Origin of the sequence: Quisquiliibacterium transsilvanicum, assembly GCF_014202215.1 — a bacterium.
GTDB lineage: Bacteria > Pseudomonadota > Gammaproteobacteria > Burkholderiales > Burkholderiaceae_E > Quisquiliibacterium > Quisquiliibacterium transsilvanicum.
Genome location: NZ_JACHGB010000002.1, coordinates 445,811 through 502,382, shown reverse-complemented (window position 1 = coordinate 502,382; position 56,572 = coordinate 445,811). Strand labels below are relative to the sequence as shown.

General features: G+C 70.3%; 50 protein-coding genes and 2 pseudogenes (2 of these 52 cut by a window edge). 13 read left to right on the top strand and 39 right to left on the bottom strand.

The window, feature by feature from the left end; genetic code table 11:
• Positions 1-331, bottom strand: the 5' end (the start) of a protein-coding gene (locus tag HNQ70_RS05805; RefSeq protein WP_183965177.1) for a DMT family transporter. It extends 602 nt beyond the left edge of the window; the window shows 331 of its 933 coding nt (coding positions 1-331); its start codon is at positions 329-331; its stop codon lies off the left edge, out of view.
• 197 nt (positions 332-528) lie between these two features.
• Here HNQ70_RS05805 and HNQ70_RS05800 point away from each other — a divergent pair, with 197 nt between their 5' ends.
• Entirely contained in the window at positions 529-1,392 is an 864-nt protein-coding gene (locus tag HNQ70_RS05800; RefSeq protein WP_183965176.1) for a TauD/TfdA dioxygenase family protein, read from the top strand.
• Between the two features lie 67 nt (positions 1,393-1,459).
• On the opposite strand, the gene HNQ70_RS05795 is transcribed toward HNQ70_RS05800, so the two are convergent.
• Positions 1,460-2,128, bottom strand: coding sequence for a flavin reductase family protein (locus HNQ70_RS05795; RefSeq protein ID WP_183965168.1), 669 nt, complete (start codon positions 2,126-2,128; stop codon positions 1,460-1,462).
• A gap of 221 nt (positions 2,129-2,349) precedes the next feature.
• Positions 2,350-2,734 (bottom strand): annotated as a pseudogene (locus HNQ70_RS20105) (glutathione S-transferase C-terminal domain-containing protein); the annotation flags it as partial.
• Between HNQ70_RS20105 and phaZ the strand changes: the two are divergent.
• The 3 genes and pseudogenes from phaZ to HNQ70_RS05775 all read left to right on the top strand — a co-directional run bounded on the left by phaZ (position 2,655) and on the right by HNQ70_RS05775 (position 6,063).
• A pseudogene (gene phaZ, locus HNQ70_RS05785) lies at positions 2,655-3,598 on the top strand (polyhydroxyalkanoate depolymerase). The pseudogenes HNQ70_RS20105 and phaZ sit on opposite strands and share 80 nt — an antisense overlap.
• Before the next feature lie 73 nt (positions 3,599-3,671).
• A complete protein-coding gene (locus HNQ70_RS05780; RefSeq protein ID WP_343060656.1) occupies positions 3,672-4,871 on the top strand; it encodes an acyl-CoA dehydrogenase family protein in 1,200 nt (399 codons plus the stop codon).
• A gap of 52 nt (positions 4,872-4,923) precedes the next feature.
• On the top strand, positions 4,924-6,063 hold the full coding sequence (locus HNQ70_RS05775; protein ID WP_183965162.1) for an acyl-CoA dehydrogenase family protein: 1,140 nt from the start codon (positions 4,924-4,926) through the stop codon (positions 6,061-6,063).
• A gap of 79 nt (positions 6,064-6,142) precedes the next feature.
• On the opposite strand, the gene HNQ70_RS05770 is transcribed toward HNQ70_RS05775, so the two are convergent.
• The 5 genes from HNQ70_RS05770 to HNQ70_RS05750 all read right to left on the bottom strand — a co-directional run bounded on the left by HNQ70_RS05770 (position 6,143) and on the right by HNQ70_RS05750 (position 12,145).
• On the bottom strand, positions 6,143-7,831 hold the full coding sequence (locus HNQ70_RS05770; protein ID WP_183965160.1) for a flavin-containing monooxygenase: 1,689 nt from the start codon (positions 7,829-7,831) through the stop codon (positions 6,143-6,145).
• 67 nt (positions 7,832-7,898) lie between these two features.
• A complete protein-coding gene (locus tag HNQ70_RS05765; protein ID WP_183965158.1) occupies positions 7,899-8,912 on the bottom strand; it encodes a DMT family transporter in 1,014 nt (337 codons plus the stop codon).
• A 16-nt stretch (positions 8,913-8,928) separates the two neighbouring features.
• Entirely contained in the window at positions 8,929-9,594 is a 666-nt protein-coding gene (locus HNQ70_RS05760) for a dienelactone hydrolase family protein (RefSeq protein WP_183965156.1), read from the bottom strand.
• A 110-nt stretch (positions 9,595-9,704) separates the two neighbouring features.
• On the bottom strand, positions 9,705-10,925 hold the full coding sequence (locus HNQ70_RS05755; protein WP_183965154.1) for an ABC transporter permease: 1,221 nt from the start codon (positions 10,923-10,925) through the stop codon (positions 9,705-9,707).
• A 32-nt stretch (positions 10,926-10,957) separates the two neighbouring features.
• The gene (locus HNQ70_RS05750; protein WP_183965152.1) at positions 10,958-12,145 is read right to left on the bottom strand and encodes an efflux RND transporter periplasmic adaptor subunit; all 1,188 of its coding nucleotides are present in this window, start codon (positions 12,143-12,145) and stop codon (positions 10,958-10,960) included.
• 224 nt (positions 12,146-12,369) lie between these two features.
• On the opposite strand from HNQ70_RS05750, the gene cysK reads away from it, so the two are divergent.
• On the top strand, positions 12,370-13,290 hold the full coding sequence (cysK, locus tag HNQ70_RS05745) for a cysteine synthase A (protein ID WP_183965150.1): 921 nt from the start codon (positions 12,370-12,372) through the stop codon (positions 13,288-13,290).
• Positions 13,291-13,299: 9 nt separating this feature from the next.
• Here the strand turns inward: cysK and HNQ70_RS05740 are convergent, their stop codons facing one another.
• Entirely contained in the window at positions 13,300-13,827 is a 528-nt protein-coding gene (locus HNQ70_RS05740) for a c-type cytochrome (RefSeq protein WP_183965149.1), read from the bottom strand.
• A 5-nt stretch (positions 13,828-13,832) separates the two neighbouring features.
• Positions 13,833-14,618 carry an SDR family NAD(P)-dependent oxidoreductase gene (locus tag HNQ70_RS05735; protein WP_183965148.1) on the bottom strand — a complete coding sequence of 262 codons (786 nt, stop codon included), beginning with the start codon at positions 14,616-14,618 and terminating at the stop codon, positions 13,833-13,835.
• 89 nt (positions 14,619-14,707) lie between these two features.
• Here HNQ70_RS05735 and HNQ70_RS05730 point away from each other — a divergent pair, with 89 nt between their 5' ends.
• Both HNQ70_RS05730 and HNQ70_RS05725 read left to right on the top strand, forming a co-directional pair.
• Positions 14,708-16,315: an SLC13 family permease gene (locus HNQ70_RS05730; RefSeq protein ID WP_183965147.1), complete on the top strand. Its 1,608-nt coding sequence runs from the start codon at positions 14,708-14,710 to the stop codon at positions 16,313-16,315.
• Positions 16,316-16,334: 19 nt separating this feature from the next.
• Entirely contained in the window at positions 16,335-17,639 is a 1,305-nt protein-coding gene (locus HNQ70_RS05725; RefSeq protein WP_183965146.1) for a universal stress protein, read from the top strand.
• 11 nt (positions 17,640-17,650) lie between these two features.
• On the opposite strand, the gene HNQ70_RS05720 is transcribed toward HNQ70_RS05725, so the two are convergent.
• The 9 genes from HNQ70_RS05720 to HNQ70_RS05680 form a co-directional block, all read right to left on the bottom strand.
• Positions 17,651-18,856: an NnrS family protein gene (locus tag HNQ70_RS05720; protein ID WP_183965145.1), complete on the bottom strand. Its 1,206-nt coding sequence runs from the start codon at positions 18,854-18,856 to the stop codon at positions 17,651-17,653.
• 70 nt (positions 18,857-18,926) lie between these two features.
• Positions 18,927-19,919 (bottom strand): COX15/CtaA family protein, encoded by a 993-nt coding sequence (locus HNQ70_RS05715; protein WP_183965144.1) that lies wholly within the window; start codon positions 19,917-19,919, stop codon positions 18,927-18,929.
• Positions 19,916-21,340, bottom strand: coding sequence for a cbb3-type cytochrome c oxidase subunit I (locus HNQ70_RS05710; RefSeq protein WP_183965143.1), 1,425 nt, complete (start codon positions 21,338-21,340; stop codon positions 19,916-19,918). Before HNQ70_RS05710 ends, HNQ70_RS05715 begins: the two co-directional genes overlap by 4 nt.
• On the bottom strand, positions 21,337-21,846 hold the full coding sequence (locus tag HNQ70_RS05705; protein ID WP_183965141.1) for a hypothetical protein: 510 nt from the start codon (positions 21,844-21,846) through the stop codon (positions 21,337-21,339). Before HNQ70_RS05705 ends, HNQ70_RS05710 begins: the two co-directional genes overlap by 4 nt.
• The gene (locus tag HNQ70_RS05700; protein WP_183965139.1) at positions 21,843-23,465 is read right to left on the bottom strand and encodes a cytochrome b N-terminal domain-containing protein; all 1,623 of its coding nucleotides are present in this window, start codon (positions 23,463-23,465) and stop codon (positions 21,843-21,845) included. The genes HNQ70_RS05705 and HNQ70_RS05700 overlap by 4 nt, the downstream gene beginning before the upstream one ends.
• Before the next feature lie 162 nt (positions 23,466-23,627).
• A complete protein-coding gene (locus HNQ70_RS05695; RefSeq protein ID WP_183965137.1) occupies positions 23,628-24,419 on the bottom strand; it encodes an SCO family protein in 792 nt (263 codons plus the stop codon).
• A gap of 149 nt (positions 24,420-24,568) precedes the next feature.
• Positions 24,569-26,275, bottom strand: coding sequence for a cbb3-type cytochrome c oxidase subunit I (locus HNQ70_RS05690; RefSeq protein WP_246434733.1), 1,707 nt, complete (start codon positions 26,273-26,275; stop codon positions 24,569-24,571).
• A 9-nt stretch (positions 26,276-26,284) separates the two neighbouring features.
• Positions 26,285-26,824 (bottom strand): cupredoxin domain-containing protein, encoded by a 540-nt coding sequence (locus HNQ70_RS05685; protein ID WP_183965135.1) that lies wholly within the window; start codon positions 26,822-26,824, stop codon positions 26,285-26,287.
• 19 nt (positions 26,825-26,843) lie between these two features.
• Positions 26,844-27,029, bottom strand: a complete 186-nt coding sequence (locus HNQ70_RS05680; protein WP_183965134.1) for a hypothetical protein — start codon at positions 27,027-27,029, stop codon at positions 26,844-26,846.
• 220 nt (positions 27,030-27,249) lie between these two features.
• Between HNQ70_RS05680 and HNQ70_RS05675 the strand changes: the two genes are divergently transcribed.
• Both HNQ70_RS05675 and HNQ70_RS05670 read left to right on the top strand, forming a co-directional pair.
• Positions 27,250-28,299, top strand: a complete 1,050-nt coding sequence (locus HNQ70_RS05675; RefSeq protein WP_183965131.1) for a COX15/CtaA family protein — start codon at positions 27,250-27,252, stop codon at positions 28,297-28,299.
• Between the two features lie 13 nt (positions 28,300-28,312).
• Positions 28,313-30,208 (top strand): FAD-binding oxidoreductase, encoded by a 1,896-nt coding sequence (locus tag HNQ70_RS05670; protein ID WP_343060655.1) that lies wholly within the window; start codon positions 28,313-28,315, stop codon positions 30,206-30,208.
• Between the two features lie 99 nt (positions 30,209-30,307).
• Here the strand turns inward: HNQ70_RS05670 and HNQ70_RS05665 are convergent, their stop codons facing one another.
• The 3 genes from HNQ70_RS05665 to glgB form a co-directional block, all read right to left on the bottom strand.
• The gene (locus HNQ70_RS05665; RefSeq protein ID WP_183965130.1) at positions 30,308-31,672 is read right to left on the bottom strand and encodes a hypothetical protein; all 1,365 of its coding nucleotides are present in this window, start codon (positions 31,670-31,672) and stop codon (positions 30,308-30,310) included.
• Positions 31,673-31,748: 76 nt separating this feature from the next.
• Positions 31,749-32,627 carry a universal stress protein gene (locus tag HNQ70_RS05660; RefSeq protein WP_183965128.1) on the bottom strand — a complete coding sequence of 293 codons (879 nt, stop codon included), beginning with the start codon at positions 32,625-32,627 and terminating at the stop codon, positions 31,749-31,751.
• A 116-nt stretch (positions 32,628-32,743) separates the two neighbouring features.
• Complete coding sequence (glgB, locus tag HNQ70_RS05655) at positions 32,744-34,651, bottom strand: 1,4-alpha-glucan branching protein GlgB (RefSeq protein WP_183965126.1); 1,908 nt, start codon at positions 34,649-34,651, stop codon at positions 32,744-32,746.
• 208 nt (positions 34,652-34,859) lie between these two features.
• Between glgB and HNQ70_RS05650 the strand changes: the two genes are divergently transcribed.
• On the top strand, positions 34,860-35,897 hold the full coding sequence (locus HNQ70_RS05650) for a c-type cytochrome (RefSeq protein ID WP_183965124.1): 1,038 nt from the start codon (positions 34,860-34,862) through the stop codon (positions 35,895-35,897).
• Between the two features lie 70 nt (positions 35,898-35,967).
• Here the strand turns inward: HNQ70_RS05650 and HNQ70_RS05645 are convergent, their stop codons facing one another.
• The 11 genes from HNQ70_RS05645 to HNQ70_RS05595 form a co-directional block, all read right to left on the bottom strand.
• On the bottom strand, positions 35,968-37,218 hold the full coding sequence (locus HNQ70_RS05645) for an ABC transporter substrate-binding protein (RefSeq protein WP_183965122.1): 1,251 nt from the start codon (positions 37,216-37,218) through the stop codon (positions 35,968-35,970).
• 100 nt (positions 37,219-37,318) lie between these two features.
• Complete coding sequence (locus HNQ70_RS05640) at positions 37,319-38,389, bottom strand: MBL fold metallo-hydrolase (RefSeq protein ID WP_183965119.1); 1,071 nt, start codon at positions 38,387-38,389, stop codon at positions 37,319-37,321.
• Entirely contained in the window at positions 38,386-38,901 is a 516-nt protein-coding gene (locus HNQ70_RS05635) for a GlcG/HbpS family heme-binding protein (protein WP_183965117.1), read from the bottom strand. Before HNQ70_RS05635 ends, HNQ70_RS05640 begins: the two co-directional genes overlap by 4 nt.
• A 41-nt stretch (positions 38,902-38,942) precedes the next feature.
• Complete coding sequence (gene soxB, locus HNQ70_RS05630; protein WP_183965115.1) at positions 38,943-40,676, bottom strand: thiosulfohydrolase SoxB; 1,734 nt, start codon at positions 40,674-40,676, stop codon at positions 38,943-38,945.
• A gap of 30 nt (positions 40,677-40,706) precedes the next feature.
• The gene (gene soxX / locus HNQ70_RS05625; protein ID WP_221302648.1) at positions 40,707-41,324 is read right to left on the bottom strand and encodes a sulfur oxidation c-type cytochrome SoxX; all 618 of its coding nucleotides are present in this window, start codon (positions 41,322-41,324) and stop codon (positions 40,707-40,709) included.
• A gap of 15 nt (positions 41,325-41,339) precedes the next feature.
• Entirely contained in the window at positions 41,340-42,152 is an 813-nt protein-coding gene (gene soxA, locus HNQ70_RS05620) for a sulfur oxidation c-type cytochrome SoxA (protein ID WP_183965512.1), read from the bottom strand.
• Positions 42,153-42,295: 143 nt separating this feature from the next.
• Positions 42,296-42,607, bottom strand: coding sequence for a thiosulfate oxidation carrier complex protein SoxZ (soxZ, locus tag HNQ70_RS05615; RefSeq protein WP_183965113.1), 312 nt, complete (start codon positions 42,605-42,607; stop codon positions 42,296-42,298).
• Between the two features lie 79 nt (positions 42,608-42,686).
• Positions 42,687-43,160: a thiosulfate oxidation carrier protein SoxY gene (gene soxY, locus HNQ70_RS05610; RefSeq protein ID WP_183965111.1), complete on the bottom strand. Its 474-nt coding sequence runs from the start codon at positions 43,158-43,160 to the stop codon at positions 42,687-42,689.
• Between the two features lie 91 nt (positions 43,161-43,251).
• The gene (locus HNQ70_RS05605) at positions 43,252-44,409 is read right to left on the bottom strand and encodes a c-type cytochrome (protein ID WP_183965109.1); all 1,158 of its coding nucleotides are present in this window, start codon (positions 44,407-44,409) and stop codon (positions 43,252-43,254) included.
• Complete coding sequence (gene soxC, locus HNQ70_RS05600; RefSeq protein WP_425504337.1) at positions 44,393-45,652, bottom strand: sulfite dehydrogenase; 1,260 nt, start codon at positions 45,650-45,652, stop codon at positions 44,393-44,395. The genes HNQ70_RS05605 and soxC overlap by 17 nt, the downstream gene beginning before the upstream one ends.
• A gap of 100 nt (positions 45,653-45,752) precedes the next feature.
• Positions 45,753-46,124, bottom strand: coding sequence for an ArsR/SmtB family transcription factor (locus HNQ70_RS05595; protein WP_343060654.1), 372 nt, complete (start codon positions 46,122-46,124; stop codon positions 45,753-45,755).
• A gap of 108 nt (positions 46,125-46,232) precedes the next feature.
• On the opposite strand from HNQ70_RS05595, the gene HNQ70_RS05590 reads away from it, so the two are divergent.
• Complete coding sequence (locus HNQ70_RS05590) at positions 46,233-46,883, top strand: thioredoxin fold domain-containing protein (RefSeq protein ID WP_183965105.1); 651 nt, start codon at positions 46,233-46,235, stop codon at positions 46,881-46,883.
• Between the two features lies 1 nt (position 46,884).
• On the opposite strand, the gene HNQ70_RS05585 is transcribed toward HNQ70_RS05590, so the two are convergent.
• From HNQ70_RS05585 to rnhA, 5 genes are all read right to left on the bottom strand, one after another.
• Positions 46,885-48,090 (bottom strand): DUF2863 family protein, encoded by a 1,206-nt coding sequence (locus tag HNQ70_RS05585; RefSeq protein WP_183965103.1) that lies wholly within the window; start codon positions 48,088-48,090, stop codon positions 46,885-46,887.
• A gap of 157 nt (positions 48,091-48,247) precedes the next feature.
• Positions 48,248-48,967 carry a DNA polymerase III subunit epsilon gene (dnaQ, locus tag HNQ70_RS05580; protein ID WP_183965101.1) on the bottom strand — a complete coding sequence of 240 codons (720 nt, stop codon included), beginning with the start codon at positions 48,965-48,967 and terminating at the stop codon, positions 48,248-48,250.
• On the bottom strand, positions 48,964-52,047 hold the full coding sequence (locus HNQ70_RS05575; RefSeq protein WP_183965099.1) for an efflux RND transporter permease subunit: 3,084 nt from the start codon (positions 52,045-52,047) through the stop codon (positions 48,964-48,966). Before HNQ70_RS05575 ends, dnaQ begins: the two co-directional genes overlap by 4 nt.
• Before the next feature lies 1 nt (position 52,048).
• On the bottom strand, positions 52,049-53,251 hold the full coding sequence (locus tag HNQ70_RS05570; protein ID WP_183965097.1) for an efflux RND transporter periplasmic adaptor subunit: 1,203 nt from the start codon (positions 53,249-53,251) through the stop codon (positions 52,049-52,051).
• An 80-nt stretch (positions 53,252-53,331) separates the two neighbouring features.
• Complete coding sequence (rnhA, locus tag HNQ70_RS05565; protein ID WP_183965095.1) at positions 53,332-53,769, bottom strand: ribonuclease HI; 438 nt, start codon at positions 53,767-53,769, stop codon at positions 53,332-53,334.
• 156 nt (positions 53,770-53,925) lie between these two features.
• Between rnhA and HNQ70_RS05560 the strand changes: the two genes are divergently transcribed.
• Positions 53,926-55,140 carry an SAM-dependent methyltransferase gene (locus HNQ70_RS05560; protein WP_183965093.1) on the top strand — a complete coding sequence of 405 codons (1,215 nt, stop codon included), beginning with the start codon at positions 53,926-53,928 and terminating at the stop codon, positions 55,138-55,140.
• Here the strand turns inward: HNQ70_RS05560 and HNQ70_RS05555 are convergent.
• Positions 55,100-55,978 (bottom strand): class I SAM-dependent methyltransferase, encoded by an 879-nt coding sequence (locus HNQ70_RS05555; protein WP_246434730.1) that lies wholly within the window; start codon positions 55,976-55,978, stop codon positions 55,100-55,102. The two genes, HNQ70_RS05560 and HNQ70_RS05555, sit on opposite strands and share 41 nt — an antisense overlap.
• Before the next feature lie 18 nt (positions 55,979-55,996).
• On the opposite strand from HNQ70_RS05555, the gene gloB reads away from it, so the two are divergent.
• On the top strand, positions 55,997-56,572 hold the 5' portion of the coding sequence (gene gloB / locus HNQ70_RS05550) for a hydroxyacylglutathione hydrolase (protein ID WP_183965091.1). The gene runs 246 nt beyond the window's last position; 576 of the gene's 822 nt are visible here — the first part of the coding sequence; the start codon lies at positions 55,997-55,999; its stop codon lies off the right edge, out of view.

The following is a 56,572-nucleotide window of genomic DNA, read 5'->3' as shown; positions in this document are numbered from 1 at the left end:
GTCCGACGATCGCCGCGAACAGCGGCGCAGCCGACTGCAGCACCGCCAGCATTCCCGCCGAGATCGACTTGGCTGCCCAGCCCAGGCCGAGGAAGGGCACCACGGTGAAGGCCAGGCCGAACACCAGCAGCCCGCGCCAGTGCGTGCGGAAGGGCGCGACGCCGCAGCGCCACAGCGCCAGCGGCAGCAGCACCAGCGTGCTGCCCAGCGCCATCCGCATGAACACCATGGGTCCGGCGCCAAAGCTCGGCACCGAGGCGCGCATGAACAGGTAGGCGCTGCCCCAGAGGAAGGCGAGGACCAGCAGCTGCAGGACGTGGACGGGGCGCATCGGCTTCAATCGCGGCGGCGGGCGCCGTCGATCCGCAGGGAGGACGAGCGATGGTGCCATGCGCGCCACCCGCCGCGCCTGCCAAGCCCCGCTTTCCGGCACTGCGGGTGGCGCACGCCCGCCGGGCGCGGTATCGTCCCCGCACCGGACCTGCGGGGCACGCATCCCCACGGGCTGGACCACAGGAGGAGACAGCCTTGAGCATTTCCGTCGAACCCAGCGGCCAGGCCTGCGGCGCGCTGGTGCGCGGCGTCGACCTGACGCGCCCCCTTTCCGACGCAGTGATTGCGTCGATCCGCGAGATCTGGCTGGAACACCAGGTGATCGCCTTCCCCGACCAGCCGATGTCGATCGAGGACCTGAAGCGCTTCGCGCTCGGCGTCGGCCCGCACGGCGACGATCCCTACATCGCCGCGATGCCCGGCCATGCGCACGTGGTGGAGGTGCGCCGCGAGGCGGACGAGCAGACGCCGATCTTCGCCGAGACCTGGCACTCGGACTGGAGCTTCCTTCCCTCGCCGCCGGCAGGCACTGCGCTCTTCGCAGTGACGATCCCGCCGGTGGGCGGCGACACGCTGTTCGCGAACCAGTACGCGGCCTACGAGGCGCTGCCGGCCGCGACCAAGCGCAGGATCGACGATGCGATGGGCGTGCATTCGGCGCGCCGCGGCTATGCCCCCGCCGGCATGTACGGCGAGGCCGACAAGGCGAAGGGGCGATCGATGCGGATCATCTCGTCGGAGTCGGCGATGAAGACGCGGCTGCACCCGGTGGTGCGCGAGCACCCGGAGACCGGCCGCAAGGCGCTCTTCGTGAGCCCGGGCTACACGATCGGAATCGAAGGGATGGAACGGGAAGAGTCGGACGCCCTGCTGCGCGAGCTCTTCGCGCATCAGGTGCGCCCGGAGTTCGTCTACCGGCACCGCTGGACGAAGAACATGCTCACGCTCTGGGACAACCGCTGCCTGCTGCACGCCGCCACGGGCGGCTACCAGGGCCACGCCCGGCTGCTCTACCGGGTCACGATCTCCGAGCGCAGCCCGGTGGCCGCGGCGCACTGAGCTGCCGACGGCGGTGCGGCAAGTCCCCGGGGCGCCTGCCGACGGGAACCAGCCGCCGCCGCAGCGCTCAACGGTAGACGCCGTCCCAGGGCTTCTCTTCCAGCCTGGCGGTGCGCCCGTCCGCCGCCACTTCCGGCCGGTTCAGCGAGAAGATGGTCTCCGGCGTCACCACCGAGTAGTCCATGTAGCCCAGCCGGGCCAGCGGCCGCATCGCGCCGGTGTCGACCTGGCCGTCCCGCACATAGGCCTCGTCGATGTAGATCCCGACCACCTCGCCGAACACCACCGAATAGGCCAGCTCCGGGCGCCGGGAATCCGCCGGCAGGTCGACCGTCTTCCAGTGACGGCACTCGAGCGCCGCGGGGCTGCGCGCCACCCGCGGCGGCTTCACGAAGCGCGAAGCGGCGGTCTCCAGCCCGGCGAGACGGAACTCGTCGACCTCGGCGGAGACCATCGCCGAGGACATGTTCATCTCCCCGCGCAGATCCCAGCTCGCGATCGAGCAGGTGAATTCACCGGTCTCGCGCACGTTGCGCAGCGTGTCCTTGGTGCCGGCGCTGGAGAACATCACCATCGGCGGACGGTCGCTGACGCCGTTGAAGAAGCTGTACGGGGCCAGGTTCAGGGCGCCGTCGGCGCTGACCGTGGAGATCCAGCCGATGGGACGGGGAACGATCAGCGCCTTGAAGGGGTCGTGGCGCATGCCGTGGTCGTTGCTCTGGGTGCTGTAATGCATCGCGTTCTGGCTCGTGGCGGGAGTTGGCCGAACCGGAAGAATGCCTGAAGCGGCCGCAGCCGGCAGCCGGCACTTGGCACCCCGCACCGCCACGAAGCGCCGCGCCCCAGTCTGGCTCAGCGGACGCCCCAGTCCGGCACCGCGGGCGCACCGCGCTGCACCGCCAGGGCTCGTGCACCCGGAGGTCCCCGCGCGCCGGATTGCGCGGCTTGCGCCGCGCGTCAGAACTCCGCCTCCAGTTCGTCGATCTCCAGCGGCTCGCGGCGCGCCGCCTCGCACCAGTCGATCATCTCGGGCATCGCCATCACGGTGTCGCAGTACGCGCGGCAGCGGTGGTCGAGCTTCACGTCGTACGTGATCAAGCGGGTGACCACCGGCGCGTACATCGCATCGGCGATGCGTGCGCCGGCTGCCGAACAGGAAGGGGCCGCCGTAGCGCTCCAGGCAGTCACCCCAGATTTCGACGATGCGGTCGATGTCCGACTGCGCGCGAGCCCAGATGCGAAAGCCCGGAAAGGACCCGCGGATGTTCATCGGCCGCGCCGCGCGCAGGCTCGCGAAACCGGAGTGCATCTCGCCGCAGACGGAGCGGCAGTGGGCGGCGGCCTGCGAAGTGTTCGCGCACACGGCACTTACGCACCGCCGCCCCTCGTTCGGAATCGAGCGGGTGGCCAGCGGCGGGCGCGAGGTCGAGGTCATCGAAGAGGTGGTGCGTTCGACGCCCTTCGGCGAGCTGGTGCGCTTCCGCAAGGACCAGCCCGGCGAGCAGCCGCGGGTGCTGATCGCTGCGCCGATGTCCGGCCACTTCGCGACGCTGCTTCGCGACACCGTGCGGGTGATGCTGGCCGATCAGGAGGTCTACGTCACCGACTGGGCGAACGCGCGCGACGTGCCGCTGCTGGCCGGTCGCTTCGGGCTGGACGAGTACATCGAACATCTGATCGGATTCCTCGAGGCGATGGGGCCCGGCGCGCACCTGATGGGCGTGTGCCAGCCCTGCCCCGCCACGCTCGCGGCCGCCGCGCTGATGGCCGAGGACGAGCACCCGGCGCGCCCGCGCAGCATCACGCTGATGGCGGGACCCGTGGATTGCCGCATCAGTCCCACCCGGGTGAACGAGCTTGCCAACGAGCGGCCGATCGAGTGGTTCGAGCAGAACCTCATCTCCACGGTGCCGCTGCGGCATCCCGGTGCGCTGCGCTGCGTATACCCGGGCTTCCTGCAGCTGACCGCCTTCATGAGCATGAACCCTGACCGGCACACAAGCGCCTTCCTGGGCATGTACAACTGCCTGGTCGCCGGCGAACTCGAACAGGCGAAGGCCGCGCAGGAATTGTGCACCGGCATCCGGCCCTACCTGAAGCAGCACCACGTGCAGACTGGCGTGGGCACTACGGCGTATTCAGCGGCCGGCGGTGGGCCAGCCAGATCTATCCGCTCGTGCGGGACGCGATCCACCTGGCGGGCTGAACCGGGCGGGGGCGAATCGGAACGCCCTGCCTGCCGGGTTTGGCATCATGGCGGGTTGATTCCCGTCGCCCGAATGGAGCCCCCAATGAGCACCACCCTCGACACCTTCCGCGCTGAGACCCGCGCCTGGCTCGAAAAGAACTGCCCGCCCGAGATGCGCACCCCCGCCCTCACCGACGAAGACCGGTGCTGGGGCGGACGCAACGCCACCTTCTCCAGCGACGCGCAGAAGGCCTGGCTCGAGCGCATGGCGGCCAAGGGCTGGACCGTGCCCGACTGGCCGACGGAATACGGCGGCGGCGGGCTCTCGCGCGACGAGACCAAGGTACTGCGCGAGGAAATGCGCGCGCTCGGCTGCCGCCCCCCGCTCGACAGCTTCGGCATCTGGATGCTCGGACCGGCGCTGCTGCAGTACGGCAACGAAGCGCAGAAACGCGAGCACCTGCCTAAGATCGCCCGCGGCGAGATCCGCTGGTGCCAGGGTTATTCGGAGCCCAACGCAGGCTCCGACCTGGCCTCGCTGCAGACCCGCGCCGAGGACAAGGGCGACCACTTCCTGGTCAACGGCTCCAAGATCTGGACCTCGTATGCCGACAAGGCCGACTGGATCTTCTGCCTGGTGCGCACCGACCCCAAGGCGAAGAAGCACGAGGGGATCAGCTTCCTGCTCTTCGACATGGCCAGCCCCGGCGTGTCCACCAAGCCGATCCTGCTGATCTCCGGCAAGTCGCCGTTCTGCCAGACCTTCTTCGACGATGTGAAGGTGCCGAAGGAGAACCTGGTCCACGAGCTGAACAAGGGCTGGACGGTCGCCAAGGCGCTGCTCACGCACGAGCGCAACATGATCGGCGGCATGGGCGAGCGCAACAAGGGCAAGGTCCTGGGCCAGATCGCCGCCGACGCGGTCGGGCGCGATGCGCTGGGCCGGCTCGACGACCCGCAGCTGCGCGCGCGCATCGCGTCCTTCGAGGTCGATGAGCTCGCCTTCCGCTACGCGATGGAGCGTTCAATCGACCTGATGAAGGCCGGCCAGGCCAATCCGGCGTTCTCGTCGGTGCTCAAGTACTACGGCTCCGAGCTGAACAAGCGGCGCAACGAGCTGACGATGTCCGCGCTCGGCTCGGACGGACTCGAGTGGGAGAGCGCGCGCTCCAGCGAAGGCGCCGCGCCGCGCGACTGGCTGCGCTCCAAGGCCAACTCGATCGAGGGCGGCACCAGCGAGGTCCAGCTCAACATCATCTCCAAGCGCATCCTCGGCCTGCCGGACGCCTGATCCCCGGACCGCCACTCCGAACGCAACCGACAAACGAATCCGGATCCAAGACATGGCCCTCGTACTGAACGAAGAACAAACGATGCTGCGCGACAGCGCGCAGGCCTTCCTCGCAGAGAACGCGCCGATCGCCCAGCTGCGCAAGCTGCGCGACAGCCGCGACGCCGCCGGCTACTCCCCCGATCTCTGGCGCAGCTTCGCCTCGATGGGCTTCGCCGGCGCGCTGGTGCCCGAGGCCCACGGCGGCCTCGGCCTCGGCCCGATCGAGGCCGGCGCGATCATGGAGGCGATCGGCCGCAACCTGGTCGCCTCGCCCTTCCTGTCCACTTCCGTGCTCGCCGCGACCGCACTGATGCATGGCGGCAACTCGGCCCAGCAGTCCGCCTGGCTGCCGAAGATCGCCGCCGGCGAGGTGGTGGCCGCGCTGGCCGCCGACGAGAGCGCCAAGCATCGCCCGAACCGCATCGCGACCAGGGCAGAGCCCAAGGGCGGCAGCTTCACGCTGTCCGGCGCCAAGACCTTCGTGGTCGACGGCCACGTCGCCGACCTGCTGATCGTCGCCGCGCGCACCGCCGGCGGCGTGGACGACGCCGAAGGCGTCACGCTGTTCCTGGTCGACCCAAAGGCCCGCGGCGTCAGCATCGAGCGCACCGTCATGGTCGACGCTCACAACGCCGCGCGAGTGAGCTTCGACAACGTGGAGTTGGCCGCGGACGCGCTGCTCGGCGGCGTGGGCTCGGGCCGCGCGCTGCTCGACACGGTGCTCGACGCGGGCCGTGCCGCGCTGGCCAGCGAGATGGTCGGCGTTGCCGACCAGGCCTTCGAGCGGACCATGGTCTACATCAAGGAGCGCGAGCAGTTCGCCCAGCCGATCGGCAGCTTCCAGGCGCTGCAGCACCGTGCCGCACACCTCTACAGCGAGATCGAGGTGACCCGCGCCGCGGTGATCAAGGCGCAGCAGGCGCTTGAAGCCGATCCGTCCGGCTCGGGCCGGCTGGTGTCGCTGGCCAAGGCGCGTGCCGGAATGAGCACCACGCTGGCGGTGCAGGAAGGCGTGCAGATGCACGGCGGCATGGGAATGACCGACGACTTCGACGTCGGCCTGTTCATGAAGCGGCTGCGGGTCACGCAGGAGCTGTTCGGCGACGACGCCTTCCACGCCGACCGGCTCGCGACGCTGGCGGGCTACTGATCCTGCGACGGCGACGGGCGCGGCCGCGCCCGTGCCCGTGTGTCCAGGCGAGGGCCGGCATGCGCCGGCCCTGCGTCGTTCAGGCCGTCGCCGCGTGCGCGGCGCGATCGAAGACGAAGCCCTCGTAGCCGCGCGCCGCCACCTGGTCGCACTTCGCCACGTAGTCGGGGAAGCCGATCAGCGGCATGAACACCCGCGGCTTGCCGGGCACGTTCGCGCCCAGGTACCAGGAGTTGCAGCCCGGGAACAGCGTGCGGTCGGCCACCGCGTTGACGTGCGCCACCCAGCCGTCCTCGGCTTCCGGGGTCGCCTCGATCGCCCGGTGCCCGTTGGCGCGCATGTAGGCGATGCAGTCCGAGATCCATTCGACGTGCTGCTCGATCGACACGATCATGTTGGTGAGCACCGAGGGACTGCCCGGGCCCGACACGGTGAACATGTTCGGGAAGCCGGCGATGCCGAGCCCCAGCCAGGTGCGCGGCCCTGCCGCCCACTTGTCGCGCAGGCTGACGCCGCCGCGGCCGCGGATGTCGATCTTCAGCAGGCTGCCGGTCATCGCGTCGAAGCCCGTGGCGAACACCAGGCTGTCGAGCTCGTATTCCTGGCCGCCGGCGCGCACCCCCTTCGGAGTAATCGCCTCGATCGGCGCCTCCGAGACGTCCACCAGGCGCACGTTGGGGCGGTTGTAGGTCTCGTAGTAGCCGGTGTCGATGCACAGCCGCTTGCAGCCGATGATCTGCCGGGGCATCAGCTTTTGCGCGATGGCGGAGTCGCGGACGGTCTCGGCGATGCGGGAGCGCACGAACTCGGCAGCGTAATCGTTGGCGCGCTCGTCGAGCATCAGGTCGCCGAAGGCGCCCAGGAACACCAGTCCGCCGCGGGCCCAGCGCTCGGCGAAAGCACGCTCGCGCTCCTCCGGCGTGGCGGCCAGCGCGGAGCTGTCGTTGCGCGCCATCATTGAACCGAAGGCGTTCTGCATCGTGCGGTTGCGGGCCCGGAAGGCCGCGTAGTCCGCCTTGATCCCCGCCTCGTACTCGGGGTCCAGCGGCGCATTGCGCGCAGGCACCGCGTAGGTGGCAGTGCGCTGGAAGACCACCAGCTCCTTCGACTGCTCGGCGATGATCGGGATGGACTGCAGCGCGGACGATCCGGTGCCGATGACGCCGACGCGCTTGCCGCTGAAGTCCACGCCCTCGTGCGGCCAGAGCCCGGTGTGGAAGCGCTCGCCCTCGAAGCTGTCGCGTCCCGGGATCTCCGGCAGGTTGGCCGAGGACAGGCAGCCGGTGGCCATCACCAGCCAGCGCGCGCTGCACTCGCGCTCCTCGCCGCCGTCCTTGCCGCCGTCCTCTCCCCGGGTGCGCACCCGCCACAGGTCCGCCGCCTCGTCGTACTGCGCGCCGAGCACCCGGGTGCGGAAGCGGATGCCGTCGAGCAGACCGAAGCGCTCGGCGACGTGCTGCGCGTAGCGCAGGATCTCCGGCTGCGCAGCAAAGCGTTCGGTCCAGCGCCAGTCCCGCTGCAGGTCCTCGTCGAAGGAGTAGGAGTACTCCATGCTCTCGACGTCGCAGCGCGCGCCGGGGTAGCGGTTCCAGTACCAGGTGCCGCCCACCCCGCCGCCGGCCTCGAAGACCCGGGCCGACAAGCCCAGCTGGCGGGCGCGGTGGAGCATGTACATCCCCGCGAAGCCGGCCCCGACGATGACCAGGTCGTGGGTCTCGGCCGTTGCGGCTCCCTGCTGCGCACGCGGCGCGGCCTGCGTGTCTTGCATTGCTGTCTCCTTCGGTGATGCCCGCTTGCCGCCTGGGCGCGGCCGGGTCTGTGTCTGTCCTTCGAGTCTAGCGGCGAACCGGACCGGGGTCCGCGCTCGCGCCGGCCGATTCCGGAATCGACGGACCGCTCGCCGGCGCCGGCCTGCGCGCCTCGTGACGCGCGATCCAGACCGAGGCCACGAAGATCACCGCGGCGCCGATCAGGGTGCTCTGGGTTGGGACGTTGCCGAAATAGAGGAAGCCCAGGCCGGAGGCCCAGATCAGGTCGAGGAATTTGACCGGCTGGGTGGCGGAGATGTCGGCCGAGCGGAAGGCGCGCGTCATGCAGTAATGGCCGAGGCTGCCCAGCACGCCGCAGGCCGCGAACACCATCCACTGGAACGCGCTCGGCTGGCGCCAGGCGAGCAGTGCCGCCGGCAGCGTGAACAGCGTCACCGTGACCGTCTGCCAGAACACGATCACCTCGGGCCGGTCGCGACGCGTGAGCATCTTGGCGAGCAGGAACGATGCGGAGAATAGCGGCGCGGAGGCCAGCATCACGAGGTTGTAGTGACCGCCGCTGCCGTCGAGCTTGGGCCCGATCACCACCAGCACGCCGAGCAGGCCGATCGCGGCCGCCAGCCAGCGCGCCTTGTACATGCGCTCGCCCAGGAACAGCCAGGCGCCGATCATCGTGAAGATCGGCCCGGTGAAGCCGATCGCCGTGGTGTCGGCGAGCGGGATCTGCGGCAGCGCGGCGAACCACAGGAACATCCCCGCGGTGTGGGTGGCGCCGCGCAGGAACTGGCCGCGGGGATCGTTGGGCCGGTAGTGGGCGAGCCCGGAGCGCAGCACCAGCGGCAGCATCACCAGCAGGCCGAACAGGTAGCGCAGGAACTGCGTCTGGTAGCTGTCGAGCTCCAGCGCCATCGCCCGCACCGAGGCGTTGAGGACGCTGAAGAGCAGGCCGGCCGCGATCGTCCAGAGCATCCCGCGCAGGGTGGGCCCGAGCGCATCGGCGCGGGCACGCAGCGCGCGCAGGGAATCCAGGGCGCCCGACCGCCCGGGCGCGTCCGGCCCGGGCGGAGGGCTCTGGATCATTGGAACGCGCGCTTACTCAGCCGAGGTGCTTGCCGAGGAAAACCATCATGCGCTGCCAGGCCTGATCGGCGCAGGCAGCGTCGTAGACATCGCCCCGGCGCTCGTTGAAGAAGCCGTGATCCGCGTCGTAGCGATGGATCTCGGGCGCGCGGCCGGCGGCCTTCATCGCCTTCTCGAGCGCGTCGGCGGCGGCCGGCGTGCACCAGTCGTCCTTGTTCGCGAAGTGCGCCTGGAACGGCACCTTGATGTCGGCGGGGCTGGCCAGCTGCTCGGGAGGAATGCCGTAGAAGCAGACCCCGGCCGATACCTCGGGCACGTGCACCGACGCTGCAATGGTCAGCGCGCCGCCCATGCAGAAGCCCATCACCGCCACCTTGCCGCCGCCGGCGGCCAGGTGCTGCGCGGCGCCGCGGATGTCCTGGTGGGTGGCGCCGGGAAAATCGAGCCCGTCCATCAGGTGATTGGCCTCGTCGGGCTGCTGCGTGACGCGGCCCTTGTAGAGGTCCGGGGCCAGCGCGTTGTAGCCGGCACGCGCGAAGCGGTCGGCCACGCCGCAGATCTGGTCGTTCAGGCCCCACCACTCCTGGATCACGATCACCGAGGGCCGGCCCTTGCCCGCCTCGGCGTAGTAGCCGGACGTGCGTCCGCCGTCGGGGCGGGTGAACTCGATCTTCTGTCCCATTGCAGTCTCCTTGCGGTGCTCGCCGTGCGCGGACGGCATTCGGTTTAGCTTGTTCGGTTGAGCGCGGCTACGCGCATTCTCCATCATCGACGGCCGCAGCCGTCGCGGGCTCATTCCGCTCTGAGCGCATCCGCAGGCGTCATCCGGGCCGCCACCCGGGCCGGGTACAGCCCGAACACCACCCCGGCCAGCAGGCTGGCCGCGAATGCGGCGAGCCCGGCCTGCAGCGAGACGATCACCGGCATGTCCCAGCGCACCGCCACCAGCCAGGCGACCGCCACCCCGAGCGCCAGCCCGACCACGCCCCCGGCGACGCAGATGACGACCGACTCGTAGAGGAACTGCAGCAGGATGTCGCGCCGGCGCGCGCCCACGGCCATCCGCAGACCGATCTCGCGGGTACGCTCGGTGACGGTCACCAGCATGATGTTCATGATGCCGATGCCGCCCACCAGCAGGCTCACCGAGGCGATCGTCGCCAGCAGCGCGCGCATGCTGCCGGCCGCCTCCTGTTCGTTGTCGTAGACGGCGTCCTGGCGGCGCACGCTGAAATCGTCCTCGGCGCCCGCGGCGATCCGGTGCCGCGTGCGCAGCAGCATCAGGATGTCGGCCTCGCCCTGCGCGATGCCGGCCGCCTCGTCGGCCTCGACCATGATCCGCCAGACGCGGCCCGGGAAGCCGGTGCGGTAGAGCTCGCGCCGCGCGGTGCTGTAGGGCACGATGACGAGGTCGTCCAGGTCGTTGCCGGACAGCGAGCGCCCCTTGCGGGCCAGCACGCCCACCACCACGAACGGCACGTTGCGGATCCGCAGCGTGCGCCCCACCGGGTCCTCGCCGAGGAACACGCGCTCGACGATGGTGGCGCCGACGACCGCCTTGCGCGCGCCGGCGCGCAGGTCCTCCTCGTCGAACGACTGCCCGGCTTCGAACGGCCAGTCGCGCACCTCGAAGAAACCGGGGGTGGTGCCCTGCACCGGCGCCAGCCAGTTCTGCGCCCCGTGCACCAGTTGCGCGGTGCCGTAGTACATCGGCGCCACCGCAGTGACCGAGGGCAGCGCGGCGATCGCCGCCAGGTCCCCGAGCGTCAGCGTAGGCGCGCTGCCGGATGCCTGGCGGACTCCGCCCGCCGTCGGCGCGCCCGAGGCGACCACGATCACGTTGCTGCCGAGCGAGCGCATCACCTCCTGCACCCGCTCCTGCGAGCCCTGGCCGACGGCCATCATCACCACCACCGAGGCGACGCCCACGACCATCCCCAGCATCGCGAGTCCGGTGCGCAAGGGCCGCCGGCCCAGCGCCTTCCAGGCTTCCGCGCCCAGGTTCGCGAGCATCGTTCGGAGTCTCCGTCGAGGCCCGGGCGGCGCTAGAAGAGCCGCAGCCGGAAGCCGCCGGCGCGCTCGCCCGCGGCCGGCACGATCTCGCCCACCGCGACCCGGTCGCCGGGCCCGAGTTCGCCCGCGTCCACCAGCTCGGTATGGCTGCCGTCGGAAATTCCGACGGCGACCGGAACCCGCGCCAGCACCGGTCGTCCATGCGCCCGTGATTCGACGTGGAGCACCGCCCGCGACGCTTCGCCACCGCCCGCCGCCTGTGCGGGCGAGCGCGCGCCGGTTCCCGAGACCACCGCGGGGTCTGAGGGCCGGAAGCGCAACGCAGTGCTGGGCACCTTGAGCACCTCCGCGCGGCCATCGACCCGGATGCGCACCGTGGCGGTCATGCCGGGCAGCAGCAGGCCATCGTCGTTGCGGGTCGACAGCACGACGTTGTAGGTGACCACGTTCTGCTCGATCTTGGGGTTCAACCGGAGCTGCCGCACCGTCGCCCGGAAGGTGCGATCGCCGAGGGCATCGACGCGGAAGTTGGCCGGCATGCCCGGTTTCAGCGACGCGATGTCCGCCTCGGCGACGAGGGTGTCGATCTGCATGTCGCGCAGGTCGCGGGCGATCAGGAACAGCTGCGGGGTCTGGAAGCTCGCCGCCACCGTCTGGCCGACGTCGACGCTGCGGTCGATCACCACCCCGTCGATCGGCGAGCGGATCACCGTGTAGCCGAGGTTGGTGCGCTCCCGGTCGATCTGCGCCTGGATGGCCCGGGTCCGCGCACGCGCCGCCTCCACCGCCTGGCGCTCGTCGTCGCGCTGCGCGCCCGAGACGAAGCCGCGCGCCACCAGCTCCTCGGTGCGTGCGAGCCGCTGCCGCGCCAGGCTCAGCTGCGTGCCCGCCTCATGGAGGTTGGCGTCGAGCTGGGCCAGCTGCGCCTCGATCAGCGCCGGGTCGATCTCGGCCAGCGGCTGGCCCGCCCTGACCCGCTGGTTGAAATCCACGTGCACCGCGCGGATCGTGCCGGACACCTGGGTGCCCACGTTCACCAGCGTGACCGGCTTCAGGGTGCCGGTGGCCGCCACCGTCTGCTCGATCGGGCCGCGCTCCACCTGGGCGAAGCGGAAGCGCTCGTCAAGCGTCGGCGGCCGGTGGCGATCGGCGTTCCACCACCAGAAGACCGCGGCGGCGGCGAGCATCAGGACCAGGAGTATCGATTTGGTGCGGCGCATCTGCGGCTGGCTCGGTTCGGGTCCCTGACCCGGAGGCCCGCGCGCTCGCGGGCCGGGCGCCGGGGCGCAGCGATTATGCCGCGAACCGGCGCCCCGCCCCGCCCTCGTCCGCCAAAGCGGCGGGTCCGGCGACAGGCGGCCGGGCGGCGCGCCGCGACGTATGAGCAAATGAGCCGGCCTGGACGCGCTGGCCAAACCGGGCGCCAGCGCCTATCCTCATCGCCATGAAAGCATCCAACATCCTCGCCACGATCGGCGGCACGCCGCACGTTCGGATCAACCGCCTGTTCGGCGCCACCCACGAAGTCTGGATCAAGTCGGAGCGGGCCAATCCCGGCGGCTCGATCAAGGACCGGATCGCCCTGGCCATGATCGAGGACGCCGAACAGCGCGGCCTGATCCGCGCCAACGGAATCATCGTCGAGCCCACCTCCGGCAACACCGGCGTGGGGCTGGCCATGGTGGCGGCGGTCAAGGGCTACAAGCTGGTGCTGGTGATGCCGGACAGCATGTCGATCGAGCGCCGCCGCCTGATGCTCGCCTATGGCGCCGAGTTCGTGCTCACCCCGAGGGAAAAGGGCATGACCGGCGCGATCGCACGCGCCCGGGAGATCGTCGAGGCCACGCCCGGCGCCTGGATGCCCCAGCAGTTCGACAACCCGGCCAATGCCGACATCCATGAGCGCACCACGGCTCGCGAGATCCTTGCCGACTTCCCCGGCGGCGTCGACGTGCTGATCACCGGCGTGGGCACCGGCGGCCACCTCACCGGCTGCGCCCGCGCGCTCAAGGCCGCCTGGCCGAAACTGAAGGTCTTTGCCGTAGAGCCGGTGGCCTCCCCTGTGATCTCTGGCGGCGCGCCGGGCCCGCACCCGATCCAGGGGATCGGCGCCGGCTTCATCCCGGCCAACCTCGACACCTCCCTGCTCGACGGCGTCATCCAGGTCGATGCCGAGCCGGCGCGCGAGATGGCGCGGCGCTGCGCCCGCGAGGAAGGGATCCTGGTCGGCATCTCGTCCGGCGCGACGCTGGCCGCGATCGCCGCGAAGCTGCCGGAGATTCCGGCAAACTCGACCGTGCTGGGATTCAACTACGACACCGGCGAGCGCTACCTGTCGGTCGAAGGCTTCCTGCCTCAGGAGTGAGGCAGGCGCTCAGCGCGGGTCGCGGTGCGCGCGGTCGATGCGGGCCTGATGCGCCCGCGACTGCTCGGACCAGCGGCTCGCGATGAAGCCGAGCACTGCGCGGATCTGCGCCTCGTCCAGCACGCCCTCGAAGCCCGGCATGTCGCTCTGGTAGCCCACAGGCGCGATCGGCGGACGCATGCCCTTGCGCGTGATCGCCAGCAGCACCTCGTCCGGATGGTGCCAGGTGTGCCCGCTGTCATCGTGCGGCGGCGCGGGCAGACGACCTGACGGCTTGCGCTCGCGCCAGGCCGGTTCGCCCTCCAGGTTGGCGCCGTGGCAGCTTGCGCAATGCTGCGCATAGAGCGCGCGCCCCTGCTCGATCTGGGCTGCGCTCGCAGCGGACAGCGGCGCGGGCGCCGCGGACCAGGTTCCCGCCCGCCAGGCGACCCCCGCCGCCACGGCTGCGATCAGCAGCCCGATGACGATCGCAGCGCGCCGCGCGCGCACGGCCCGCGGGCTGCGCCGCCCGGCCGCCAGGTCGTCCTTCCCCGCCATGCCGTTCAGATCACCGAGACCGTGCAGCCGTCCATGGGCACGATGGCCCCGGACACGTAGCTGGCGCGCCCCGAGGCGAGCCACGCGACCGCGTCGGCGATTTCAGCGGGCTCGGCAAGCCGCCCCATCGGAATGCGGGCAAGCTCGTCCTCGAGCAGCGCCTCCCTGCTGCGGCCCGACGTCCTGGCCGAAGCCTCCAGCCCCTCGTCGATCCGGCTGGTGCGCGTGAGCCCCGGGTTGACCGCATTGACCCGCACGCCCTTGCCGGCGTACGCGCGCGCCAGTCCGACCGTGGCCAGCATCAGCGCGGAATTCGCCGCACCGCCGGCGATGTGCATCACCCCTGCCTGGCGTCCGCCCTGCCCGATCACATTGACGATGCTGCCCTGCCCGCGCGCAGCCATGCGGCGCGCCACCGGCTCCATCACGTGCACGTAGCTGAAATACTTGGCGTCCATCGCCTGGCGGAAGGCTGCCGGTTCGAGCTCGTCGGGCGCATAGCGGCGCGCGGCGCCGGCCGAGTTCACCAGCACGTCGATGGCTCCGAAGCGCGCCCAGGCCTCGTCGACCAGCCGGGCTGCCGCTGCCGAATCGACCAGGTCGGCCACCACTGCGTGCATCTCCAGTCCCTGCGCAGCCAACGATGCGCGGGCCTGTGCCAGGTTGGCCTCGCTGCGCGACACGCCCACCACCACCGCACCCTCGCGCGCCAGCGCCGCGGCGCATGCCAGGCCGATGCCCTTGCTCGCGCCGGTGACCAGCGCGATCTTGCCCTTCAGCTCCAGATCCATGCTTCCTCCTGCCGGGCGCCGCGGCGCCGGTATCCTTCGTCCGATGCATCGGAAACCATCGAAGGATAACCTCATGCGAGAGGACCGGCATGGCTGAGCCGGGCGACCGGCAGCCGGCAGGCGCCCCGGGGCCGAGGGGAAGCACGGGCGGAACCACGGGCGGCGCCCCGGGCGGAACCCCGGGCGGAACCACGGGCGGAACCACGGGCGGAATCCCGGGCCAGGCCCCGGGCGGCGGATGGCGCCTGGCGGCCCTCGTCGCCGCCCCGCTGCTGGCGCTGGCGACCGCGCTGGCGCTGCCCGCCAGCTTCGTCGGCCCGGACGGCACGGTGGAGGCGCTGTCGCCCGCCGCGCGCGCGACGGTTGGCATGCTGGTATGGATGGCCGTCTGGTGGGTCACCGAGGCGGTGCCCATCGAGGCGACTTCGCTGCTGCCGGTTGCCGCCTTCCCGCTGCTGGGGGTGGCGCCGCTGGGCGACGCGCTCGGCCCCTATGCCTCGGACGTCATCTTCCTGTTCCTGGGCGGCTTCATGCTGGCCGCGGCGATGACCCGCTGGGGTCTCGACCGGCGCATCGCCTTCGCCACGATCGGGCTCGCCGGCACTTCTCCGGACCGAGTGATCGCCGGCGTGATGGTCGCGACCGCGTTCGTCAGCATGTGGGTGTCCAACAGCGCGACCGCAGCGATGATGGTCCCGATCGCGCTGTCGCTGATCCGGCTGGCCGGCGAGAGCGCGCAGGCGCGGCGCTTCGCTGTCGCAATGCTGCTCGGCGTGGCCTGGTCGGCATCGATCGGCGGCCTCGGCTCGCTGATCGGCTCGCCGCCCAACGGGATCGTGGTGCGCTACGTCGAGCAGACCTGGGCGCGGGAGATCTCCTTTGCGCACTGGGTCGGCATCGGGCTGCCGCTGGTGCTGGTGCTGCTGCCGCTGGCCTGGCTGCTGCTGACCCGGGTGCTGTTCCGTCACGGTCTCATCGAACTGGGCGGCGGCCGCAGCCTGGTGCAGGCCGCGCGCCGCGAGCTGGGCCCGATGTCGCGCGGCGAGCTCGCCACCCTGGTCGCCTTCGGGCTGGCTGCGGTCGCCTGGATGCTGCGGCCGCTGCTCGCCGGGATCGAGGTCGCCGGGCTGCGCCCGCTGGCCGGCCTGAGCGACGCGGGCATCGCGATCTGCGCGGCGCTGGCGCTGTTCGCCTGGCCGGTCGATGCGCGCAGACGGGTGTTCGCGCTGGACTGGCAGAGCGCGGTCCGGCTGCCCTGGGGCGTGCTGCTGCTGTTCGGCGGCGGCCTGTCGCTGGCGGCTGCGTTCGAGGCCAACGGCGTGACCCGGATGCTCGCCGCCGCGGCCCGCTCGGTCGGCGAGATTCCCGACCTCGCCGCGTTCGCGGGCATCGTCGGCGCTTCGGTCTTCCTGTCGGAGATGACGTCGAACACCGCGCAGGTCGCTGCAACCACGCCGGTGCTGGCGGCGATCGCCCCTGCGCTGGGCGTCGAACCGATCCACCTGGTCATCGCCAGCGCCCTCGGCGCAAGCTGCGCCTTCATGATGCCCGTTGGCACGCCGCCGAACGCCATCGTGTTCGGCACCGGCCACCTCACCATCTGGCAGATGTGCCGGGCGGGCTTCTGGCTGAACCTGATAGCCATCGTCGTGATCGTGGCCCATGCCACGGTCTGGCTGCCCTGGGTCCTGGGCTGACCTCTTGCGGAGCGCCACCATGAACATCGTCTGCGGCACCGACTTCAGCCCTCCCGCCGCCGAGGCTGCGAGCCTGGCCGCGCTGATCGCCCGGCGGCTCGACCGCCTCCTGCTCCTGGTCCACGTACTGGACACTCGCGGCGTGATGTTCAACCAGGCGACGGTGCTGGAAGCACTGCAGCGCCAGGCCGCCGAGCGCCTGGGCGACGAAGTCGCGCGGCTGCGCGCACTGGGCGCGCGCGTCGAGCCGCTGGTCTTCGAGGGCTGGCCCGACGAAGGTCTGCTGCGCGCCGCCGAGGAGCGCGGCGCCGAACTGCTCCTGCTCTCGGCGACTGGCGCGGGCGCTTCGCCGCACAGCCTGCTCGGCAGCACCGCTGAGCGCGTCTCGAGCAGCGCGGACGCGCCGCTGCTGATGGTGCGCGACGCCGGCCGGCTGCGCCAGTGGCTCGAGGGCGACCGCGCGCTGAAGGTGCTGTGCGGCGTCGACGCTTCGCTCGCCTCGGAGGCCGCGATCGAGTGGCTGCGCCGGCTGCGCCTGATGGCGCCCTGCGAGCTGGTCGCGACCGGCGTCGATGAGGCGCCGGACGAAGGCGCGCACGCACGGCTGCGCGAGCGCATCGAGCGGCGGCTCGGTCCGGACGCCGTGCGGGTCGCCGACGCGCCGGCCGGCTACGACGTTGCCGCGCGGATCGCCGCGCTCGCCGCGGATGAGTCGGCGGACCTGATCGTGGTCGGCAGCCATCAGCGCCGCGGACTGGACCGCGCGCTGCACGGATCGGTGTCGGTCGGGCTGATGCGCACGGCCAGCGCGAACGTGCTGGTCGCGCCCGCCTCCATCGCGGATCGCCTCGCCCCTGCCCCCGCGGGCCATGCCCGGCGCGTGCTGATCGCCACCGACCTGTCGCCGCACGGCCGGCGCGCCGCCAGGTTCGCACTGGCGATGCTGCCGCAGGGCGCGCGGGTGCGCATCATGACCGTGGTGAACCAGAGGACGATGCCCGCGGCCCCGCTCGCCGTGCAGGCCGCAGACCCCGGGCAGCAGTCCCGCTATGCCGCGTGGCAGGAGCAGTGCCGGGCCCAGCTCAGGGCGCTGCTGCCCGCCGATCTCCAGGCGCGCGGGCTGTCGGTCGAGACCGACGTGGTCGAAGGCGAGGATCCGGCCGACGCGATCGTCGCCGCGGCCGATGCGATCGACGCCGACCTGGTCTGCCTGGGCACTGCGGGCCGCACCGGGCTCGCCGCCAGCCTGCTGGGCTCGGTCGCGCAGCGCGTGCTGGGCCGGAGCCGCCGCCCGGTGATGCTGGTTCCCGAACGGGGCGACTGACCGCAGGCGGATCAGCCGTCGCGGCCGTCGATCCGGGCACGCGTCAGCCGCGTCCAGTAGACCGCCAGATACAGCAGGAAGGCCGCCGCCCAGAGCAGCGAGGACAGCTCGATGATGCGCAGGGTCTGCCCCGGCGCCACCAGCGGCCCGAACACCCGCAGCAGCGCGGCCAGCTGCACCATCGCGTACATCGCGGCCTCGGAGCGCCCGGCGATCAGCATCCTGCCGGTGTGGCCGAGCGCGGTGCGCGTGATCATGCCGATGATCAGCCCGCCGACAAGGCCGACCGAGAACGCGTGCACCGACAGCGTCCGCGGCACCCAGCCAAGCGCGGCCGCCGCCATCAGCGCGAACCCCACCGCAGCCCAGGCGTAGGAAGCATGCAGGATCCAGAGGATGGGCTTGCCGAGCGTTCCCCGCGGACCCCATCCGGCCAGCCGGATCGCGTGCAGCAGCGCAGCCGCCGCAGCCACCACGGTGAGCCCGGCCCCGGACACGCCGGCGAGCTCGAGCGCGAAGGCGAGCACGCTGGCCCCGATCGCCGCACGGTCCAGCCGCGCATCCTTGAACTGCCTGAGCCCGGGCACGGCGCTGGCCGTGAACATCGGGATCACGCGGCCGCCGATCACGAATGTCAGCGTGGCCACCAGGTAGAGCCCGAAACGCACCACGGCGTCCGGGTTGACGCCACCGGCGAGGCCCTGCCCCGCCGCCCAGAAGATCACATCCGCCGCCGCCAGAACCGCGAACAGCACGCCGACGAAGTAGTTGCGGCGGTTGCGCGAGCGCAGCAGCGGCCGCAGCAGCGCGATCGCCACCAGCAGCAGGAAAGCGAGCTCGATGACGATGCCGAGTCCCGGGGCGCCCGCGACAAAGGCGATGCGCGCCGCCAGCCAGAGAGCGCAGAGCGCTGCGAGGTGCGCGCCGGTCGGAGTCGGCTGACTGGTCCAGTTGCGCACGGCGGTGAACAGGAAGCCGGTGATGATCGCGAGCGCGAAGCCGAACACCATCTCGTGCGCATGCCAGGTTCGCGCGGGAAGCCCCTGCGGCAGCGCCACCGAGCCGGCGAAGACCGCCACCCACAGTGGAATTCCCAGCGCAGCGAACAGCGCGCCAAGCAGGTAGAAAGGACGGAAGCCCAGCCGCCACAAGGCAAAGGCCCCCGTGCCCGCCTGGGGCAGCGCCGGATTTTCGATCTGCAACAGCTGCTTGCTCATGGCTGCGTGGCCCTCCCGGCCCTTGCATCGGTTCAGGCAGCGAGCCTATCGGCAGCGCCGACGGACTTCCTTAATGCGAATCAATCCCAACATGATTTGATGCCGGCCTGGCGGCCACCGCCAGCAGCACGAAGCAGGTCCCGGCGAGCACGTTGTGCAGCGTGCCGCCGCCCGGGCCGAGCAGCCCCGCCGCGGTGGCCAGCCCCAGGGGGGCAAGCAGCAGGATGCAGGCGAGCGCGCCGAGCGCCGGCCTGCGCCGCGCACTGGCCGCCCCGCCGGTCTGCGAGCCTGAGCGCGACGCTGTTCGCGGCCCTGGCCGCGACGCGGACCGCAGCGCCAGCAGCAGCACGAGCACCGCCACCACGATCGCGAGCAGGCGATGCGCGAGATGCAGCGCCTGCCCGTCCGCCGCGCTGGCGATCGCCTGCGCCACCCGCGGATCGAACACCGCGGCATCGACCGGCCCCTGCGGCAGGCACAGCGGACGCACGCAGACGCCCACCGCATCCCGGGCGCCGATGGTCACGCCGAGGGCGGACTGCAGGCCGGCCAGCGCCAGCGCGGTCCAGGCGAGATACATCCGCCCGCTCGTGGCGGCTTGCCCTGCACGGGTTCCGCCCGCAGCAATCCAGCCGAAGGCCGCGGCCAGCGCGAAGCCGCCGAGTACGTTGCCGATCGTGACCAGCGGGACATCGTGCGGCGTGTAGCGCCCCAGCCAGGAGAGAAACACCGTGTCGACGAGCGCGAAGGCGGCTGCGGCCCGGTCCGACGCGCCCAGGCGCGACCAGCCGAACAGCACGATGCCGAGCGCAAGCAGGCCGACCAGCACAGCGCTGATCCGGTGCAGCGCGCGCGCGACGAAGACCGCGTCCACCTCGCCCGGCCCGGTGGTCGACGGCGCCATCCGCAGCATGCCGCTGCCGCCGCGGGCCTCGGCCTGCTGTGCCAGGCACTGCGGCCAGGGACTGCACCCGAGCCCCGCCTGCGTGTTGCGGATGAAGGCGCTCGCGGCGCTGATGCAGAGCGTGAAGATGCAGGCGAGCAGCGCCAGCCGACGGATCATTCAGCCACCTCGCCGCGCGCGCGCATGCTGCGCAGCACGACCAGGATGAAGGCGATGCCGCCGAGGATCGCCACCAGCCCGCCGAAGCCCATCACCCCCATGCCGATCACTTCCTGGGTGCTGCGCAGCACCTGCCCGCTGCCGGCCACCTTGCGCTGCACGCCATAGCCGCCCGACCAGACCAGGCCGAGGATGTGCAGCAGCTGGCCGCCGCCGTAGAGCCAGGGCTGCCAGTCGGCCAGCCGGCCGCGCGGTGCCGCGAAGCCGAGCCGCGGCAGCAGCGCGTAGGCCAGCCCCATCAGCGCCAGCGTGACCCCGACGATCGAGCCATGGTAGTGGGCTGGCACACGCACGTCCGAGCCCTTGATCAGGAAACCGATGCCGCCGCCGATCGTGAACAGCACCAGCGAGGCGATCAGCGCGCCGCGCAGCGGCCGGGTCCGGTCGCTGGCGCGCGGGCCGCGCAGCAGCGCCACCGCCAGCGCCAGCACCATCGGCAGGATCGCCAGCCCGCCACCGAAGCGCATCAGCCAGGTCATCATCTTCTGGTGCTCGACCGACAGCACGCTCCAGTTCAGGTAGATCAGCGGCGCGACGAACACCGAGGCCAGGCCGATCCCGTAGACCAGCACCACGATCCGCGGGCTCAGCGGCAGCGGCGAGCCGGTCAGCGCCGCCAGCCAGGTCCAGGCGACCAGCATCAGCAGCGTCCAGGTGAACTGGATGACGTGCCCGGGCCCCCAGAAGAGGAGCTCGTAGTAGGCCTTGCCTTCCAGCTCGCGCGGCACCTCGGCCCAGGACCAGGCCATTGCCATCAGCGCGATCGCAGCGGACACCGCCGCCGCCCTCAGGCCGAAGCGCAACGCGTCGCTGCCGTCCAGCGCCAGCCCGATGCGCACCGGGGCAACGAAGCTGCGCAGCGTGAGCATCGCGAAGCCGGCGCCGAACACCACCAGTCCATAGAGGAAGACCGGGCTCTCGAGCACCGGCACGTAGTTGGACATCACCGGGCGCGCGCTGCCGATGAACGGCGCGGCAGCCATCAGCACGGTGCCGATCGCGGTCGCCCACAGCGCCAGCCAGCCCAGGCCCGGCGCGCGCCGGGCGCTGTCGAAGGACCAGAGCATGCCTGCCATCGAGACAAACCAGACCAGCACCGAAAGGTCGACGTGCACCACCAGGGCGACGTGGAAGAAGTCCACCCCGGGAATGAGGGCAGCCACGTGCGGCGTGCGGGCAAGCACCAGCAGCACCGAGAACAGGCCGGAGCCGATCAGCGCCGCGATGCCGAGCGCCAGCCAGCCGGCGGCCATCGCGCGCTGCTCGGCGGCGGGCGTCGCCAGATCGAAGCGATCGACCGCGCGCACCTCGCGCGCTCCGCGCAGGAAGCCGGCAGGCCCGGCAAGCCCTTCGGTCTTCATCGGATCACCACTCCCCCGCGGTCCGCGATGAAATCGATCAGCACCACCTCGCCGGGCTTGAGCTGCACGGTCTCGGCGCGCTCATGCGTGAAGCCCTCCACGCGGACATCGTCGTTGACCTGGACCACCAGGCGGTGCTCGCCGGCGACGATCGGCAACCGGCGGTAGCCGCTGGCCGCTCCGTCGCGGCGCAGCCCCGCGGGCGCGAACACTTCGTCATAAAGCGGCGCTCCGTCGAGCTGCACACGCACGCGCACCGGCGAGCGCTCGCGCGGGCAGTCCATCGCTGCGCGCAGCTGCGGCGGCATGCTGGCGAGTTCCTCGGCGCCGCGCGCCCGGCAGTCGGTCACGAACTGCCCCGGATGCTTGAAGGACAGGCGCAGCAGCGCCTGGTCCTCCTCCAGGTGCCGGTACGGGGGCGAAGAGGAGAACCAGCCAACGAAGCCCGCGAACAGCGCGTAGAGCACCGCCTGCCCCCCGTATCTCACCAATGTGCCAGCCGTCATGTCGATTCCCGTCGATTCCGTTGTGATGCCTCGGCTCCGGGCGCATCGGCGCCGGGTGCCGAGAGCTCCTGCCTGAAGGCCTGCAGCGCCCGCCGCAGGCCCGCGCGCTCCTCGCGCGCCGCCGCCACCGTGCGCAGCCGTGCCCGGTCGACCGACGCCCGCAGGTAGGGTTCGCGCTCGCCGCGCAGCCGCTCCGCCGTCCACTGCACCCCGAGCCTGAACTCGCAATCTTCGCCCGGGCAGGTCGCAACCATCACACCTGCAGCGCCATGACGCAAGGCGTACTCGACAAAGGACGGCGGCAGCATTCCCGCGCAGGGCAGCCCGAACGCGAGCACCCCGTCCGCGCGGCCGGCATCCTCATCCGGCCCCAGGCCCGCGCCGCGCTGGCAGCAGAAGAGCACCAGGGGCGAGGCGCCCTCGGCGGTCGACCGCGCCAGCGCGCTGCCAAGCGCGTCGCGCAAGTCCCCCACCTCGCGGTCCGGCAGGTCGATTCCGCTGACCAGCCGCTGCCGCGACCGGAACGGCGTCGACGACGGGCAGGCGCCCGCGCAGATCCCGCAGCTCGCGCACAGGTCGTCGGCCACCACTGCGATCTCGCCACGGCCGCTCGGATGCGGCGCCATCGTGATCGCCGAATATGGACAGTCGACGAAGCATCGGGTGCAGCCGTTGCAATGGTCCGGATCCACCTTGGCGGGCGGCGGCGGCGGCGTGCGGCGCCCCAGCCAGGGAACCGCGCCCAGCAGCACGGTGAGCGCCGCCGCTGCCGCCCACACCGCCTCGGGGGAGACAGCGTAGATCGCAGGCAGCGGCGCCAGGTAGAACCAGTCGATCGGCACGTTCGCCGGCACCCGCGACAGGTCCGCCGCCGGCAGCGACACCACCGGCGCGGCCAGCGACAAGGCCAGCAGCGCGGCGAAGGTCCAGCCGCCCACCGCCCGGCTGGTCACGGTGCGCGCACGCGCCAGCCGCTGGATGTGCACCCACATCGCCAGCAGCAGCACCAGTGGCACGCCGATATGCAGGAACACCAGCAGCGAGAAGAAGCGGTCCGACATCGCCGACTCGGCGATGAAGTTGCGCACCAGCGCGGGCCCGAAGCCGGGCAGCGCCCCGAACCACTCGGTGACCGCGACGCCGACGAACTGCGCGAGCTCGTCCCAGACCAGCCAGTAGCCGATCACGCCGGAGGCGGCGGCCAGCCAGAGCGTCGGCACGCCGGTGAGCCAGGTGTACCAGCGGAAGTGCCGGAAGCGTCCGTAGGCCAGCTCGCGCAGCACGTGCGCCGCGATCACCAGCGCGAAGGCATCCGACGCGTAGCGATGCAGGCTGCGCATCACGCCTCCCGCCCACCACTGGTCCACCGTGAGCCGCTCGACCGACGTCCAGGCGCCAGAAACGCTGGTGTCGTAGAAGATGTAGAGGTAGGCGCCGGTGAGCGAGACGAGCCAGAACAGCTGGAAGCCGAGCGCGCCGAGCTGGCGCAGCGGATTGTCCGCCTCGCCGCAGGCCGCGTCGAAGCCCCGCTCCACCCTGCGCACCAGACCCGCGAGCCGCCCGCTGCCGGGCAGGTCGGCCTCGGCAGGGTTGGTGGGAGCGAAGACGCGACTGTTCATCTGGATCGGCGGGAGCGCAGGAGCCAGACGGGCCTCCCATGTGCCGATCGTCCGCTGCACCGAGGGCAGCAGGCTTTGATCCGCGTCAAGTCAACGTGCCCGACGGACGGGCCTGGGCAGCGGCGGGCGCGCATCGGCCTGCCGGTTCGCACGCGCGCTGGATCATGCGCCGCGCGGCCGCCTGCGCAGCTCCCGGATCACCACCCAGGCGATCGCGCCCAGCGTGGTCAGTCCCGCGAAGATCTCGAAGAAGATCCCGTAGTTGACCCGGTAGCCGCCCGAGTTGGGGTCGTACACCGTGCAGTAGAGCTTCACCTTCTCCCAGACGTTCTCCACGGTGAACGACTCGGAGGCCTGGCCGGAGAGGAGTTCCTTGAGCGGCTGCACCAGCATCGGCAGGTCGAAGTTCTCGCCGTACACCTGCCGGTAGATCACGCCCTTCGGATCCACGACGCTGACCTGGGTGACGTGATCGAAGCCCTTGGGCGTGGCCTCGTAGACGAAGCCGAATCGCTGCGTCAGCGCCTCCACTTCGCCGGCGCGCGGGGTGAGGAAGAACCAGCGCGGATCGTCGATGCCGTTCTGCCGCGCGAAGGACGCCATCGCCACCGGATTGTCGAAGGGCTGGTTGAAGCCGATCGACACCACGCTGAAGCGGTCGTCGCCGAGCGCCTTGCGCGCCGTCTCCACCGCCTCCATCAGGAACTTGGTCGCCACCGGGCAGGCCTGGAAGCAGCCGGTGTACACGAAGCTGACCAGCAGCGGCCGGCCGCGGAAGTCGGCGAACGCGACCTCCCTGCCCTTGCTGTCGGTGAAGCGGAAGTCGCCGATCTCGCGCCCCATCGCCGCCTGGCTGACCGCGAGCACCGCGCGCCAGTCCTTCTCCGCTTCCTTCTCCTGCGCATGAGCGGCGGGCAGAAGGCCGGGCAGCGCCGCAAGGAAGACTGCGATCACCGCCAGCAGCGCTGCGAGACGGGATCGGAACCAACGCGCCGGCCTCGCCGCTTCGGTGTTGCGCCGGCGGGCCGGCGCCAGGGAACGTGCCGCGGGAAACGGGCCGGCCTGCGCCGCGCCAGCCCGTTCCCGCGTCCGCGGGATCCCAGTCAGCTGAGCCCCCACACCGTGGACAGGTACTTCCAGTTCACGAAGTAGTAGAGGATGAAGGCCACCAGGAAGACCAGCGCGAACACGAAGGTGCCCGGCGCAGCGAAGCCGCCACCGTGACCGCCGTGGCCGCTGAGCGCCGCCTGCATCGGCAGGCGCAGCGGGTCGACCTTGTGGGTGTAGGCGCCCGCATCGAGCTTCTTGCCGAACAGCAGCGTACCGACGGTGATGATGATGTACATCGCCCCACCGATCACCGCAATGACCCCGGCCACGCCGAAGATCGCGATCATCAGCAGCGCCGCGCCCGGGAACTCGTAGGGCAGCGCGGCGCCTGCGAAGGTGATGTCCCAGTGCCTGCGCGGAACGCCCAGCGTGCCCGCGCCCATCATCGCCAGCGTGAACACGCCCATCCCCAGGCCGAAGACGTACGGCTGCCACTTCGCCCAGCCCGGCAGGATCATCTCCCGGTTGAACAGCGTGGGCAGCAGGAAGTAGGTCATCGACATGAACGCGAGCGTGGTGCCGATCACCACCGTGGCGTGGAAGTGGCCGGGCACGTAGATCGTGTTGTGGATGATCATGTTCAGCTGCTCGGTGCCCATCATCACGCCGGAGATGCCGCCCAGGAATCCGAAGCCGATCAGCGAGATGAACATGCCCGAGAACACCGGGTTGCCCCATGGCGCCTTGCGCAACCACTCGAACAGACCCTTGGTGTAGCCCTTCTCGCGCTGCGCGACCTCGATCGCGCCAGGCACCGTCAGACCGTGGATCATCGACGCCAGCACCGCCAGGTACATCGCATAGCTGGTGTTGAAGATCTTCCACTCGGTGCCCACCGCCGGATCGGCGAGGATGTGGTGCGCGCTGGCCAGCTGCAGGAAGCAGATGTAGAGCAGGAAGGCCGTGCGGCTGATGCGCTCGGACATCGGCCTGGCGCCGAACACGATCGCGGCGATGGCGTACCAGACCGCCACGTGGGCGCTGACGTTGATCTGCTGCGACGAATGCCCGAAGGCCCACCAGATGACCCGGTACATCGCGGGATCGATGTGCGAGATGTAGCCGATCGACCAGAGCCAGGTCGGGATCAGGATGATCGCGCCCGAGGCGATCGTGAAGATCGCGATGATGCAGGCGGTCAGCGCGCCGAAGGTGACCAGCGGCACCGAGCCTTCGTAGGTCTTCTCCGCCTTGGCGACCACCAGTGTGCCCAGGAAGACGAAGCAGCCGATCAGCGCGCCCACGGCGAACAGGATCAGGCCGAGGTAGAAGGCCGGATGGGCCGGCATCGGCACGTACGAGGTCATCATCACCGTCGCGTTGCCGGTGAAGATGGCCACGTTGAAGGTGATGGTGCCGATCACCATCAGTGCGAACCCGAGCCAGGCGATCCGTGGCGTTGCCAATCGACAGCGCAGCAGGGTCGACGAGCAGAAATACAGGATCGCGATCTCGAAGAAGATGATCCAGACCACGAGCATGTCGAGCCCGTGCGCGGTCAGGAACAGATAGAAATTGTCGGCGTCGATCAGGTGGATCGCCTGCCAGCGCGTGAGCGTGATCAGAAGCGCGAGCACGCCCCCGACCAGCAGCGCGACGACTGCGGCGACGGCGTTGAGCTTGATCAGCGTCTCGGCCGACTTGTGGAACTGCAGCCCCGAGCGGGGGCAGACACGGAACATCGGTGCGGCGGTTGCCATGGTGCCCCCTTACTTCACGTACAGCTTCGAGACCATCTTGTGGTGCCCGATGCCGCAGAACTCGTTGCAGACGATCGCGTAGGTGCCCGAACGGTTGGGCTGGATCGTGATCACGTGCTGATACCCGGGAAGCACCTGGATGTTGATGTTCTCGGGCTGCAGGGAGAAGCCGTGCTGGTAGTCCATCGCCGTGAGGTGCAGGCGGTAGGTCTTGTCCTTCTCCAGCTCGAGGATGGGCCACCAGTCCCAGAGGCGCGCGATCAGGTAGACGTCGCTGCCGGCGGGCGGCGCGACCACCGGGATCTTGAGCTCGGTCTCGGTGCGCACTGTGTACTTGTCCACCATCTCCTGCGAGGCCCTGGCGAACAGCTCGGGCCTGACCTTGTAGGTTTCTGGAGAGAGGTTCTGCTTACCGTACACATGCCAGTACGGCATCATGAAGAACATGATCATGCACCAGACGAAGGCGATCACGATCCAGATGATCTCGACCTTGTCGACGGGTTCCTTCCACCATATCCGCCGCGGCGGAGGCAGGATTGCGCTCATGGCATTCTCCTCGGCGCGGTCACTTGGACAGCGGACTGACGGGAACCGTCGCGATCTCCATCACCCCCCAGAGGATGTAGAGGATCGTGGGCATGGCCACACCGATGAACAGCAGCAGGAACGGGTTATCCAGCACCTGCTGCATCACCGGAATCCGCTCTTCTTCGGTTCCCGCGGCGCGGTCTTCGTTCGATGGTTCGGCCATGATCGTTCTCCCTCCAGTTTGTTTTTTAACTCGTGGCAGCGATGTTCCTGATTTCGCCCCCCAAGCCGCCTTGATCGCAGTCAAAGGTTCTACATGCACCCCCGAGTAACCTCGCGGCATTTCCGGCCCGATGGAACGACGCTTGAATGCATCCTCACACGCACCCAGCCCTGACGTCATGACGCAAAGCAACATTTTCGATCGATCATTTGCGCCAACCATGAATGCGGGCAGCCGCTCGCCTCGCGCGGTGGCGTCCTGGCTGCTCGCCTGCTGCGCGCTGGTGCTGGCGATGATCGTGGTGGGCGGCGTCACCAGGCTCACCCATTCGGGGCTGTCCATCGTCGAGTGGGCGCCCATCGTCGGCACGCTGCCGCCGCTGAACGACGCGCAGTGGCTGGAAACTTTCGAGAAGTACCGCCAGACGCCCGAAGGCCGCCTGGTCAACCACGCGATGTCGCTGCAGGACTTCAAGGGAATCTTCTGGTGGGAGTACTTCCACCGGCTGCTCGGCCGGCTGATCGGCATCGTCTTCCTGCTGCCGCTGCTCTGGTTCGCAGCTACCGGCCGCGTCGGCGCGCGGCTGGGCCTGAAGCTCGCGGGCATTTTCGTGCTTGGCGGACTGCAGGGCGCGATGGGCTGGTACATGGTCAAGTCCGGCCTGGTCGACGATCCGCGGGTGTCGCAGTTCCGGCTCACCGCCCACCTGTCGCTCGCGTTCCTCATCCTCGGGGCGATGCTGTGGGTGGCGCTCGATCTGCTGCACCCGCGCCGGCTGCAGGGCGGCGGTGCTGCATTGCGGGGCGCCCGCCGGCTGTCCTTCTGGGTGACCGGCGCGGTGGTGTGGATGGTGCTGACCGGCGGGCTGGTCGCGGGCATCCGGGCCGGCAAGGCCTACAACACCTTCCCGCTGATGAACGGGCACTGGGTTCCGCCCGAGATCCTGATGCTGGAGCCGTGGTGGCGCAATTTCTTCTGGAACATGGCCACGGTGCAGTTCGATCATCGCCTTGGCGCCTGGCTGCTCGCCGTCCTGGCGCCGCTGCTGTGGCTGCGCGTGCGCCGCGCCGGGGCGGGCGACCGGGCGACGCGCACCGCGCACCTGCTGCTGGCTCTGGTGGCGCTGCAGGTTACCCTTGGCATCGCGACGCTGCTGGCCGCAGTGCCGGTCGGCCTGGGCGCGACGCACCAGGGCGTGGCGGCGCTGGTGTTCATGGCGGCACTGGCCGTCAACCATTCGCTGCGAACCGCCGAAGGGCGGCACGCATGACAGGGAGCCGCATGTGCTGAAGCAGATCCAGAAACTCGGCCAGTGGGTGTTCCTGCGCTTCGAGGCCGTCGGCAACCGGGTGTTCGGCGATCGCCTGAACCCGATGTACTACCTCGGCACGATCAGCTACTGGATGTTCTGGATCGTGGTGGCGAGCGGGCTGTACCTGTACGCGTTCTACGAGACGGGCCTGCAAACGACCTACTCGTCGATGGAGCGGATCACGAGCGGCCAGTGGTTCGCCGGCGGCATCCTGCGAAGCGTGCACCGCTACGCGTCCGACGCGATGGTGCTGACGATGCTGCTGCACATGCTGCGCCACTTCGTGTTCGACCGCTACCGCAGCTTCCGGGCCTTCTCCTGGGTGTCGGGAGTCGTGGTGCTGTGGCTGGTCTACGCCTCGGGCATCAACGGCTTCATGCTGCCCTGGGATCAGCTCGCGCAGTTCGTCGTGGTCGCCACCACCGAGTGGATGGACGCGCTGCCCGTCTTCAACGGCATCCTCACGCGCAACTTCATCTCGCCGGAGGCGGTGAGCGACCGGCTCTTCTCGCTGCTGTCCTTCCTGCACATCGGCATTCCGCTGGTAATGCTGCTCGCGCTGTGGATCCACACGCAGCGGGTGCCGCGCGCGGCGCTGGTGCCGCCCCGGCGGCTGGCGATCGGCCTGGTGCTGATGCTGGTGGCGCTCGCGCTGGTCAAGCCGGTGGTCAGCGGCCCGCCCGCCAACCTCGCCACCACGCCGCAGACGGTGTCCTTCGACTGGTTCTACCTCACCGTCTACCCGCTGATCTACGCCTGGGATCCGATCAAGCTGTGGCTCGCGGTGGGCGGGGCCACGCTGCTGCTGGTCGCCCTGCCCTGGCTGCCGCCCAAGCGCGCGGGCAAGGGCGCGCCGATGCAGATGACGGTCCATCCTGGCCGCATCAGCGCGCCGGTGCGCGACGGCGAAACCCTGCTCGACGCCGGACTGCGCGCCGGCATCGCCCTTCCCTACGAGTGCCGCTCGGGCGGCTGCGGCGTGTGCAAGGCCACCATGATCGGCGGCGAGGTCGAGATGACCGGCTACCAGGCCAGCGCGCTCAGCGAGCAGGAGCGGCTGGCAGGCCGGATCCTGCTGTGCTGCGCCTGCGCGAAATCCGACGTCGAGTTCGAGTACGAAGAGGATGCGGCCAGGCGGGGCACCGAGATCCGCGAGTACGCGGCGCGCATCGAGCGCCTGGACCCGATCGGGCATGACGTCATGCTGCTGGCGCTGCGCCTGCCCGAGGGCGAACGGATCGCGTTCGAAGCCGGGCAGTACATCAACGTCATCCTCGACGGCGGTGAACGCCGCAGCTACTCGTTCACCGGCCCGTCGGGCAGCACCGGCACGATCGAACTGCACGTTCGGCTGGTGCCCGGCGGACGCTTCACCACCGCGCTGTTCGAGACGATGAAGGTCGGCGACAGCGTGCGCTTCGAGGGCCCGGTCGGCAGCTTCACGCTGCACGAGCCCAGCGACAAGCCGCTGATCTTCGTGGCGGGCGCCACCGGCTTCGCACCGGTCAAGAGCCTGCTGGAACAGGCCTTCATCCTCGGCATCGAGCGCCCGCTGATCCTGTACTGGGGCGTGCGCAGCCGGCGCGACCTCTACATGGCGGAGCTGCCCGAGCGCTGGGCGCAGGAGCACCCGAACTTCCGCTTCGTGCCGGTGCTCTCCGAGCCCTCACCCGAAGACCGATGGAAGGGCCGCATCGGCCTGGTCCACGAAGCCATCCTCGCCGACCATCCCGATCTGTCCGGATACGCGGTCTATGCGTGCGGCTCGGTGCGGATGGTGGAGGCGGCGCGCCCGGCCTTCGTCGCCCAGGGGCTGTCCGAGGACGCCTGCTTCTCCGACGCCTTCGTTCCTGCGGGCGGACGCTGAGGGCGGCGCACCGACCACTGGAAACAAAACGGGCGAGCCCAGATCCGAAGACCGGAAGCTCGCCCCAAAAAAACACCAGGAGGACGGTGTAGTCGAATGCTATCGGCACCCAGCACCGCGATCCTTGTCTGCGATCAAGGAATCCGCGTTCTGCCGGCCCGCCCGCCGCCATACCGATGCCTGGAAGAGCAGCAGTGCTGCAGCGCCCGCGGCGCCGGAGATCCCCGCGGCGCGCACCGCATGCTCCTCTCCTAGCGACAGCCCCGCCAGCAGAAGCGCAAGCGCAGCGAGATGCAGCCCCGCCACGGCCCAGGCCAGCGATGGCCGCACCACCGCCGGCAAGGCCGGCATCCGGCCGCCCCGGAGCTTCGCGTGAACCGCGCTAAGGAAGGGCAGGATGCGCAACAGCACCGCCAGTTCGAACGACAGCAGCCAGCCAGGCACCATCAGCGCGACGAACACCAGGCCGAGCCTCGCCGGCGTCGCCCCTACCACGCCCACCGTGCCCACCGTGCCCACCGTGCCCACCGCGCCCGCCCCCGCGGCCAGCGCAGCACCGACCACAAGGCTGGCGAGCATGCAGATCCAGCCGGCGCGCATCAGCATCCTCGACCAGGGCCCCTCGCGATTGCGGCGGCGCGCCAGCGTGCGCTGCAGCTGCCAGGCATGCACTGCGGCCGCCGCGGCTGCGCTGGCCGCCGGCATCGCGAGCCAGCCGCGCGGAACGTCCGCGAGCGCAAGGACGACCCCGACGAGCAGCGACGCCGCCAGCACTGCGAGCACGCGCCGCTGCAGGTCCTCGCCCGGCCCCTTCGCCACCGCGAACATCGGCAGCAGCAGGTAGGAGAAGCCGGTGGCGAGCAGGCCCATGAAGCCGTAGCCCGCCAGCATCAGGTGGGCGAGCGCCACCCCGCCCGGATCGGCAAGCCAGCCCAGCCGGTAGTGCAGCACCAGCGCAGGCCCCGAGACGATGGTTGCCGCCAGGCAGGCCAGCGCGAGCCATGCATGCCAGGTCAGCGCGCGCTGCCGCTTCGCCCCCACGAGCAGCGTGACCAGCAGGACGGCGTGAAGCGCCAGCGCGACTGCCACCGGCAGCGCGCCCGCGATCGCCAGCGCCGGGTCGCGCAGCGCCATGCCGGCGCACAGCAGCGCGACCCCGGGCACGAGCAGCCACCATACCGCCGCCGCAAGCCGGGGCGGACGCACCGACTGCACCAGCGCGACCGGCAGCAGCTGCAGGCTCGCGCCGATCGCAGTCATCGCCAGGCTGCCCAGCGTGAAGAGGTGCAGCACCGCAACGCCCGGCCCGAGCCCGCCGGCCCCGCCTTCCGGAAGCCCGTCGGCGAGCGCCAGCAGCAGCCAGGCGGCAAGCTGGAAGGCCGACGCCGCGGCGAAGAACCGGAAAGGGATCGAGGCCGGGAGCAGCCGCGTGCGGCCCGCGTTGTCGGTGGGGAAGGCGAACATGCTGGCGCTTGCTCCAGGCTCGTTGCGCAGGGCCGGCGGGCCCGGGCGCGCCGGCCGGGCCGGTCGCCGGCGAGCCTCAGGCCACCACGAGCACGTCGACCTTCAACTGCTGCAGCAGATTCTGCACGACGCTGCCCAGCACCTGCTCCTGCCAGCGCGGCCCGGAGTGCTTGCCGAGCACCACCACGTCCGGCTGCAGCTCGGCCACCGCCTTCTGGATGGCCGGCAGCGGATGCCCGTGCGCGATGAAGCGCGCCAGCCTGCGCCGGCTGCCGTCGAGCGCGCGCGAGCGCTGGTCCTCCAGCGCTGCGGCCGCCGCCTCGCCCTCGGCGGCGATGTAGCGGCGCCGCGCGTCGGCGGTGGCGCCGGTCAGTTCCAGCGTGGTCTCGAACTCGCCGCGCCAGGCATGCAGCAGCGTGGCCGCGGCCTTGGGGAACACGTCCAGCGCGGTGCGCACCACGTGCAGCGAGCGCTCGGACAGGTCGGTGGCGACCAGCACCTTCCGGTAGGCGACGTCCACCGGCTGGCGCACCATCAGCACCGGCGTCAGCGACTGCCACATCACCTTCAGCGCGGTGCTGCCCACTGCCTGGGCGCGCAGGCCGCTCTCGCCACGGCTGCCGACCACGACCAGCCCGGCCTCGCGCGCATTGGCGAAGGCGGCGATCTCCTCGGCCGGTCGCCCAGGCAGCACATGACACACCGGCTTGACGCGGAAGCGGCGCGCCGGCCCTGCGACCTCGGCGGCGAGTCGTTCACGCTCGTCTTCGAACGATGGCTCGTTGCCGCTGCCGAAGTACTGGCTCAGCACGCCGCCGCCCTGCGGCCAGCGACCGCGCGACGGCGCATGCAGAACGTGCAGTTCAGCGCCGCTGCCGCGCGCAAGCTGGGCGGCGCGCTCCAGCGCGTAATGCGCCCAGGCCGAGTAGTCGGTCGCTGCGACGATCGTGTCCATCGTTTCCCCTGCCTTCAGAAGCGGGCCGGCCCGATGCCGCAACCCTCCTGCTTCGATTGTAGGCGCTGGGGCCGCGGCAGGCGCCCACGAACAGCCGATTGCCCGGCTTCATTGAACTAGCGCCGTTCGCGCAGCATCAGCACCGACAGCGGCGGCAGCGTGAGGTCGATCGAGAAGGGTCTGCCGTGCGACGGCAGGGCCTGGGCGTCGACGCCGCCGAAATTGCCCCAGCCCGACCCCCCGTACATCGGCGCGTCGCTGTTGAGGATCTCCTCCCAGCGGCCCGCGTTCGGCACGCCCAGCCGGTATCCGGTGCGCGGCACGGGAGTGAAATTGCAGACCGCCAGCAGCCGCGGCGCGCGCGCGCGCGAAGGCTTGCGCAGGAAGGCGATCACGCTCGCGTCGGCATCGGCGCAGTCGATCCACTCGAAGCCCTCGGCCGCGAAGTCCAGCTCGTGCAGCGCGGGCTCCTCGCGCAGGATCCGGTTCAGGTCGGAGACCCAGCGCAGCAGGCCTGCGTGCCCCGGGTCGGCCAGCGCCGCCCAGTCGAGCTCGCCGTCATGCGCCCACTCTGCGCGCTGGCCGAACTCGCAACCCATGAACATCAGCTTCTTGCCGGGATGCGCCCACATGTAGCCGTACAGCGCGCGCAGGTTGGCGAGCTGGCGCCAGGCGTCGCCCGGCATCTTGTTCACCAGCGAGCCCTTGCCGTGCACCACTTCGTCGTGCGAGAGCGGCAGCACGAAGTTCTCGTTGAACGCGTACCAGAGCGAGAAGGTGAGCCGGCCCTGGTGGTAGCGGCGGAACACCGGATCCTCGTGCATGTAGGCGAGCGAGTCGTGCATCCAGCCCATGTTCCACTTCAGCCCGAAGCCGAGCCCGCCCAGGTGGACCGGGCGCGACACCATGGGCCAGGCGGTCGACTCCTCGGCGATGGTCATCGCATCCGGATGCTCCCGGTAGACCAGCGCGTTCAGCAGCCGCAGGAAGGCGACCGCCTCGAGGTTCTCGTGCCCGCCGTGCACGTTCGGAACCCATTCGCCCGGCTTGCGCGCGTAGTCGAGATAGAGCATGGAGGCGACCGCATCCACCCGCAGCCCATCGATGTGGTAACGGTCCAGCCAGGACATCGCCGACGACAGCAGGAAGGCCGCGACCTCGTGCCGGCCGTAGTTGAAGATCGACGAACTCCACTCGGGATGGAAGCCCTGGCGCGGGTCCGCATGCTCGTAGAGGTGAGTGCCGTCGAACTGCGCCAGCCCGTGGCCGTCGGTCGGGAAATGCGAGGGCACCCAGTCGAGGATCACGCCGATGCCGTTGCGGTGGAGGTAATCGACCAGGTACATGAACTCCTCGGGCGGACCATAGCGCGCGGTGGGCGCGAAATAGCCGGTGGTCTGGTAGCCCCAGGAGCCGTAGAACGGGTGCTCGGTGACCGGCAGCAATTCCACGTGAGTGAAGCCCGCCTCGAGCACGTAGGGAACCAGCGCGTGGGCGATCTCCCGGTAGCCGAGGAAGCCCCCGTCCTCGCGCCGGCGCCAGGAGCCCAGGTGCAGCTCGTAGATCGACTGTGCCGCGTCCAGGCGGTTGCGCTCGCCGCGCGACGCCATCCACTCCTGGTCGCCCCAGGCGTAGTCGAGGCTGTGCACCACCGACGCGGTGCGCGGCGGCTCCTCGCAGCGGACCGCGAAGGGGTCCGCCTTGTCCGGCACCGGGGTGCCGGAGCGGGCGGCGATCCGGTACTTGTAGGTGTGTCCCGGCTGCGCCGCCGCCACCCATCCCTGCCAGATCCCGGAACCGTCGGCGCGCGGTTCGAGGCGGTCAGCGTCGCCGTTCCAGTCGTTCCAGTCGCCGACCACGGAGACTGCGCGCGCATTGGGCGCCCAGACCGCGAAGCGCGCGCCGCCGCGCACGGTGTCCAGGTGGCAGCCCAGCCGCTCGTGCAGGCGCGCGTGCGTGCCCTCGCGGAACAGGTAGACGTCGTGATCGGTGAGCGGGCCGGGCGCGGCAGGGTCGGGAAGCATCGATCGAAGCCCATCGGGATGTGCAGGCCGGAGGATGCACCATCGAGCCCGCGACGTCGAACCCGGCGCCCCGGCGCCACCTCCCGGAGGCATCGAATTGCGGGAAGTCATTGGGGCGGCCACTCCTGCGGCCGATACTGCAGGAAACAAGCCGGATTCGATCGTCGCCCCCGGTGTGCGACGACATCCGGAATCCAGGAGCGGAAGAATGATGGTGAAGAAGAAGATTCTCTTGACGATGGCCGGGGCCGTGATCTCAATCGCGGCGCAGGCGGCGGATGCGCCGGCCGGCAAGGTCGATCTGGTCGGGCGGGGCGCCCCGCAGGTGGACACCCTGCCGGATGATCACTACGGCAGGCTGGTCCGCTACGGCCAGGAGCTGAGCACCCGCACCTTCGCCTACATCGGGCCCGAGGTGAAACAGAAGTCGATGCGCTACGCCGGCAACAACCTCGCCTGCACTTCATGCCACCAGGATGGCGCGACCAAGCCCTATGGAATGCCCTGGGTGGGGGTCGCGGCGACCTTCCCCCAGTATCGCGGGCGCGAGGACGCGGTGAGCACGGTCGAGGACCGGGTCAACGGCTGCATGGAGCGCAGCATGAACGGTCGCGCGCTGCCGCCGGACTCGCGGGAAATGCGAGCCTACGTCGCGTACATGAGCTTCCTGTCCCGTGGCATTCCGGTCGGGGCGCAGGTGTCCGGCATGGGCATTCCGGCATCGAAGATGCCGAACCGGCGCGCCGACCTTGCCGCCGGCGGCAAGGTCTACGAGGAGAAATGCGCGGCCTGCCACGGCGCCAACGGAGCGGGGCTGCGCAAGGGCAAGGCCGGCGACGCGCAGGGCTACGTGTTCCCGCCGCTCTGGGGTCCGGACACCTTCAACAACGGCGCCGGAATGAATCGCCTGATCATGGCGACCCGCTTCGTCAAGCACAACATGCCGCAGGGCACGAACCACGCCAGCCCTGCGCTCAGCGACGACGAAGCCTACGACGTGTCTGCCTACATGCTGAGCAAGCCGCGGCCCATCAAGACAGGCCTCGAGAAGGACTTCCCGGCCCGCTGGAACAAGCCGATCGACGCAGCGTTCCCGCCGTACGTTCACGGCGCGACTGCCGACCAGCATCGCTACGGTCCGTTCCCGCCGCTGGCCGAGGAGGCCCGCAAGCGCGCCGCGATGCAGAAGTCCGTCGACGAGGCGCGCCGGCTGCTCGACGAGCGGCGCCAGCAGCAGCAGGAATGACAAGGCGGCCCGCGAGGGCCGCCTGCGTGGTCACCTGCTTGCGCGGCGACGCAATGCCGCCGCGCTGCCCCTACTTCTTGAGCAGCGGGCAGACGCTCTTCGACACGGGCATGAACGCCTGTTCGGCCGGGATCGTCGCCTTCAGCTTGTAGTAGTCCCAGGGGTACTTGGACTCGGCGGGCTGCTTCACCTCGAACAGGTACATGTCGCGCATCATCCGGCCGTCTTCGCGGATGCGGCCGTTCTTCACGAACACGTCGTTGATCGGATTGGACTTCATCCACTTCATCACGGCCTCGGTGTCATCGGTGCCGGTGGCCTTGACCGCGTTCAGGTAGTGCAGCGTGGACGAGTACGAGCCCACCTGCAGCATGTTCGGCATCTTCTTCATCTTCTCGAAGAAGCGCTTCGAGAACTTGCGGGTCTCGTCGTTCATGTCCCAGTAGAAGCCCTCGGTGAGCTGCATTCCCTTGGTGACTTCCAGGCCGAGCGCGTGCACGTCGTTGACGAACACCAGCAGGCCGGCGAGCTTCTGGTTCTTGGTGATGCCGAACTCGTTGGCCGACTTGATCGCATTGATCGTGTCGCCGCCCGCGGTGGCAAGGCCGATCACCTTGGCCTTCGACGCCTGCGCCTGCAGCATGTACGAGGAGAAATCCTGCGTGTTCAGCGGGAAGCGAACGGAGCCCAGCACCTTGCCGCCATCGGCCTTGATGATGTCGGAGGCGTCCTTCTCGAGCGAGTGCCCGAAGGCGTAGTCGACGGTCAGGAAGAACCAGCTGTCGCCGCCGGTCTTGACGACGCCGCGGCCGGTGACGGCGGCGAGCGCATAGGTGTCCCAGGTGTAGTGGACGCTGACCGGGGTGCAGTTCTCGTTGGTCAGGCGGCTGGTGCCCGGGCCGCTCATGATGATGACCTTGTTCTTCTGCCGGGCCACCTCGACCGCCGACAGCGCGGTCGCCGATGCGGCGACGTCGCCGATCATGTCGACCTTCATCGTGTCGAACCACTCGCGCGCCTTGGCGGCGGACAGGTCGGGCTTGTTCTGGTGGTCGGCAACGAGCACCTCGATCGGCATGCCCAGCACCTTGCCGCCGAAGTCCTCGATCGCCATCTTCACCGCGGTGACCGTGCCGTTGCCCGCGACGTCCTCGTAGAGGCTGCTCATGTCGAGCAGCAGTCCCATCTTCACCACGCCGTCCGAGATCTTCGGTGCGGGTTGCGCGAGCGCCTGCTGGGCCGGGAAGGCGGTGGCCAGGGCAAGCGCCACGGCAGCGCTGGTGCGCCGGAGCAGGCCGGGGCGGGAGGTGGGTCGATGCATCTTGGAATCTCCTTGAAGGGTTCCGGATGCTAGCGACAGCGGGACGGCCGCGCGATCAGTACTGACCCTGTAGGGGATACCCCGAGGCGGGCCCGGCCCTCTATTTGCCTGCGAGCGCCTCCTGCTCCATCCGCAGGTAGGTGTTGTACGCATTGCGCCGGTTGGCGGCCTCGAACGCCGGCAGGTCCCGGAACTGCGACCAGTCGGTGGCCGCGTAGGCTTCGTCGAAGGACTGCATCCGCTCGACCGCCTGCCCCATCGCGTCGCGAACGAAGGCGAGGTAATCGCGGGTCAGCGCGAGGTCGCGCGCCGCGTCGCGCGAGGCCGGGCCGTGGCCGCCGACGATCGCTTTCGGGTTCATGCGCGCGAGCCTGCGCACCGACTCCAGCCAGGAACGGCTGTCCGCATCGCCCACGAAGGGAACCCGCCCCGCGAACATGAGGTCGCCGGCGAACAGCACGCCCTCCTCCTCGACCAGCAGCATCAGGTCCTCCACGGTGTGCGCCGGGCCCACCGTGAGCACCCGGAAGCCGAGCCCGCCGAGCCGGAAGGCGGTGTCGCCGTCCAGGTAGAGGTCTGGCGGCACGATGCGCGTCTGCGCATCCACCCAGGGCGCCAGCGACTGCCGGCGCTCTTCGAGCCGGGCCGCCGGCGCGTCGCTGGCGAGGTAGTCCCGGACCTTGCGGTGCGCCCAGATTTCGGCGCCGGCGTCCTTGAAGACCTGCAGGCCGTAGAAATGATCCGCGTGGTAATGGCTGACGATGACGTAGCGGACGGGCAGCGGAGTGATCCTGCGGATCTGCGCGAGCAGCTCAGCGCCGAGCGCAGGCGTGCCCAGCGCGTCGAATACCACCACGCCCTCGTCGGTGACCACGAAGCCGGCGTTGGAGTTGAAGCCCTCGTTCTCGCGCGACACCGGGCCGGCGTCGCCCTGCACGAACCACGCGCGCGGGCTCAGCTGGCGCGGCTCGACGCGCACCGACAGCGGCGCGTGGCGCGCCTGGCCTGACTGCACAGCGGCGCCGGGCGACGGGGACGGGCCCTGCCGGGCCTGGTCCTGCGCGGCGGCAGCCGGCCAGCCGCCCCCCGGCGCACCGGACGACGCGCAGCCCGCCAGCCCGAGCACCGCTGCGGCGATCGCTACGCGCGGCAGGCGCAGCTGGAGCCTCACAGCTCGATGTCCGCCTGGATGGCGCGGATGCCCGCCCGGGCGCAGTCGTCGTCGGCGTCGCCGCCAGGCGCGCCGGACACGGCGATCGCGCCGACCGTCGCGCCCCCGGCCTCGATCGGCAGACCGCCGCCGAGCGCCGCCACGCGCGGAATCTGACGGATCGCGCTCATCGGCCGGCCGGCCTGCGTCTCGGCGGCGAGATCGGTGGTGCTCATCCGGAAGGAGGCCGCGGTCCAGGCCTTGTTGACCGCGGTGTCGAAGGTGTGCGCGCCGCCGAAGCGGTCGCGCAGGAACACCTGCGGCAGCCCCGCGCGATCGACGACCGCCACCCCCACCGAGTAGCCGCGCGCGCGGCAATGGAGCAGCGCCGCCTGCGCGGCCTTGTGCGCGATCTCCGGCGTCAGCTGGCGCACGGTCACCAGCGCCTCCGCTGCCGTCACCGGCAGCGCAAGCGCGGCCGTGGCGAGCGCCGCCGTGGCAAGCGCAATCCGTCCCATCCAGATCTTCGTCATCCTCATCCTCCTCAGCTCGTCGATGCGCCCGCGCGGATGCGTCAGGCGGCGATTCCCGGGTTGCCCTGCATCCCCACCAGCCGCGGCTGGTTCAGCCTGCGCACCGGCACCGTCTTCTTCGCCTTCAGCCAGGTTTCGACCACGTCCCAGATCGGCTCGCCCTTGGCGCCCTCGGCCACCGGCGCCCAGCCGGCCACCCGGTAGGTCTTGCGCGGGTCGATCGGCGTGCCGCCCAGGCGCATGTCGAAGATCCGCTTGCCCATCGGCGCGTTCGGATCGCAGGCATAGGTGAGCCCGCCCACGCGCACCATGTCGCCGCCCTGCTGGTAGTAGGGATCGGGATTGAACAGGTTGTCGCAGACGTCCTCGAGCACCGTCCGGATGAACTCGCCGGTCATGTCCGAGACGGTCGTGTACGGATAGGTGATCGCGGTCTGGTCCATCACATGCTCGCGCGTGATGGCCTGCCCGGGCAGCACGCTGGTGCCCCAGCGGAAGCCGGGCGAGAAGGCGATCTGCGCGTCCTTCACCTCCATCAGCGCGTCCAGGATCAGCTGGTCGAAGCTGCCGTTGAAGTTGCCGCGCCGGTACAGCAGCCCTTCGGTGACCGCCAGCGGCTCCTCGAGCTTCGCCCTGAATGGCGCGCGCACGCGATCGACGTAGGCCTGCATCTCCGGATCCGCGGGCAGGATGTTGGAGAACACCGGCAGCAGCCGATAACGGAAGTCGGCCAGCCGGCCGCCGCGCACGTCGAGGTCGAGCACGCCGAGGAACTTGCCGTTCGAACCGGCGTTGGTGACCAGGGTGCGGCCGCCCCGGTTGCTCACCGCCACCGGCTGCGGCACGCCGTCATGGGTATGCCCGCCGAGGATCGCGTCGATTCCGCTCACGCGGCTGGCCATCTTCAGGTCGACGTCCATGCCGTTGTGCGAGAGCACGACGACCAGCTGCGCGCCCTTGGCCCGCACCTCGTCGACCACCTTCTGCATCCGCTCGTCCTGGATGCCGAAGGACCAGTCGGCCACCATGTAGCGCGGATTGGCGATCGGCGTGTAGGGGAAGGCCTGACCGATGATCGCCACCTTGACGCCGTTGACCGTGCGCATCGCGTGCGACGCGAACACGGGGTCTTCGAAGTCGGTGGTGCGCACGTTCTGGGCGAGGAACTCCACGCTGCCCTTGAAGTCCTTCGCCAGCACCTCCTGGACCCGCTTCTGCCCGTAAGTGAACTCCCAGTGCCCGGTCATCACGTCGACGCCGAGCAGCTTGCAGGCGTCGACCATGTCCTGCCCGTCGGTCCACAACGCGGTGGCCGAGCCCTGCCAGGTGTCGCCGCCATCGAGCAGCAGCGCGCCCGGGCGGCTGGCCTTCATCCGCTTGACCAGCGTGGCCAGGTGAGCGAATCCGCCCACCTTGCCGTAGGTGCGCGCGGCCCGCTCGAAGTCCAGGAAGGTGAACGCGTGGGCCTGCGCGCTGCCTGGCCGCACCCCGTAGGCCTTGAGCAGGTGCTCGCCGACCAGGTGCGGCGCCTTGCCCAGCGCCGAGCCGACGCCGAGGTTCACCCTGGGCTCGCGGAAGTGGATCGGCAGCAGCTGCGCGTGACAGTCGGTGAAGTGCAGCAGGCTGACGTTGCCGAAGCTCGGCAGCTCGTACATCGCGTCGCCGGCTGCGCCGGCACCGGCCCCTTCGGTGGGTCCGACGCCGGCGCAGCCGGCGAGCGACATGCCGGCCGCCGAAGCGGTGGCGAGCACCTGCAGGAACTCTCTACGGTCCATTGATTCAGGCTCCTGGCCGGCGCGTGCCGGTCACTGGTTGATCGGCGAGGCCGGGTCCAGCAGCAGCGCCATGACGTCGCGCAGCTGCTGCGTGGTCAGGATGCCGGCATCGCCGAAGCGCGGCATCTGAGAGCACGCGGCATAGGCATCCGCGCTCCAGAGTTTGCCCCAGGTGTATTCGAGCACCGCCTTCGAGTTGCCGCGCAGCTTGCCGTAGTTGTAGAGCGAGGGCCCGATGTTCCCGTAGGCCATCTCTTGCTTGCTCAGCTGGTGGCAGGCGTAGCAGTTGCCGCCGTTGACGGTCTTCTCGTTGTCCGAGAACTGCAGGCCCCGCCCCGACTGGGCGATCTTCTCGCCGCTGCGCCAGTCGCCCAGGTAGTTGCCGTCGGCGGGCGGCTTCACCGCCGCCAGCGCTGCCCGCTCGAGCTGCTCGCGCAACGCGTCGGGCATGCCGCCCTGCGCGTGCGCCGAGCAGGCCTTCTGCAGCTCGGTCTGGTCGAGGCGGTCGAGCTTGGCAATGCCCTTGTCACGGAACGAGGACTTGAGCGTCTGCACCACTTCGGCATCGGAAGGGCCGGCGGCCAGGTAGGCGCAGCCGCCCAGGGCGAGCGCCGCTGCGGCGCCGCCGATCATCAGCATCTTGTTCATCGGAATCTCCGTCGGCTAGCGCTTGATCGCGGGCGAGTCCATCTTCCCGCCGTTGGCGTTGACCCCGAGGAAAGTGATCAGGTCGATCGACGCCTGCGAGGTGTACTTCAGCTCAGGGAAGCGCTGCTGCCGGAAGCAGTCGTTGAGCCGCCACTGCATCGTGCGCAGTGCTCCCTGCGAGACGCGATACGCCGGCCAGGTGGCGAAGGCGCGCTGGGCGGGCTCCTTCTTCGTGAGGTTGGGCAGCTCCTGCAGGCGGATGCGCTGGCCGTCGATCGCATGGCAGCTGGCGCAGGAGAAGTCGTACGGTCCGCCGCGGAAGAAGAACATCTTCTCGCCGCGCTGGAACGAAGCCACCTCCTTGGCGTGCCGCTGCGGGATCGCGATCGTCACTCCGCGCGACTCCTCGACCACGTAGGCGGTGAGCGATTCGAGATCGGTGGCCGACTGCCCCGCGCCCGAGAAGGGCTTGGCGATCACCTTGTCGCGCTCGAAGCCCTGCAGCGTCACCATGCAATGCACCAGCCGCGATTCGAAGTCCATCACTTCGCCAGTGTCGGCGAACCAGCGCGGCAGCTGCGCATACGCGCCCTTGACCACGCCCGGCCCGATGCCCAGGTCACAGGCCTCGAGGCTCGCGTTCTTCGGACCGCGCTTCATCTTCCAGAGATCCTCGCCCTTGGCGACCATCAGCTCCGCGGGGTTGCCGTCCTGCAGCATCTCGCGGTAGCGCTCGATCTCCTTGAGCGTCTGGTTCTCCTGTGCGCCGCCCGCCAGCGGCGCCAGCAGCGCCGCCGCGAGCGCGCCAGTGCCGAGCACGCGCGTCATTCCACCCATCGATCCAGTCATCGGATTGCTCTCCTCCAGGGTTCCGGCGGTCCTCGCGGACCGTCCTTCCTTCCGTCCCGGCCTGCGATGGGCCGGGAGGTGCTCACGACAGCGGGCGCCCCGGACGGGGCCCCGGGAAAAGCTCAGCTGACCGTCGCCTCGTCGGTGCGCTTGTCGCCCTTGTTGTCGACCCAGCTGACGGCGATCTTGTCGCCGGCCTTGGCGCCCTTGACCTTGAATTGCAGGTAGGGGTTCTTCGAGACTGCCGGCCCCCAGTGCGCCACCAGTACCGGCTTGCCGTTGAGCGAGGCGGTCACCTCGCTGATGTGCCAGGCCGGGATGAGCGCACCGCTCGCATCCTTGCGCTGGCCGGTTTCCATCTCGTGCGCCATCAGCACGCGCACGTCCGCCACGCCTTCCTTGGCAGTGGCACGGATTCGCATCGGATCAGCCATGTTCTCTTCTCTCCAGTTTCGGTTCGTCCGCTCCGCCGGCGCGCCAGTGGGCGCCTCGCGGAACCATGCAGGCCCGGCCTCAGCCGCCGCAGCCGCCCAGGGTGACCTTGATCTCTTTCTTCGCCATGTAGTACTTGCCGTCGGCACGAACGATGGCGATCACGTCGGAGCTCTGCCCCATCTTGATGCGCATGTTCACGTCGGGCTCCGCGCCCTCGAGCAGCGTGTAGGCGCCGGCCAGCGCGTTGGGGTTCTTGTCGACCAGCAGCGCCATGAAGTCGGTCTTCGGGATCGAACTGCGGATGCCGACCGGCACCACCGCGCCGTTCTCGGCGATGTCGGGCGAGTTGATCACGACATCCTTGGACTCGGCGGGCGCGCCGGCGCCGAGCGCCTTGATCGCATCGGCCATCGTCTTGGCCTGGAAGACCGCGGCGTCGAAGGCCTTGCCCTGCGCCAGGACGGAAGCGGGCGCAAGCCCGATGGCGACCAGCGCGCCGTACAGGCCGAGGCCGCCGGCGGTCTGGAGGGTCTGTCGACGGGACAGCTTCATGTGCACTCCTTGTTGAACAACGTGAACGGTATGGACATAGATGCGCATTGGAACATCCAATTGCGCCTGCGGCAGGAAGACATGGCAATTCTCAGGAGGCACCCCCGAGGATCCATTTCACGAGCGAACGCAGGTCCTCTTCCTTGAGCTGCGGATTGGCGGGCATGGGCACCGCGCCCCAGGCGCCCTGGCCGCCCTTGCGCACCTTCTGCGCCAGCGTGTTGCTGGCGTCCGCCGCGCCCCGGTAGCGCTCGGCGATCTCGCGGAACGAGGGACCGACCAGCTTGCGCTCGACCGAGTGGCAGGCCAGGCAGGCAGCGTCCTTGGCGATTTCCAGGGGCGGCCTGCTCGCGGTGCCGCGGCCCACCTGCACCTGGGTCACTGCCGCGGCCGTGGTGGCCGCGGCGGCCAGGGCCGCCGGCTGCGTCGACGGCGGCCGGGTGGTGTCGGCGCCCCGGAAGGGGCCGACCACGCGATTCTGCTCGGCCAGGTTGCCATGGGCGTTGCGCGCGAACTCCGGCAGCCGGGAACGCACGTCGGCCTCCACCGGACAGTCCTTCATGCAGGCCACGCCCTGGACGTCCGGCTTGCCGGCCACTTTCCACATCTCCTGGTACATCAGCTTGCCGTTGCGGTTCGGCAGGCGCTGCTGCACCTCCGCCATGTTCCGGTCGGACAGCACGTAGTCCTCCGGAACGACGTCGGCCAGGTTGAGGATGTAGGCGGTGACCGCATAGACCTCCTCGACCGTGAGCGACTTCGGCGCGTTCCAGGGCATCGCGCGGTTGATGTAGTCCCAAAGGGTCGAGATCTGCGACAGCTTCATCATCGTGGTGCGCTGCGGGTAGTCGCTGCGCATGAGGTTGGCGACCCGGCCGGTCCTGATGTCCTCCTTGGTGGTTCCGCCCACGATCGGGGTGAACACCTCGGTGGACTCGCCGAACACCCCGTGGCAGCTCGCGCACTTGGCCTCCCACACCTCCTGGCCCTTCAGCACCGAGCCCGATCCCGGGGGCAGGCCCTTGAAGTCGGCGCGCACGTCGATGTCCCAGGCGGCGATCTCGTCGGCGGTCGCGGTGCGGCCGATGTCCTGCCAGGGGGCGGCAGCAGCAGCCCTGGGCGCCGGCGCCTTCACTGCGCCCTGCTGCGCGGCGGCCGGCGCCGCGGCGAAGGCGAGGCTCGCGGCGAGCAGCAGCGGCGCGAGCCTCGCCAGCGAGACTGGCGAGACCGGCTCAGTAGACCTGGACATTGAACACCTCGCCGGTCTCGGACACTTTCCAGGACTGGATCGCATTGTTGTGATAAATCGAGCGCGTGCCGCGCACCGCCCGCAGCTGGTTGATCTTGGGCTGGACGTGGCCGGTGTCGTCGATGGCACGGCTCTGCAGCACCGCGGGATTGCCGTCCCAGGCCCAGTCGACGTTGAAGCGGGTGAGCGCCTTGGGCAGCACCGGCTGCTCCAGCCGCGCGGTGCGCCAGTTGCGCCCGCCGTCGAAGGAGACGTCGACGCGCTTGACCCTGCCGCGCCCGGACCACGCCAACCCGGTGACGTTGTAGTAGCCGCGGTCGAGCAGCACCTGGCCGCCCGACGGAGTGGTGATCACCGACTTCACCTCCTGCACCGAAGTGAACTGGCGGTGGGTGCCGTCGGGCATCAGGTCGATGTAGTGAACGACCTCGTCCTTCGTGTAGAAGGGCTGGTCGCCGACTTCGATGCGGCGCAGGTACTTCACCCAGGACACGCCCTGCACGCCCGGCACCACCAGGCGCAGCGGGTAGCCGTTCTCCGGACGCAGCATCTCGCCGTTCATGGCCCAGGCGACCATCACGTCGTCCATGGCCGCTTCCATCGAGATGGTGCGGGTCATCGAGGAGCCGTCCGCGCCTTCGGCCAGCACGAACTTGCCCTTGCTGCGGTCCACCCCGGCCATGTCGAGCAGCGTCGACAGCATCACCCCGGTGTACTCGCCGCAGGACAGCATCCCGTGGGTGTACTGGACGGTGGGCACCGCCACGTTGCCCCATTCCATTCCGGTGTTGGCGCCGCACTCGATGAAGTGGATGCGCGACACCGAGGGCAGGCGCATCAGGTCGTCCATCGTGAACACCCGCGGCTCGCGCACCAGCCCCATCACCATCAGGCGGTGCTGGCTCGGGTCGATGTCGAACCAGCCCTGGTGGTGACGCTCGAAGTGCAGGCCATTGGGCGTGATGATCCCGAACAGCCCTTGCAGCGGAGTGAAGCTCACCGACGCGGCCGAGACTCGGGTCAGGCCCGGGCTCTCGCGCCGCTGCAGGTTCTTCTCCCATTGCGAGGGCACGCCATAGCCGCGCGCAGCCACCGGCTGCCCCAGCGAGGTGGTGTGCGCGGGCAGCTTGAGGATTGCCGGGTCGCCCTGGGCAGCCGCTGCCGCCGAGACGGCGGTGGCCCCCGCCCCCATCGCGAGCGCCTTGCCCATGAAGCTGCGGCGGGCGCGCTGCGCCTCGCGCATCTGCTCTGGCGCAAGGATGTTCTCGGGCGCCTTGACGATCCGCCCTGGCGAGAACTTGCTGAAGTCCATGCTGTGGTCCCGGTTGATTCGTGAAAGAGGATCAGGAGCCCGGGGCGTGGCGACCGGCGCCGAGCTCCCGCGCCAGTTCCTCGAGACCCGCCTGCTCGCTGTCGCCATCGGCATGGCGCGCAGCGATGTGCACGCAGACGGTCCGGCAGATCTCGGTGAGCGCGACGTCGGCGACGCCGTAGTAGGTGAACGCCGCCTCGCGGCGCCGCGTCAGCGCGCCCGCGCGGTACATGGTGTTGAGGTGCCGGGAGACCGTGGTCTGGGTGGCGCCCGTCTCGGCGACGATCTCCGACACCGTGCGCTCGCCGTCGCAGATCGCATGCAGGATGCGGATGCGCATCGGCTCGGCGAGCAGCGAGAAGTATCGCGACACCGTTTCGAAGACCCGACCGAGTTCGTCCACCGACCCTCCCCTGCCGCAGCGCATGCCCGCCACGCGGGCACGCCATTCCTGATTTGCATTAGCTTATGCGCATAACCGCATATGCTCAATTCAAACTAGACTTGCATCATGGAAATCCCCAGGTTCTGGAACCGAACCCTGCTGGCGGTCGTCCTCGGCTGCAGTGCGGCAGGCCCGTCGGTCGCGCAGGAAAGGCGTTCGGCCGCCGGGCCGCCGGCGTCGGCCGCCACAGCGCTGCCTTCCGCAGCGCTGCAGGCGGCCCCGCAGGGGGCCCCGCAGGCGGAAGCATCGCCTGCCGCCCAGACGACTGACGCCAAGCCGGGCGCTGCCCTGCGGCATGGCGGCCTGCCCAGGCCGGAGTCGCTGGCGGAGCTGGCCGCGCGCGCGCAGCGCGAACGCCGCCCGGTGGTCGTGCTGTTCAGCCGGGAGGGCTGCGGCTGGTGCGAGGCGATCCGCAGGGAGCAGCTGGGCCACCTTGCGCGCGAGGCGCAGGCCCGTGGCGTGCTGGTGGTGGAGTTCGACCTGGCCGATGCGCGGGCGTTCCGTCCGCCTGCATCGAACGAGCGAGGCGAAGGCTGGGCCTCGGAGGATTCGCCGGCTGCGCTGGCGCGCCGGCTGGGGATCCGGGTGGCGCCCACGGTGGCCTTTCTCGGCCGCGGCGGGGAACTCGCCGAGCGCCTGGTGGGCTACGGCTCCCCGGACTTCTACGGCGCCTACCTGGACGAGCGCATCGCCCAGGCCAGGAGCGCGATCCGGTGAATCAGTGGAAGTGCGTGGCCTCGGGCTCGACGTCGTCGGGCATCTCGGCGTGGACGATCTCGCCCTTCATGTCCGGATAGAGCGGCGCGCCGCAGTCTTCGCAGTACTCCGGCTCGTTCAGCTCGGGCCAGACCCGGATTTCCGTGACGCCCGCGTCGCGCAGGGTGTCGCGGACCTGTTCCAGCGGCGACGGCTCGTCGGTCTCGGATTCCGGCCCCAGCAGCGGCCAGACCACGCCCTGGACGACGTCGTCGGAGCCCTCGACGCTCAGGCCGATGCGGAACTCGTCGACCCGATCCGAGCCGAAGGCCGCGATCGCGGCGCGCAACTCCGAAGGCTCGACCGCCATCGCATGGGTGAGGAAGTGCACCGCGGCGCGGATCGCGTACGGACGCACGCGACGGTCGGCCTCGCGCAGGTTGATGTGGTACGCGTCGGGGAGCAGGCACTCGAAGCCGCAGCCTGCCAGCACCGGCTCCAGGTTCGGGCGCGCCTGCGCGATCCACTGCTCCAGGCACTGCACGCGGCTTGCATGCTCGCCAGCCTCGAGCTCCTGCCAGCGGAACATCGCCTTGCCGCGCGGCACCGCCACCACGCCCATCAGGAAACGGGTGTCGGCCAGCATCTCGGCCGTTTCAGGCAGGGATTTCGCGTCGCGTTTGGGCGGCTGCCCCGACAGCGCGAGCGCGCCCAGCTTGCGCGTGGTCTTGCGCAGCGCGGAAAAGTCGCGCGGCAGCTGGTCGACGCTGAGCAGGAACGGGGACAGGCAGAAGCGCGCATCGCGCGCAAGCACGTGCGCCTGCCAGTGCGCCGACAGCGCGGAAACCGCGTCCGGAGGCAGCAGGCCGACCGGGATGCGGAAGCGCGTCCAGGCCACCATCGGCGCCAGCACCAGCAGGCAGTCCCAGGCCTGCCCGTCGACCTCGAGCTCAAGCGACTCCGATGCGTCCTCGACCGCCTCGATCAGCGCGCCGTAGGCTTCTCCGTCGGTCTGGTTCAGGCGGTCAAGGGCGTCGTACACCGCCTGCGGGTTCACGCCCTCGAGCAGCCGCGACAGCCGCACCGAAAGCGCGGTCTCCCAGTAGCGGTCCTCGCTGCGGCTGCCGGAGTTCGCCAGTCCGAGCGCGGTCGCCACCAGACGCTCTGCGTCGGGCGACAGATGGGACTTGCGTTCGCGCAGGCTGCGCGCGTGGCGGGGTTCTTTCATCGGGGGGAATACCTGGCGGGCAAGCGAACGGAACCTTGTATTCTAGCCCACTTCCCCGCCGCCCACCCGATCCTGGCGCGCCCCCTGCCAGTCGCCTGCGCGCGGGCGATCCGCCCGCCTTGTCGCGCCGGATCTTCCTCGCGCCCCCCGGGTCGCGCTAGGTGGCGTCCTGCGCCTCGAGCCGGCTCCAGAGCGCGGGCCCCTTCGCGTCTCTGGCGATCGCATCGAGCAGCCTGGCATGCGCCTCGAGCTCGGCCGGCGCCGGCATGAGCACGGCCAGTTCCCTGGGCGGCCAACCGTCCTCCGCGAAGCCGGCGTCGCGCCGCTCGTGCTCGCCGTGCAGCGCGATCTCCAGGCTCTCCTGGCCGCGGGTCATCGCCAGGTAGACGTCGGCCAGCAGCTCAGCGTCGAGCAGCGCGCCGTGCAGCTTGCGGTGGGCGTTGGAGATGCCGTAGCGGTCGCAGAGCGCGTCGAGCGAATTGCGCTTGCCCGGGTGCAGCTCGCGCGCCATCGCGAGCGTGTCGAGCACGCCGCAGCAGGACTGGCGGAACGCGCTGCGCCCGAGCCGGCCGAGCTCGGCGTCCAGGAAGGACAGGTCGAAGGGCGCGTTGTGGATGATCACCTCCGCGCCGTCGACAAAACCGAGCACCTGGTCGGCCACCTCGGCGAAGCGGGGCTTGTCGGCGAGCATCTCCGGCGTGATGCCGTGCACCGCCATCGCCCCCTCGTCGATGGCGCGCTCCGGATTCACGTAGAAGTGGAGCGTGGCGCCGGTGATGCGGCGGTTGACCACCTCCAGGCAGCCGATCTCGATGATGCGGTGGCCGTCCTCGGCGGACAGGCCGGTGGTTTCGGTGTCGAGGACGATCTGCCTCATGGCGCCTCGCTGTGGGCCGCCGCGGCGGCCCCGTGGGCCGGCTCGGCCGGCGCCGCGCGGCGCCTGCGAGCCAGCAGGGTGTAGACGGTGGGAACGACGAACAGGGTGAGCACCGTGCCCAGGGTCATGCCGCCGACGATCACCATGCCGATCTGGCGGCGGCTCTCGGCGCCGGCGCCGGTGGCCAGCGCCAGCGGCACCGCGCCGAGCACCATCGCGCCGGTGGTCATCAGGATGGGCCGCAGCCGCAGCTTCGCCGACTCGATCACGGCCGGGACGAGCTCCCTGCCCTGCCCGCGCAGCTGGTTGGCGAACTCGACGATCAGGATGCCGTGCTTGGTGATCAGCCCGACCAGCGTGATCAGGCCGATCTGGCTGTAGACGTTGATCGTGCCGCCGGTCCAGTAGAGCAGTGCCAGCGCGCCGGTCATCGACAACGGCACCGTGAACATGATGATCAATGGATCGATGAAGCTCTCGAACTGGGCCGCGAGCACCAGATAGATGAAGGCGAGCGCCAGCACGAAAGTGACCATCAGCGCCGACGACGACTGCTTGAACTCGCGCGTCTCGCCGTTGTAGTCGTAGGCGTAGCCGGCCTTCAGGTGACGCGCGGCGGATTCCTCCAGCAGCCCGATCGCTTCGCCGAGCGAGGTCCCCGGCGCAAGGTTGGCGGTGATCGTGACCGCGCGCCGCTGCGAGAAGTGGTTCAGCTCCCGCGCGGCCACCGTCTCGCGGGCCGTCACGAGGCTGGACAGCGGCACCATCGTGTCGTTGCGCGCGCGGACGAAGATGTTGGAGATGTCGCCGGGCGTGGTGCGCCGCGCGGGGTCGAACTGGACGACCACGTCGTACTGCTCGCCGTCACGCTTGAAGCGGGTCACCTGGCGGCCGCCGAGCGAGGTCTCGAGGGCGCGGCCGATCGACTCGACCGCAACGCCGGCATCCGCGGCGCGATCGCGGTCGATGCGCACGCTGATCTCGGGCTTGTTCAGCTTCAGGTCGCTGTCCACGCCCTGCAGCCGCGGGTCGCGCTGGAGCTCCTCGAGCATCGGCGTGATGGTCTCGAGCATCTTCTCGTGCGTGTCCGAGCTGAGCACGACGAAGTTGACCGGACGCGAGCGCGGCGACTGGCCGAGCGAGGCCGGCGCCACCGCGAAGGCCAGCACGCCGGGAATCTTCAGCAGCTTGGGCTGGATCTCGCGGATGATCTCCTGCACCGAGCGCTCGCGCTCGCTCCAGTCGATGGTGCGCGTGAAGCTGATGCCCTGCGTCGCGGTCGGGCTGCCCGCGACGACGAAGGCCCGGTTCACCTCCGGGATGTCGAGCATGATGCGCTCGATCTGCTCGGCATAGCGGCGCGTGTAGTCGACCGAGGCGCCGTCGGGGCCATTGAAGATGGTGACGATGGTCGCCCGGTCCTCGACCGGCGCCAGCTCCTGCTTGAGCATGTTCCAGAGCACGCCGCTGCCGGCTGCCACGGCGAGTCCGACCGCCACCACCAGCCAGCGCCGGCTCAGGGTCCAGCCCAGCAGCCGCGCGTAGCCGCGCGAGAGCGCGCCCAGACCGCGGTCGATGCCGCGCACCAGGCGCCCCGGGTTGGCCTCGTGGCGCAGCAGCTTCGAGCACATCATCGGCGACAGCGTGAGTGCGACGAAGCCGGAAACCAGCACCGCGCCGGCCAGCGTCAGCGCGAACTCGATGAACAGCCGGCCGGTGCGCCCGGTGGTGAAGGCGACCGGCGCGTAGACCGCGGCCAGGGTGAGCGTCATCGCCACCACCGCGAAGCCGACCTCGCGCGCGCCGCGGAAGGCCGCCTGCACCGGCTCCATGCCGTCCTCGATGTGCCGGTGGATGTTCTCGAGCACGACGATCGCGTCGTCGACCACCAGGCCGATCGCCAGCACCAGGGCCAGCAGCGTCAGCGTGTTGATCGAGAAGCCGGCCGCCAGCATGAGGGCGAACGCGCCGATCAGGCAGACCGGGATCGTGATCAGCGGCACGAGGCTGGCGCGCAACGAGCCCAGGAACAGGAAGATCACCAGCGCCACCAGCAGCACGGCCTCGGCGATGGTGACGTAGACCGACTGGATCGAGCGCTCGATGAACAGCGTGGTGTCGTTCGCGATCTCGACGGTGACACCGGCCGGCAGCTCCGCCTGGATGCGCGGCAGCTCGTCCTTCAGCGCCTGGGCCAGGTCCAGCGGATTGGCCGTGGCCTGCTTGATCAGGCCCAGCGAGATCGCCGGCCGGCCGTTGAAGCGCACGCTGGTGCGCTCGTCCATCGCTCCGACCGCCACCCGCGCGACGTCGCGGACCCGCACCGGGTAGCCGTTGACGGTGCGCACCACCACGCCCTCGAACTCCTGCGCCCTCTGCAGGTCGGTCTTCGAAACGACGGTGAACTCGCGCTGCTGGCTCTCGATGCGGCCGGCGGGCACCTCCACGTTCTGGCGCCGCAGCGCATCCTCGACGTCGAGTGGCGTGAGCCCGAAACCGGCGAGCCGGTCGGGGTCCAGCCAGATGCGCATCGAGTACTTGCGCTCGCCGAAGACGCGCACGTCGGCCGCGCCGGGCAGGGTCTGCAGGCGCGGCTTGACGAAGCGGTTGGCGACGTCCGACACCTCCAGCGGCGAGAGCGATTCGCTGGAGAAGGCCAGCCAGATGATGGGGTTGGCGTCGGCCTCGACCTTGGCGACCACCGGCTCATCGACCTCCTGCGGCAGGCGCGCGCGCACCCGGGCGACGCGGTCGCGGACGTCGGCGGCCGCGCCGTCGGGATCCCGGTCGAGGCGGAAGCGCACGGTGATCTGGCTGCGCTCGGGGCGCGAGATCGAGGTCAGCACGTCGACGCCCTCGATGCCCGCGATCGAGTCCTCCATCGGCTTGGTGACCTGGGTCTCGACGATCTCGGCCGACGCCCCCATGTACGTGGCGCTGACCGTGACCACCGGCTCGTCGATCTTCGGGTACTCGCGCACCTGCAACCGCGAGTAGGACACGAAGCCCAGCAGCACGATCACCAGCGACAGCACGGTGGCGAACACCGGCCGGCGGATGCAGATGTCGGAGAGGACCATGTCAGCCTCCGCGCGCAGCCGCGCCCGCCGCCGGACCCGAAGCCGGACCCGGACCCGGGGCCGCCTCCTGCGCCGCGCCCGCGTCCACCACCCGCACCGCCATCGCATCGCGGGTCAGCCGCTGGTGGCCGGCCACCACCACCGTGTCGCCGGGCCGCACGCCATCGAGGATCTCGACGCGCCCGTCGCGGCGCAGCCCGGTGCGAACCGCGACTCGCAGCGCCTTGCCATCCTCGATGCGGAAAATGAAGCTGTCAGCGCCGACGGGCAGGATCGCCTCCTCGGGCACAACCGTGGCCTGCGGCTTCTCGCGCAGGACGATCCTGGCCTTGGCGAACATTCCCGAGCGCAGCGCGCCGTCCGGGTTGGCCAGCCGGCCGCGCGCGAGCACCGAGCGGCCGTTGGCATCGACCTGGGCGTCGAGCGCGTCGAGCGTGGCGAGAAAGGACTTGCCGGGGAAGGCATCGACCTCGACCCCGATCGACTGGCCCGGCCGCAACTGCCCCAGGAAACGCTCCGGCAGGCGGAGGTCCACCTTCATGCTGGAGACGTCCTCCAGCATGACCAGTTCGGCGCCGTCCTTGACGACCTCGCCGACGCTCACGTTGCGCAGGCCGAGGACTCCGCCGAACGGCGCCCTGATGCGGGTCTTGGCCAGCTGCGCCTCGGCAAGCGACAGCCGCGCCTGCTGGACCTTCAGCGTCGCGGCCGCCTGGTCGAGCGCGCTGCCGCTCACGAACTGGCGGCCGGCGAGGTCTCGCGTGCGCTCGAAGCTGGTCTGGGCGAGCGCGAGCTCCGCCCGCGCCTGCTCGGCCTGCGCCGCAAGCACCGACGCATCGAGCGACACCAGCAGCGCGCCCCTGGCAACGCGGGCACCGTCGGAGAAGCCGATCGCGACGATCCGCCCGGCGATCTCGGGCCGGACCACCACCGATTCATTGGCCTTGAGGGTGCCCACCGCCTGCACCTCGTCGGCCATCGCCATCGCGGCCGCCTGCGCGACCTCGACGCCGACCGGACCGGCGGCCGCACTGCCGCCGGGGCGCGACGCCGCAGCGCCTCCCGGGCGGGCAGCCGCAGCCGGACTCCTGGCCTCCGTGATCTCGACCGCAGCCCCCGGCGCGACGCGCTGCGACCGGTATCCCCACCAGCCGAGCGCCAGGAGGCCCGCGACGGCCAGCAAGATCACCGAAACCTTCTTCATCGAGTCACTCCGTGAAAACCCAATCTAGCATGCCGTCCGGGCGGCGCCATGGGCCCCGGGTCCGCGCCGAGCGCCTCCGGTCAGCGCGCCGCCGCCACGCCCCGGTTGGCCAGCACGTCGGCGCGCTCGTTCTCCGGATGCCCCGCGTGACCCCGCACCCAGTGCCACTGAACCTCGTGCTTCGCCGCGAGCGCATCCAGCTCGCGCCAGAGATCCGCGTTCTTGACGGGCTTGCGATCCGAGGTCAGCCAGCCGCGCGCCTTCCATCCCTTGATCCACTCGCTGATGCCCTTCTGCACGTACTGCGAGTCGGTGTGCACCGCCACCCTGGACGGCCCCGCCAGCGCCTCCAGCGCCCGGATGACCGCGGTCAGCTCCATCCTGTTGTTGGTGGTCTGCCGCTCGCCGCCGAACAGTTCCTTCTCCTCGCCGCGCACGCGCAGCAGCGCGCCCCAGCCGCCCGGGCCGGGGTTGCCCTTGCAGGCGCCATCGGTGTAAATCTCGACTGGATCGTCCATCGGCTTCCATTCAACGTTCAGGAGGAATCGCGCGCTGGCCCCTGCCGACGGGCGCCTGCGCGACTTCAGGCTTGCCCTGCAACCCCGCCGCGCATTCTAATTCGCGAAGCACGATCCGATTTCGGGGTGTCCCGCGACACCCCCAGGAGGAAACAGATGCTGGAAAGGCAGGTGGCCGGGTATCTCGAGCGGTTGCGCCAGCGACAGCCGCTGCCACTGGCGGTGACCCTCTGGAACGGCGCCACGGTTCCGCTGAACGACGCGCCCAGGGTCAGCGTGCGCCTGAACAACCCCCAGGCGGCACGGCACTTCCTCAAGCCCTCGCTCGATTCCCTCGGCGAAGCCTTCGTCGAGGGCCTGATCGACGTCGAGGGCCCGATCCGCTCTGTCGTCGAGGTCGCCGAAGGCCTTGCACGCCACCATTCGGCCGGCGACTCCCGCGGCCTGCTGCCCGACTGGCTCAGCCGTCACACCCGCAAGAGCGACCGCAAGGCAATCGAGTACCACTACGACGTCTCCAACGAGTTCTACTCGTTGTGGCTGGACCCGCAGATGGTCTATTCCTGCGCCTACTTCCGCAGTGGCGACGAAGACCTCGCCACCGCGCAGACCCAGAAGCTGGAGCACATCTGCCGCAAGCTGATGCTCGAGCCCGGCCAGACGCTGCTCGACATCGGCTGCGGCTGGGGCGCACTGGCGATCCACGCCGCCCGCAACCATGGCGTGCGGGTCGTCGGCGTGACCCTGTCGACGAATCAGTTCGAGCTGGCCAGCGAGCGCGTGAGGGCCGCCGGGCTCGACGGGCAGGTGGAGATCCGCCTGCAGGACTACCGCGACATCCCCGGCGATGGTGTGTTCGAGCGCATCTCTTCGGTGGGAATGTTCGAGCACGTCGGCCTGAAGAACCTGCGCGGCTACTTCGACGTGGTGCACCGCCTGCTGACGCCCGGCGGCGTCGCGCTGAACCATGGCATCACCTCGGCCGACGCCGAGAGCCGCAGCGTCGGCATGGGCGCCGGCGAGTTCATCGACCGCTACGTGTTTCCCGACGGCGAACTGCCCCACGTCTCACTGGCGATCCGCGAGCTGTCGGCGGCCGGCCTCGAGCTGACCGATGCCGAGTCGCTGCGCAGGCATTACGCACAGACGCTGTGGTTCTGGTCGGACGCCTTCGAGGCCAACCTGGCCCGGCTCACAGGGATGGCCGGCGAGCGCCGCGCGCGGATCTGGCGGCTCTATCTCGCGGGCTGCGCGCATGCGTTCGCGCACAACTGGGTGAACATCTACCAGTTGCTGGCGGTGCGACCGCGCCAGGAGGAAAAAGGCGCCGTCAGTCCGCTGCCGCTGTCTCGCGACTACATGTACCGCTGACCCGTGCGCTGCCCCCGCCCACCGGCGGGGCGGCGCCGGCCTGGGTCGAGGCCACCGCAGCCGGTGCGGCGGCGCGCGCCGCCGCCGGCTTCTTCCAGGCTGGTCCCACCAGGCGCATCGCCCGCACCCGCTTCACTGCCGACAGCATGTACACCGCGCCGCAGATCGGCCACCAGCGATCGCCCGGGCGTTCCAGGAAGGCGGTCCGCTCCAGCCAGGCGCTGGTGCGGCAATAGGGCCGGTAGCAGCCGTACTGCGCCCGGTCGGGCTCGAGGCCCAGCAGCTTGAGCCAGTCGCGCAGCCTGGGCTGGGCGATCAGGTGCTGCGGCGGCGGCAGCGCCCAGGGCAGCCCGCCCGGCAGCAGCTGGCGCGCGCCCCAAAGACTGATCGGGTTGAGTCCGGAGACGATCAGGCGTCCCTCGGGCCGCAGCACGCGCTCGACTTCGCGCAGCACCTCGTGGGGATCCGTCGAAGCCTCCAGCACATGCGGCAGCGCGACCAGGTCGAGCGACTGGGTGGCGAACGGAAGCTCCTCGGGGCGTTCCACCCGGACCAGCGCGCGGCGCAGCGGCGCCTGCGGCTGCACCGGCGCCGCAGGTTGTGGCGCGGCCGCCAGCGGGCCTTCCAGGCCTGCGCTGCACGGCAGGCGGGCCTCGACGCGGCAGGAGATGCGGTTCGTCCGCAGGCAGTCCAGCCCCGGCAGCGCGAACTGCAGCGCGTAATACCCGAACACGTCGGCAACCGCCGCGTCGAAGCGCTCCTGCTCCCATCGCAGCAGGTAGTCCGAGGCCGGCGACACGCCCGGCGGCTGTCCGGCTCCTATAATCGGATCGTTCAAGATGACGGTGACTCCCTGATGACTGCCTGGCACCATCGTGCGCAAGCGCACCCCCTGGTCGATGCGATCCCCGCATTCAGCGACAACTACATCTGGCTGATCCGCGCCCCGGGGACGCGCTCTGTCGCGGTCGTGGATCCTGGCGACGCCGGCCCCGTCGAGGCCCTGCTCGACCGGGAAGGCCTGGAGCTGAGCGCGATTGTACTGACCCATCACCATCCCGACCACACGGGCGGCGTCGAGCGCCTGCGCGCCCGCGGACCGGTGGTGCTCGGCCCGCGCGACGAGGACATCGAGGGGGTCGACCGCAGGCTGGCCGGCGGCGACACCGCGCAGCTCGATTCGATGGGGCTGTCGCTGCGCGTGATCGACGTGCCGGGCCACACGCGCGGCCACATCGCCTATTTCCTGGAGCGCCTCGGCGACGACCCCAGGCCGCTGCTGTTCTGCGGCGACACGCTCTTTGCGGGCGGCTGCGGCCGGCTGTTCGAAGGCACCCCCGCACAGATGCTGGCGTCGCTCGACCGCCTCGCCGCGCTGCCGGCGCAGACGCTGGTGTTCTGCGCCCACGAGTACACGCTGTCCAACCTGCGC

Coding starts and splice junctions, on each gene's coding strand:
- HNQ70_RS05795 (WP_183965168.1), bottom strand. CDS start 2,128: ATGCATTACAGCACCCAGAGCAACGACCACGGCATGCGCCACGACCCC.
- HNQ70_RS05780 (WP_343060656.1), top strand. CDS start 3,672: ATGGAGCCCCCAATGAGCACCACCCTCGACACCTTCCGCGCTGAGACC.
- HNQ70_RS05775 (WP_183965162.1), top strand. CDS start 4,924: ATGGCCCTCGTACTGAACGAAGAACAAACGATGCTGCGCGACAGCGCG.
- HNQ70_RS05770 (WP_183965160.1), bottom strand. CDS start 7,831: ATGCAAGACACGCAGGCCGCGCCGCGTGCGCAGCAGGGAGCCGCAACG.
- HNQ70_RS05765 (WP_183965158.1), bottom strand. CDS start 8,912: ATGATCCAGAGCCCTCCGCCCGGGCCGGACGCGCCCGGGCGGTCGGGC.
- HNQ70_RS05760 (WP_183965156.1), bottom strand. CDS start 9,594: ATGGGACAGAAGATCGAGTTCACCCGCCCCGACGGCGGACGCACGTCC.
- HNQ70_RS05755 (WP_183965154.1), bottom strand. CDS start 10,925: ATGCTCGCGAACCTGGGCGCGGAAGCCTGGAAGGCGCTGGGCCGGCGG.
- HNQ70_RS05750 (WP_183965152.1), bottom strand. CDS start 12,145: ATGCGCCGCACCAAATCGATACTCCTGGTCCTGATGCTCGCCGCCGCC.
- cysK (WP_183965150.1), top strand. CDS start 12,370: ATGAAAGCATCCAACATCCTCGCCACGATCGGCGGCACGCCGCACGTT.
- HNQ70_RS05740 (WP_183965149.1), bottom strand. CDS start 13,827: ATGGCGGGGAAGGACGACCTGGCGGCCGGGCGGCGCAGCCCGCGGGCC.
- HNQ70_RS05735 (WP_183965148.1), bottom strand. CDS start 14,618: ATGGATCTGGAGCTGAAGGGCAAGATCGCGCTGGTCACCGGCGCGAGC.
- HNQ70_RS05730 (WP_183965147.1), top strand. CDS start 14,708: ATGGCTGAGCCGGGCGACCGGCAGCCGGCAGGCGCCCCGGGGCCGAGG.
- HNQ70_RS05725 (WP_183965146.1), top strand. CDS start 16,335: ATGAACATCGTCTGCGGCACCGACTTCAGCCCTCCCGCCGCCGAGGCT.
- HNQ70_RS05720 (WP_183965145.1), bottom strand. CDS start 18,856: ATGAGCAAGCAGCTGTTGCAGATCGAAAATCCGGCGCTGCCCCAGGCG.
- HNQ70_RS05715 (WP_183965144.1), bottom strand. CDS start 19,919: ATGATCCGTCGGCTGGCGCTGCTCGCCTGCATCTTCACGCTCTGCATC.
- HNQ70_RS05710 (WP_183965143.1), bottom strand. CDS start 21,340: ATGAAGACCGAAGGGCTTGCCGGGCCTGCCGGCTTCCTGCGCGGAGCG.
- HNQ70_RS05705 (WP_183965141.1), bottom strand. CDS start 21,846: ATGACGGCTGGCACATTGGTGAGATACGGGGGGCAGGCGGTGCTCTAC.
- HNQ70_RS05700 (WP_183965139.1), bottom strand. CDS start 23,465: ATGAACAGTCGCGTCTTCGCTCCCACCAACCCTGCCGAGGCCGACCTG.
- HNQ70_RS05690 (WP_246434733.1), bottom strand. CDS start 26,275: ATGGCAACCGCCGCACCGATGTTCCGTGTCTGCCCCCGCTCGGGGCTG.
- HNQ70_RS05685 (WP_183965135.1), bottom strand. CDS start 26,824: ATGAGCGCAATCCTGCCTCCGCCGCGGCGGATATGGTGGAAGGAACCC.
- HNQ70_RS05680 (WP_183965134.1), bottom strand. CDS start 27,029: ATGGCCGAACCATCGAACGAAGACCGCGCCGCGGGAACCGAAGAAGAG.
- HNQ70_RS05675 (WP_183965131.1), top strand. CDS start 27,250: ATGAATGCGGGCAGCCGCTCGCCTCGCGCGGTGGCGTCCTGGCTGCTC.
- HNQ70_RS05665 (WP_183965130.1), bottom strand. CDS start 31,672: ATGTTCGCCTTCCCCACCGACAACGCGGGCCGCACGCGGCTGCTCCCG.
- HNQ70_RS05660 (WP_183965128.1), bottom strand. CDS start 32,627: ATGGACACGATCGTCGCAGCGACCGACTACTCGGCCTGGGCGCATTAC.
- glgB (WP_183965126.1), bottom strand. CDS start 34,651: ATGCTTCCCGACCCTGCCGCGCCCGGCCCGCTCACCGATCACGACGTC.
- HNQ70_RS05650 (WP_183965124.1), top strand. CDS start 34,860: ATGATGGTGAAGAAGAAGATTCTCTTGACGATGGCCGGGGCCGTGATC.
- HNQ70_RS05645 (WP_183965122.1), bottom strand. CDS start 37,218: ATGCATCGACCCACCTCCCGCCCCGGCCTGCTCCGGCGCACCAGCGCT.
- HNQ70_RS05635 (WP_183965117.1), bottom strand. CDS start 38,901: ATGACGAAGATCTGGATGGGACGGATTGCGCTTGCCACGGCGGCGCTC.
- soxB (WP_183965115.1), bottom strand. CDS start 40,676: ATGGACCGTAGAGAGTTCCTGCAGGTGCTCGCCACCGCTTCGGCGGCC.
- soxX (WP_221302648.1), bottom strand. CDS start 41,324: ATGAACAAGATGCTGATGATCGGCGGCGCCGCAGCGGCGCTCGCCCTG.
- soxA (WP_183965512.1), bottom strand. CDS start 42,152: ATGACGCGCGTGCTCGGCACTGGCGCGCTCGCGGCGGCGCTGCTGGCG.
- soxZ (WP_183965113.1), bottom strand. CDS start 42,607: ATGGCTGATCCGATGCGAATCCGTGCCACTGCCAAGGAAGGCGTGGCG.
- soxY (WP_183965111.1), bottom strand. CDS start 43,160: ATGAAGCTGTCCCGTCGACAGACCCTCCAGACCGCCGGCGGCCTCGGC.
- HNQ70_RS05605 (WP_183965109.1), bottom strand. CDS start 44,409: ATGTCCAGGTCTACTGAGCCGGTCTCGCCAGTCTCGCTGGCGAGGCTC.
- soxC (WP_425504337.1), bottom strand. CDS start 45,652: ATGCGCGAGGCGCAGCGCGCCCGCCGCAGCTTCATGGGCAAGGCGCTC.
- HNQ70_RS05590 (WP_183965105.1), top strand. CDS start 46,233: ATGGAAATCCCCAGGTTCTGGAACCGAACCCTGCTGGCGGTCGTCCTC.
- HNQ70_RS05585 (WP_183965103.1), bottom strand. CDS start 48,090: ATGAAAGAACCCCGCCACGCGCGCAGCCTGCGCGAACGCAAGTCCCAT.
- dnaQ (WP_183965101.1), bottom strand. CDS start 48,967: ATGAGGCAGATCGTCCTCGACACCGAAACCACCGGCCTGTCCGCCGAG.
- HNQ70_RS05575 (WP_183965099.1), bottom strand. CDS start 52,047: ATGGTCCTCTCCGACATCTGCATCCGCCGGCCGGTGTTCGCCACCGTG.
- HNQ70_RS05570 (WP_183965097.1), bottom strand. CDS start 53,251: ATGAAGAAGGTTTCGGTGATCTTGCTGGCCGTCGCGGGCCTCCTGGCG.
- rnhA (WP_183965095.1), bottom strand. CDS start 53,769: ATGGACGATCCAGTCGAGATTTACACCGATGGCGCCTGCAAGGGCAAC.
- HNQ70_RS05560 (WP_183965093.1), top strand. CDS start 53,926: ATGCTGGAAAGGCAGGTGGCCGGGTATCTCGAGCGGTTGCGCCAGCGA.